This window comes from Nocardiopsis sp. NPDC006198, assembly GCF_040613895.1.
In the GTDB taxonomy this organism is placed as follows: Bacteria; Actinomycetota; Actinomycetes; order Streptosporangiales; family Streptosporangiaceae; genus Nocardiopsis; species Nocardiopsis tropica.
On record NZ_JBEXSY010000052.1, the window covers coordinates 1 to 47,048 of the forward strand.

A 47,048-nucleotide genomic window follows, 5' to 3' on the forward strand; every position below is an offset into this window, starting at 1 on the left:
GAGGGGGGCGGGGAGCGGTTCCTGGCTTCTCTGGCGCAGGCGTTCGCGTACGGCGCGCGGGTGGAGTGGTCGTCGGTGTTCGGTGGGGGGGCGCGTGTGGTGGAGCTGCCGACCTACCCCTTCCAACGACAGCGCCTGTGGATGACCGGTGACCGCTCGCGCGGCGACGTCACCTCCGCCGGACTGGAGCCGGAGCAGCACCCCCTCCTCGGCGCCGCCTTGTCCCTGGCCGACACCGGGAGCACCCTCTTCACGGGCCGGGTCTCCCGTACCACCCACCCCTGGCTGCTCGACCACGCCGCCGGGGACAGCGTCCTCCTGCCCGGCACGGCGTTCCTCGAACTCGCCCTCAACGCGGGCGACCGCCTCGGCAGCCCCCATGTGGAGGAGATCGTCGTCCAGGCGCCCCTCCTCCTGCCCGAGAGCGGCGCCGTCCAGTTCCAGATCCTCGTCGAGGCCGCCGACGGCCGGGGCCGACGCTCCTTCTCGGTCTCCTCGCGCCCGGCCTCCCGAACCTCCGACCTGGGGGATCGCCCCTGGACCCGCAACGCCGCGGGCACCCTCACCCCCGAACCCGACCGCGTCCCCGACGACCTCGGGGCGTGGCCGCCCCCCGGAGCCGAACCGGTCCCCGTCGGCGACCTCTACACCCGCCTCGCCGCCATCGGTTACGACTACGGCCCCGCCTTCCGCGGCCTCACCTGTGCCTGGATCGACGGGGACGAGGTGTACGCCGAGGTCGAGCTGCCCGAGGCCCAGCGGTCCGACGCCGAGCGCTTCGGCCTGCACCCCGCGCTCTCCGATGCCGCCCAGCACGCCCTCGGCTGCGCCCCCTGGATGCCCGCGGACGGCGTGCGCCTGCCCTTCTCCTGGAACGGCGTCACCCTGCACGCCACGGGAGCCACCGCCCTGCGCGTCCACGTCCGGCCCCTCGGCGCCGACGAGGTCGCCATGACCCTGGCCGACGCCCACGGCGCCCCCGTCGCCACCGTGGACTCCCTCACCCTGCGGGCCCCCACGGGAGGACCGGGCGCCGCGCCCGAGCCGGCGGACGACCTGTTCCACGTGGAGTGGGTCGACACCATCGCCTCCCCGTCCGCCGAACCCCAGGTCTGGGCCGTGCTGGGCGAGGACATCCTCGACAGCTCGACGGCGCTCACCGCCGCCGGGCACACCGTCCGCTCCTACGACGACGCCGACGCCCTGACCCGGGCGCTCGACGCGGGAGCCCCGGTCCCGGACCGCGTCCTGCTGCCGAGGCTCTCCACGCCCCTCGCCCCGACGCCGGACGACGTGCGCACCGCTCTCGTGCAGGCGGTCGACCAGGCCCAGCGCCTCCTCGCCGACGAACGCGTCGCCGACGCGCGACAGGTTCTGCTGACCCACCGGGCCGTCGCCACCGGCCCCGGCGAGGATGTCCCCGACCTGGTGCACGCGCCTCTGTGGGGGTTCGTCAGGGCGGCCGGGCAGGAGCACCCCGGCCGGTTCTCCATCGTCGACACCGACGACCCCGGACGCACCTCCGCGCTGCTGACCGCCGTCCTCAGCGGTGACGACGACCAGGTCGCCCTGCGCGGCGGAGCCGTCCTCACCCCCCGTCTGGCGCGCAGCGCCCGGGAGGCACTCCCCACCTCCTTCGGTGACGGCACGGTGCTGGTCACCGGCGCCACCGGCACCCTGGGCGGAGAGATCACGCACCACCTGGTCGACCACCACGGGGTCCGCGACCTGCTCCTGGTCAGCCGCAGCGGCCCCGACGCCGAGAGCGCGGCAGAACTGGAGACCTCCCTGGCAGCCAAGGGCGTCGACGTCGCCCTCGCCGCGTGCGACGCCTCGGACCGGAAGCAGCTGGCCGCACTCCTGGCCGGCCGGCGGATCACCGCCGTGGTCCACGTCGCCGTCGCCCTGAACGACGGCCTGCTCACCTCGACCACCCCCGAGAGCATCGAGGACGTGCTGCGGCCCAAGGTCGACGCCGCCTGGCACCTGCACGAACTCACCTCGGACCTGTCGGCGTTCGTCCTGTTCTCGTCCGTGGCGGGCACCCTGGGCAGCCCCGGCCAGACCGGTTACAGCGCCGCCAACTCCTACGTCGACATGCTCGCCCACCACCGCCGCGCGCACGGGCTGCCCGCGGTGTCGCTGTCGTGGGGCATGTGGGCCCAGCGCAGCAGGACGACCGCCGCCCTCGGCGAGGACGACATCAGCCGCTACGCCCGCCTCGGCCTGGCCGGGCCGGTGGACACCGGACACGGACTCGCCCTGTTCGACGCCGCCCTCGCCACGGGTGTTCCCCACGTGCTGCCGGTGCCCATGGACCTGGCCGGCGCCCGTGCCAGGGCCGTTCGCACCGGCAAGGTCGCGACCATGCTCCGCGGCCTCGTCCGACCGCCCCGGCGGCGGGCCGGGGCAGCGGCGGAGACCGCCGGGGACCTCCGCGGCGCCCTGGCCCGCACCCCCGCCGACCAGCGGACGGACCTGGTGCTCTCCTTCGTGCTGGCCCGGACCGCCGAGGTGCTGGGCCACGCCGGCACGGGCGCGGTCGACGCCGACACCCCCTTCCTGGAGGTGGGCTTCGACTCCCTCACCGCCGTCGAACTGCGCAACCAGCTGTCGGCCGCCACCGGCCTGCGACTGCCCGCCGGGCTGGCCTTCGCCCACCCCACACCGCGCGCCCTGGCCGTCCACCTCCTGGAGGAGGTCGGAGACGGTAGGGGCGCCGCCCCCGCGCGGACCGAACCCCGACGGGCCCTCGACGGGTTGGCGGACCTGTTCGTGGAGGCCTGCGCCCAACGGCGGATCGCCGAGGGGATCGATCTGTTGTGGGCGGCGTCCCAGGTCAGGCCCGTCTTCACCGGCGTCCACGACGCACCCGTGACGCGGGGCCCCGTCCGCCTGTCCAAGGAGGGCAGCGGCACGAAACTGATCTGCCTGCCGTCCATCCTCATGATCTCCGGGGTCCAGGAGTACGCCCGTTTCGCCAACGGCGTGCGCGGGATGCGCGAGGTCGAGGTGATCCCCGAGCCCGGGTTCACCGACGGGGAGCCGCTGCCGGCCAGCATCGGGGCCGTCACCGAGGTCCTCGCCGACGCCGTCCTGGAGTGCGCGGGAGACCAGCCGTACATCCTGGTCGGACGTTCCTCCGGCGGGTGGGTGGCGCACGCCGTCCTCGAACGGCTCGAACACCTCCGGACGCTCGGGAGGGCACGCACGCCGGAGACGCTCGCCCTGATGGACGCGCCCCACCCCACCGACCACACCGCGCTCGCGACCATCGAGACGGGCGTGGTGGCCCGCGGGGAGCTGCTGGGCATCATGGACGGCGTCCGGCTCAGCGCCATGGGTGCCTACCTGCGCCTGTTCCGTGACTGGCTGCCCGGTCCGGTGGAGACGCCCGTCGTCCAGCTGCGTCCCGAGGAGCCCACCATCGACCGGGACGGCGGCGCGGTACCGCCCTTCACGTGGTCGCTCCCGCACGAGGTGCTGCGGGTGCCCGGCGACCACTTCACCATGCTGGAGGGGCACGTGGACGTGGTGGGCCGCGCACTGCACGACTGGCTGGCCGACCGGGGCCTGTAGCGGCCCCGGACGCCACGGTTCCCGGCCGGGGCCGCCACGGTTCGCCGTGACGGCCCCGGCGCACCCGGCCCCGCCCGGACACGGTCCGGGCGGGGCCGCTCCGCGTCCGCGACCCGGGGACGCGCGGGCGGGGGCCGGAGCCACGCGGAACAGAACCGGCCCCGCCGGCGTTGAGCACCACGTGCCCGGGAACCCTCCGCCGACCTCGCGGAGCGCCCCGGCCGCGACCGTCCTCCTCCGGTATCCGGCTCCGCGTCGAAAACCGGTTGCCGACCCTCCTACTCTTGACTACTGATGAGCACGACCACGCCCACACCCACCGCTGACGCACTCCGCTCCCGGCTCCGCGACCTCATGCCCGCGGACCGGCACCGGCTCCGTCGGCGTATCGACGGCCTCGCCAAGATCCGCGACGAGCGCCGCGGCGCCTCCGCCGCCGCCCAGATCGCCAAGGACATCGACGAGGCGGTCCTGCGCGTCGACCTGCGCCGCGAGGCCGTCCCCGAGCTCACCTACCCCGAGTCGCTCCCGGTCAGCGCCCGGCGCGACGACATCGCCGAGGCCATCCGGGACCACCAGGTCGTCATCGTCGCCGGTGAGACCGGCTCCGGCAAGACCACCCAGCTGCCCAAGATCTGCCTGGAGCTGGGCCGCGGCGTCATGGGCACCATCGGGCACACCCAGCCCCGGCGGCTGGCCGCGCGCACGGTCGCCGAGCGCATCGCCGAGGAGATCGGCACGCCGCTGGGCGAGACCGTCGGCTACAAGGTGCGCTTCACCGACTCCTCCAGCGGCAGCACCCTGGTCAAGCTGATGACCGACGGCATCCTGCTCGCCGAGATCCAGCACGACCGGATGCTGCGCCAGTACGACACCCTCATCATCGACGAGGCCCACGAGCGCAGTCTCAACGTCGACTTCCTGCTCGGCTACCTCAAGCAGCTCCTGCCCAAGCGCCCCGACCTCAAGGTCGTCATCACCTCGGCGACCATCGACCCCGAGCGCTTCTCCCGCCACTTCGACGACGCCCCCATCATCGAGGTGTCCGGGCGCACCTACCCCGTCGAGGTCCGCTACCGGCCCATCTCGGAGGACATCCTCGACCCCGAGGAGAAGAACCCCGGGCCCGGCACGGACCGCGACCAGACCCAGGCCATCCTCGACGCCGTCGACGAGCTCTCCCACGAGCCGCCCGGCGACATCCTGGTGTTCCTCAGCGGCGAGCGCGAGATCCGCGACACCGCCGAGGCGCTGGAGAAGAAGAAGCTCCGCGGGACCGAGATCCTCCCGCTCTACGCGCGCCTGTCGGTCTCCGAGCAAAGACGCGTGTGGTCCTCCCACAGCGGGCGCCGCGTCGTCCTGGCCACCAACGTCGCCGAGACCTCCCTGACGGTCCCCGGCATCAAGTACGTCATCGACCCCGGCACCGCCCGCATCTCGCGGTACTCCCACCGCACCAAGGTGCAGAGGCTGCCCATCGAGGCGGTCTCCCAGGCCTCCGCCAACCAGCGCAAGGGCCGCTGCGGACGCGTCTCCGAGGGCATCTGCATCCGGCTGTACTCCGAAGAGGACTTCCTGTCCCGCCCCGAGTACACCGACCCCGAGATCCTGCGCACCAACCTCGCCTCCGTCATCCTCCAGATGGCCTCCCTCGGCCTGGGCGACGTGGCGGCCTTCCCGTTCGTGGACGGCCCCGACCACCGCCAGATCAAGGACGGCGTCAACCTCCTCCTGGAACTCGGCGCCCTGCACCCCGAGGCCGAGGCCGCCTCCGGCAAGGGCGGCGGCAAGCGCCGCCTCACCCAGACCGGCCGGCGCCTCGCCCAGCTGCCCATCGACCCGCGCCTGGGCCGCATGGTGCTGGAGGCCCAGGAGCGCGACTGCCTGGCCGAGGTCATGGTCATCACCTCCGCCCTGTCCATCCAGGACCCGCGCGAGCGCCCCACCGACAAGCAGCAGCAGGCCCAGCAGTCCCACGCCCGGTTCACCGACAAGGAGTCGGACTTCCTGGCGTTCCTCAACCTCTGGAACCACCTGCGCGACCGCCAGCGGGAGCTGTCCGGCAACCAGTTCCGCAAGCTGTGCCGCGAGGAGTTCCTCAACTACCTGCGCGTCCGCGAGTGGCAGGACATCCACTCCCAGCTCAAGCAGGTCCTGCGCACCATGGGCATCGAGGTGCCGCCGCTGCGCGAGGAGGCCGCCGACCCGCGCGGCGTCCACATGTCCCTGCTCGCCGGACTGCTCTCCCACGTGGGCCTCAAGGACCCCGAGAAGCACGAGTACCTGGGCGGGCGCGGAGCGCGCTTCGCCGTCTTCCCCGGCTCGGCCCTGTTCAAGAAGCAGCCGCGCTTCGTCATGGTGGGCGAGCTGGTCGAGACGTCCAAGCTGTGGGGCCGCATGGTCGCGCGGATCGAACCGGAGTGGGCCGAGGAGCTCGCCGGCGACATCGTCAAGCGCAACTACAGCGAACCCCACTGGGAGCGCAAGCGCGGCGCCGTCATGGCGTTCGAGCGCGTCACCCTCTACGGCGTGCCCATCGTCGTGCAGCGCAAGGTGTCCTACGGGAAGATCGACCCGGAGCTGTCCCGGGAGCTGTTCATCCGCCGCGCCCTCGTCGAGGGCGACTGGGAGACCCGGCACCACTTCTTCCACGACAACCGCAAGCTCCTCGACGAGGTCGAGGACCTCGAACACCGCGCCCGCCGCCGCGACATCGTCGTCGACGACGAGACGCTGTTCCGGTTCTACGACCGGCGCGTCCCCGACGACGTCGTGTCGGCCGCGCACTTCGACGCCTGGTGGAAGAAGGCCCGTCGGACCGAGCCGACGCTCCTCGACTTCACCCGCGAGGAGCTCATCAACGACGGCGTCGACGCGGTCAGCGAGGACGACTACCCCGACGTGTGGCGGCAGGGCGCGTTCACGTTCCCGCTGACCTACCAGTTCGAGCCGGGCAGCGCCGCCGACGGCGTCACCGCGCACATCCCGCTCAAGTTCCTCAACCAGGTGGAGAACACCGGCTTCGACTGGCAGATCCCGGGCCTGCGCGACGAACTCGTCACCGCGCTGATCCGCTCGCTGCCCAAGCCGCAGCGCCGCTTCTTCGTACCGGTCCCCGACAACGCCGCCCAGGCGCGCGCCGGCCTCACCCCCTACGAGGGGACGCTGACCGGGGCGCTGGCCGCCGAGCTCACCCGCATGGCCCAGCCCCGGGGCGGGGACCGGATCCCGGAGAGCGCCTTCGAGCTCGACCGCGTGCCCGACCACCTGCGCATCACCTTCCGCGCGGTGGACGACCGCAACCGGACCCTGGCCGAGTCCAAGGACCTGGAGCAGCTCCGCGCCAAGCTCAAACCGCGCCTGCGCGAGGCCATCTCCGCGGAGGCCAAGGGCGTGGAGAAGAAGGGCATCACCTCCTGGGACTTCGGTCCGCTGGAGCAGACCCTGGAGCGCAAGGCGCTCGGCCCCAAGGTCAAGGGCTACCCGGCCCTGGTGGACGAGGGCGACAGCGTCGCGGTGCGCATCTTCGACACCCGGGCCGAGCAGCGCGCCGCCATGCGGGCCGGGACCCGGCGCCTGCTCATGCTGACGATCCCCTCGCCGGCGCTCGCCGTCAGCAAGGGGCTCAACAACCCGGACAAGCTCGCTCTGGCCGACAACCCGCACGGTTCGGTGAAGGCGATGCTCGCCGACGCCGAGTCCGCCGCCGTCGACCACCTGCTCGCCCGCGAGGGAGGGCCGGTCTGGAACGGCGACGACTTCGCCGCGCTCGCGGACCGGGTCCGCGCCGACCTCGGCGACACCCTCGCGGAGACCCTGGACAAGGTCGCGCGGGTCCTGGTGCTGTGGCGCAAGGTCTCCAAGAAGGTCAGGGGCACCACCTCCCTGGCCGTCCTGCCCTCGCTCAACGACGTGCAGGGCCAGCTCGGCTCCCTCGTGGGGGACGGATTCGTCACCGCCGCGGGCGTGGCACGCCTGGACGACCTGCACCGCTACCTGAGGGGCATCGAGTACCGCCTGGACAAGCTGCCGGAGAACCCGCGCCGCGACCAGGTCAACATGTCCAAGACCGAGCAGATGCGCCAGGCCGTCGCGAAGGTCACCGGGTCCCTGCCCCCCGGGCGGGCGGCCGACGCCGACGTGGCCGAGCTGCGCTGGATGCTGGAGGAGTACCGGGTCAGCCTGTTCGCGCAGGAGCTGCGCACCGCCTACCCGGTCTCCGACAAGCGCATCATGAAGGCCCTGGAGGCCGTCAAGGCCGCCGGCAGGCAGTAGCCGCCGGAGCCGGAGGGCCCCGTCCGGTGGTCCGGACGGGGCCGGTCGCCCTCACCCGAGCGTCTTGGCGATATCACTCATCTTGAGGTACAGGCGCATGCTGTCGGGGATCCCCCGGAACCCGTGCTTGCCGTAGAAGGTGTGGGCCTCCTCGTCCAGGGCGTCGACCACGAAGAACCGCACCGCGAAGATCTCGTTTCCCGCCAGCGCCCGCTCGAAGGCATCCACCAGCAGTACGGGGCCGAGTCCTTGGCCCTGGTGCCGGGTGTGTAGCGCCAGGCGCGCCAGCAGCACTGCGGGGACCTTGTGCATACTGCCCCGCGCCAGGGCCTTGGGCAGAGCGTCCCTCTCCAAGGTCATGGAGGTGAAGGAGTAGTAGGCCGCCACTTCTGCGCTCTCCTCCTCGCACCACACGAAGGTGGCGGCGGTGTTGTTGGCGCGCGCGTGGAGCGCGCTTCCGCGGAGCCACGAGTCCAGTTCCTCCTTTCCGCAGGTGAAGGAGTCGAGCCGGTGCTCCCGGCTGAGGGGCTGGCAGACGAACACGGTCGGTTTACCTCTTCACGATGGAGCGGTGCCTGCGCACCGCGGAGGACAGCTCCTCGATCGGCTGCGCCGGTTCCTCCAGGGACTCGATCATGGCGTCGAAGAACGCCGCGGGGACCGTGGTGGTCTGCTCGTGCTCGAGGACCTCCTCGGCGGCTTCACGGGCAGCCCGCGCGACGAACCTGGAAGCGGACTCGTGCCGGATCTGCGCGGCTTCGAGGAACAGGGCCTTGTCCTCGGGGGTGACTCTGATTTCCAGTCGTTCGGTGGCGGTTCCCATGGGCGGACTCCTTCGTGTGGGTGGCGCCTCCCGGCCGGCCGTGTCGGATGGCGCAGCCGGGAGCTGTCTGAGATTGTACGGAACTTGTACGGAAGACGCGAGGATTTCCGGAGGGGTCCCCGTCATGTCTCGGAGCCGACGCAGAGGGGAGCCGGGGCCCTCGGGGGCGCACGGGAACCTGTAGCATGCGGCCGGTGGTGTAGACCACTGGATCGCGAACGCATGCTACGGAAACGAGGCTCCCCCGTGGGCGAATCGGTCGGTGGATCGGTGGACGGACGTCGGCTGCTGCTCGTGGGGACCTACACCCCCGACTCCGACCCGCCGGGGGAGGGCCGGGGGATTCACCGCGTCTGGTTCGACCCCGAGACCGGCGAGATGACCGACGGCGGCGTCGCGGCCCGCACCCCGGGCCCGTCCTTCCTCGCCTTCCGGCCCGAGCCGCCCACGGTGTACGCCGTCAACGAGAGGGCCGAGGGCACCCTCACGGCCTTCCGGGTCGGAGGCGACGCCTCCCTCACCGAACTCGGCGCCGTGCCCACCGGCGGCGGTTCCCCCTGCCACGTGCGGGACCTGGGGCCCGAGCAGGTCGCCGTCGCCAACTACGCCGACGGCGTGGTCTCCTTCGTCCCCACGGCACAGGACGGAACCCCCGCCGGCCCGGTCGGCCGGTTCGCCCACCGGGGCAGCGGGCCCGTCACCGACCGGCAGGAGGGCCCGCACGCGCACAGCACCGCGGTCGTGGAGGACGCCGACGATCCGCGCCTTCGCTACCTGCTCGCCGCGGACCTGGGCGCCGACGAGCTGCGCGTCCACCACTACGCCGTGCCGGGGGTCGGGGAGGGGGTCGCCGCGCCCCGACCGGAGGAGGGCCTGCTCCGCACCGTCCAGCTCCCGCCGGGCACCGGTCCGCGCCACATGGCGGTCAACGGGCGGTACGTCTACGTGGCCGGCGAGCTGGACTCGCGCGTGCACGTCGTACTGTGGGACCCCCGGAAGGGTGCCGGGGAGCACCTCGGCTCGGTCCCCGCCACCGCCGACGAGGCCGCCGGGCGGAACTTCCCCGCGGAGATCGCCCTGCACCGGCTCAAGGCCGGGGGCCGCGAGATCGCCGAGGGCGACGCGCTCCCCCTGACCAGCACCTACGAGGGCCGCGTCTACGTGTCCAACCGCGGGGCCGACGTCATCTCCACGTTCGCGGTCCGCGACGGCGGCGCCCGCCTGGAGCACCTGGCCGACACGCCCGCGGGCGGCGAATGGCCCCGCCACTTCACCGTGGTGCGGGGCCACGGCGGCCAGCCCGACCACCTGGTGGCGGCGGCCCAGAACGGCGGCTCCCTGGCCTCCCTGCTCATCGACCCCGACACCGGGATCCCGGCCGACACCGGCCACCGCCTGGGGGTCCCGGACCCGGTCTGCGTGCTGCCCGTCCCCATCAACCGCATCCGCCGCGCCGCCACCTGACCCCCGCGACGCCCGAGGGGCCCGCGTGGCCGCTCCGGTCCCGCCCGGGACCGGAGCGGCCCGTGGACTCAGCGGCCGTACACCTCGTCCCGGGGACCGGCCTTCACACGACGACCGTGATCCGGCCGTCGTCCACCGTGTAGACCACGCGGTAGTCGCCGACCCGGATACGGAAGCCGTCCCTGGCCTTGAGCTTCTTGCAGCCGTCCGGGCGAGGATCGTCGGCAAGGTCCGCGATCGCCTCGGTGACGCGCTTGCGCACCGAACCGTCGAGCTTGCGCAGCTCCTTGCGTGCTGAGGCCTTGACCTCGATCGAGTAGCGGCTCACGCGTGGTCCTCGAACCGGAAGGGGACGGTCTCCTCGTCGGCGCGGGCGTTGATCACCGCGCTGTCGGCGGCGTCCTCCAGCTCTTCCGGATACGCGGCGGACACCAGGACCAGGCCGCGGTCGGCCAGTGCCTCGGCCGGCTCGGCCGCCATCCCACCCGGTTCGACCGGTTCAGCTGTCATGATTCTCTGTCCTTCGCCTGATCACCCGTGGTGCGGGTGCGCGTCACCTCGAAGGGGCGGCGCCTCGGAAGTTCGCTCCCGCCTCGTCCGGAACACGCCCCCGGCGGCTTTCGGACAAAACTAACCGCGCCGGGCGGCGCCCCGGGGGCAGAACTCCGCGCATGGCCGGCCGCCCCGACGGCCGGAGGCGGGCCCTGCCGGTACCGGCCCCTCGGCGCCGTCGACCGGCCGCTCCGGACCCGCCCCCGGAGCCGGGCGCCCGCCGAATCCCTGCCTTTCCGGGAAAACAATCACCCGCAATCATCCCGGCCGACGGCAAAACGGAAAAGAACGAAACAAAAGCGAAGTATTCAACGGGAGAACACGGACTCTCTTTCGCGTGCGAAGCCGAGCCCTGCGTTAGCGTTACCCTGGGATTCTGAAAAGGGATTCCGCGGGGGCGCGGCGGCCGGTAAACGGCTGCGGACAGCCCTCTTTTATCCGTTGTTTTGCGTATTCGGGGGTTTGAATCGTGGCAGAGGTATCGACGGCGCCCGATGTGTACGACGAGACCGGGGGCGGTGGGGGGACCCGCCAGGGGAGGCTCATCGCCAGCTGGCTGTCGTCGACCGACCACAAGGTCATCGGGTACATGTACCTCATCACCGCCTTCGCCTTCTTCCTCTTCGGCGGCGTCCTGGCGCTCCTCATCCGCGCCGAGCTGTTCTCACCGGGCATGCAGGTCATGTCCAACGAGCAGTACAACCAGCTGTTCACGATGCACGGCACGATCATGCTGCTGCTGTTCGCGACCCCGCTCTTCATCGGGTTCGGGAACATCATCATGCCGCTGCAGATCGGCGCCCCCGACGTCGCCTTCCCCCGGATGAACCTGTTCAGCTACTACCTCTTCCTCTTCGGCGGGCTGGTCGCCGTGGGCGGGTTCCTCACCCCGGCAGGCGCGGCCAGCTTCGGCTGGTTCGCGTACACGCCGCTGTCCGACGCGGTCCGCTCCCCGGGCATGGGCGGCAACCTGTGGATCCTGGGCCTGCTCGTGTCGGGCCTCGGCACCATCCTGGGCGGGGTCAACTTCATCACCACCGCCCTGTGCATGCGCGCCCCCGGCATGACGATGTTCCGCATGCCGATCTTCACGTGGAACGTGGTCCTGACGAGCGTCCTGGTGCTCATCGCGTTCCCGGTCCTGACCGCCGCCCTGATCGCCCTCGGGGCGGACCGCATGGTGGGCGCCCAGGTCTTCAACGCCGAGCACGGCGGCGCCATCCTGTGGCAGCACCTGTTCTGGTTCTTCGGGCACCCCGAGGTGTACATCATCGCCCTGCCGTTCTTCGGCATCGTCACGGAGATCCTGCCGGTCTTCAGCCGCAAGCCGATCTTCGGCTACAAGAGCCTGGTGGCCGCCACCATCGCCATCACCGGCCTGTCCGTCACCGTGTGGGCCCACCACATGTTCCCCACGGGCGCGGTCCTGCTGCCGTTCTTCTCCTTCATGTCCTTCCTCATCGCGGTCCCGACCGGCGTGAAGTTCTTCAACTGGATCGGCACGATGTGGCGGGGGCAGATCACCTTCGAGACGCCGATGCTCTTCACCCTCGGCTTCCTGGCCACGTTCCTCTTCGGCGGCCTGACCGGCGTGCTCCTGGCCTCCCCGCCGATCGACTTCCACGTCACCGACTCCTACTTCGTGGTGGCCCACTTCCACTACGTGGTCTTCGGCACCGTGGTGTTCGCGATGTTCGCGGGCTTCTACTTCTGGTGGCCCAAGTTCACCGGAAAAATGCTCAACGAGAAGCTGGGCAAGTTCCACTTCTGGCTGCTGTTCTTCGGCTTCCACGGCACGTTCCTGGTCCAGCACTGGCTCGGGGCCATGGGCTTCCCGCGCCGCTACGCCGACTACCTGCCCGGAGACGGCTTCACCGAGCTGAACCAGATCTCCTCGGTCTCCGCCTTCGTCCTCGGCGCCTCGACGCTCATCTTCTTCTGGAACATGTACATCACCGCCAGGAAGGCGCCCAAGGTCACCGTGGACGACCCGTGGGGTTACGGCTGCTCGCTGGAGTGGGCGACCACCTGCCCGCCGCCGCGGCACAACTTCACGTCGCTGCCGCGCATCCGCTCGGAGCGTCCCGCGTTCGACCTGAACCACCCGCACGCCGCGGTCCCGGCGGGCACGGACCCCGAGAGGAACTGACCGCCCCGAGGAGTCGGGCCTCCCCGCAGGAGACCCTCCCCGGGCCGTTCCGCCCGCACACGAGCTCAAGGCCCCAGGCGCCCGCACGGCGCCGAGGGCGACCGGTTCCGGATCGAAGGCGCATGGTCGTGAATCCATCCCCTGCTGACAACGCACGGTGGCCGCTCCTCGAGGGGCGCGCCGCCACGGTGTTCGCCACCCTCCTGGCCGTCGCCACACTGATGATGCTGTGGACCTGGACGGGGCACACCGCCTTCGCGGCGGCCGGGTGCTGCACGGCGGCCGTCGTGTTCGCGGCGGGGTTCGTACGGGCCAGGGCCGGCTGGGCCGAGCTGGTCGGCGGCCCCCTGGACGGCGCACGGGTCCGCTCCACCAGGGCCGACCGCCTCCGGGGGGCGTGCCTGGTCCTGGTCGTCCCCGGCGGAGGGCGTGCCCGCTACGGCCGGGACGAGGCCGGACGCCTGGTCTACCGGGGACGCGACGACAGCGGGGAGAGCTGAGGGCGCGGCCCCGGGCAGCGCTCCCGATGCCGTGGCCGCTCCCCGCCGTGAGCGGCCACGGGAGCCCCGACGGGCGCCGCGAGGCCCCGCGGAGTGATCCCCGTCTCAGGACGACCTCCACAAGTCCGACGCCCCCGGAACTGTGCGCCCCGCCCTCCCCCCGCCACACGCGCATCACGGACAATGGGTGGTGATCCACTCCCACCGCCTCCCCGAGGGGAAACGCCCATGCCCGCCAACGGGACGAAGAAGCACGTCCGCCACAGGGGTCTGACCGCCCGCGACCTGGCGCTCATCGCCGTGTTCGCGGCCCTCATCGCCGCCCTCAGCGTCACCGTCGCGATCCCCTTCCCCGGCTCCCCGGTGCCGGTCACCCTCCAGACCCTGGGCATCATGCTCGCCCCCAGCCTCCTGGGCTGGAAGCGCGGCAGCCTGGCCGTGGCCACGTTCGTCGTGCTCGGCCTGGCGGGCCTGCCGCTCTTCGCGGGAGGCAGGGGAGGGCTGGCAGCCCTGGCGCTCCCCTCCTCCGGGTTCATCGTGAGCTGGATCCCCGCCGCCCTCGTCATCGGCCTGCTCACCGACCTGATGCTGCGCAACGGCCGCTACCGCCTCTGGCAGGGGGTCCTGGTCAACGCCCTCGGCGGCATCGTCGTGGTCTACGCGATCGGACTGCCCTGGCTCGCCGTCGCCGTGCAGAGCTGGGAGATCGCGGCCGTCTCCGGGGCCACCTACCTGGTCGGCGACGCCGCCAAGGTCGTCCTCACCGCGCTCATCGCCTCCGCGGTCCTGCGCGCCTACCCGATCCCGCCCGCCGGACGCCCCGTCCGCGACGGGGCGGACCAGGAGCCCGGCAGCGGCGGCGGAGCCGCCTGATGCTCCGCCTCCGGGGGGTCTCCCACTCCTACGACGACCGCGCCGTCCTGCGCGACGTCACCCTCGACCTCGCCGAGCACCGCATCGGCGTGATCGGGGCCAACGGATCGGGCAAGTCCACGCTCGCCCGCACCCTCAACGGCCTCGTCGTCCCCGACGAGGGCCGGGTGACGCTGGGGGAGTGGGACACCCGGCGCCACGCCAAGCACATCCGGCGCCGGGTCGGGTTCGTCTTCTCCGACGCCGCCAACCAGATCATCATGCCCACGGTCGCCGAGGACGTGGAGATCGGCCTGCGCTCCCTCCGACTGGGGAGGGCGGAGACCGCCCGCCGCGTCGACGCCTTCCTGGTCCGCTACGGCCTCGACGGCCACCGCGACCACCCCGGGCACCTGCTCTCCGGAGGCCAGAAGCAACTCCTCGCCCTGGCGTCGGTCCTGGCCACCGAACCCGAGGTGCTGGTGTGCGACGAGCCCACCACCCTGCTCGACCTGCGCAACACCCGCATGGTGCACCGCACCCTCGGCGGCCTCGACCAGCAGGTCGTCCTGTTCACGCACGACCTCGACCTGCTCGACGGGTTCGACCGGGTCCTGGTCATGGACGAGGGGCGGGTGGCCTTCGACGGGGCCCCCGCCGAAGCGGTGGCCCACTACCTCCGGCTCATGGACGGGGCGGACCGGGAGGCCGGCGCGTGAGCGCGATCGGCCTGTACGTCCCCGGCGCCGGCCCCCTCTACCGGGCCCCGGCCTGGGCCAAGCTCCTCGGACTGCTCGCCGCAGGCGTGGCGCTCCTCGCCGCCGCGGACCACCGGATCGCGCTCGGCGCGCTGGCCGCGTCCCTCCTGGCCTACCCCGTGGTCGGGCTGGCCCCCGCCCGCGCCTGGGGGGTCCTGCGCGTCCTGTGGCCGTTCCTGCTGGCCATCGCCCTGTTCCAGGTCCTGTTCGGCGAGTGGGAGACGGCCGTGCGCCTGTGCGCGCAGCTGGCCGCGCTCGTGCTGCTCGCCAACGTCGTCACGCTCACCACGCGCGTGCGCGAGATGCTCGACCTCTTCGAGCGCGTGGCCCGCCCGCTCCGGCACGTCGGGGTCGCCCCCGACCGGGTGGCGCTCGTGCTCGCCCTGACGATCCGTTCCATCCCGATGGTCGCCGACGCCTGGCGGACGTCCCAGGAGGCCTATCGGGCGCGGGGGCTGTCCGGGCGCCCCCACCTGCTCGTGGTCCCGGTGATCGTCCAGCTGCTCCGGATGGCCGACGCGACGGGCGAGGCGCTGGTGGCCCGGGGGATCGACGACGACACGCGCGCCTGACGCGACGCGGGCACACGGCGCCGGGCGGACACCGGATCGCCGCCCACGGGGCGCCGGGTGGATAATGTCCGGACAGCCCCCCTGCTGCTCCTACGAACCGGTGATAGCGTGCCCCGGCGTCCCCCCGCCGACATCATCCGAACATGGTCCGCCGCCACGGCGGCGATCTGCCTCGTCGTGCTCACGGCCCTCGCGGTCCCCGGCGCCACCTCGGCCGCCGGAGGACTGTCCGCGCCGGACCCGGCCCTCGTCCGTGCCCTGCTCTCGGAGAGCGCCCTGCCCCTCGTGCCCTTCGCGCCCCTGACCGGCCCGGCCACCGGCGGGCGCACACTCGGGCCGGCGCAGCGGGACGAGCTCACCGGGCGGATGGAGGAGCTGGCCGGCGAACACCCCGCGGACTTCGCGGTCGCCGTCCAGGACCTGCGCACCGGCGCCACCTTCAGCCACGGCGCCCACGAGCGGTTCCCGACCGCGAGCGTGTCCAAGCTGACGATTCTCACGCTGCTGCTCCTGCGCGCGGAGGAGGAGGGGCGCGGGCTCTCCGCGTCCGAACGGGACCGGGCGGAGGAGATGATCCGCTACAGCGACAACGAGGTCACCGACGGCCTGTACGCACGCATCGGCTTCACCGACGGGTTCACGAGCGGCGTCCGCGCCCTCGGGTTCACCGGCACCGACCCCGATCCGCGCGGCGTGTGGGGCTCCACGACGACCACCGCGGCCGACCAGGTGCGGCTGCTGCGGATCCTGTACGTCGGCGAGGGGCCGCTGTCGCCGGAGAGCCGCGCGTACGCCCGCGGGCTGATGGAGTCCGTCGCCCCGGAACAGGCCTGGGGGGTGTCGGCCTCGGCCGTCCCGGGGGACACGGTCGGCCTCAAGAACGGCTGGACGCCCCGCGAGGGCAACCGGGGGCTGTGGACCGTCAACACGGTCGGCTACGTGAGCGGCCCCGACCACGAGTACCTCATCGCGGTCCTGTCCGACGGGAGCCACGACTACGCCACCGGCGTGGCACTCGTGGAGGAGGTCTGCGGGACGGTCACGGAGGCCATGGAGGAGGCGCGCGGCGACGGAGGTCCGGCGCCCTCCCCCCGGGGCCCCGCACGCTGACCGTCCCGGACGCCCCCGCGCGGGCAGCGCGCCGGGGCGGGACCCCGGCGCGCCGGGCCGACCTCAGACGGGACGCACGGGCGCCCCGACCGGAGGCGTGCCCGGCCGGGGCGCACGGTCCCGGAGGCGGACCGTGGACGGCGCGCCGCTAGTCCAGCGGGCCGCCGGCCACGTAGACGACCTGGCCCGACACGAACCCGGCGTCCTCACCGGTGAGGAACGCGACCGTGTTGGCGATGTCCTCGGGGACGCCCACCCGCCGCACCGGGATCTCCGCCTCCTTGAACGCCTTCATGTCCTCGTACTTGACGCCGATCCGCTCGGCCGTGGCCCTGGTCATCGCGGTCTCGATGAACCCGGGGGCGACGGCGTTGCAGGTCACGCCGAACTTGCCCAGCTCGATCGCCAGGGTCTTGGTGAACCCCTGGAGCCCGGCCTTGGCGGCGGAGTAGTTGGCCTGGCCCCGGTTGCCCAGCGCGGAGGAGCTGGACAGGTTGACGATGCGGCCCCAGCCGTTCGCGGTCATGTGCGCCTGGGCGGCCTTGCTCATCAGGAACGAGCCCCGCAGGTGCACGTTCATCACGGTGTCCCAGTCGTCCGCCGACATCCTGAACAGGAGGTTGTCGCGGAGGACACCCGCGTTGTTCACCAGGATGGCGGGCGGGCCGAGGCGTTCGGCGACGGTCGCGACCGCGGCGTCCACCTGGTCGGCGTCGGAGACGTCGCATCCGACGGCGAGGGCCGTGCCGCCCCCGGCGGTGATGCGGTCCACGACCTCCTGGGCGTCGGACTCCTTCAGGTCCAGGACGGCGACGGCCCGGCCTTCGCGCGCCAGGCGCTCGGCCGTGGCGGCGCCGATCCCGCGGGCGGCTCCGGTCACGATGGCCACACGAGGCGTTGGGGACATGGGGTTACCTCCAGAATTCACGTGGTGGGCGCGACAGAATCCTATCCACATCCCTACCGGTCGGTAAGCGGGTGGGGGTGGGAGTGCGGCCTTTCGGGGAGCGCCGGGGAGAGGGCCGGGGAGGAACGGGGATCCGGTGAAGTTGGTCCCCCTGTTTCCCTGCACTTTGTCGAAGCTTGGCCTACGATTGCCACCAAGACCGAGATGCACGTGCATACGAGACGTGCAGCGGCACGGGCCCGAAGGTGTCTTCGCGGGATCGCGGAGGTTTCCGGGACGTGTCGTCGCTGCTCGCCACGGTGCGTCAGGGAGGAAGTGGAAGGCATGGAGTGTGCGGAGGCGGTGGCGGAGCCTGCCGGCGGATGGTGGCTCAAGGTCCTGACGCACGGTTCCCGGCGCTGGAACACCCCGGTCTGCGGCGACCGGCACGACGCGGTCACGTGGAGCTTCGAGTCGAGGCCCCACGCGGTGGGGGCCGCGCGGGAGATTTCCGAGGCGCTTCTCCGCGAATGGGAGATGCAGTACTTGTCCGGCGATGTCGCGGTGGTCGTTTCCGAATTGGTCACCAATGCGGTCCGGCACGGCGGTCCCCTGCCCTTGACCAGGCAGAGCGAGGGGGGTATTCAGCTCTCACTGATGCGCAGCGGGAGCGAATTCATCTGCGCGGTCCGGGACGGCGGTGATCGGCTGCCGCGGAGAAGGGAAGCAGATCTGACCATGGAGGGCGGGCGCGGACTTGCCCTGGTGAGTGCTTTCGCGCGAGAGTGGGGTGTGATTCCCACGTCTCCCGGCGGAAAGTTCGTTTGGGCACAATTCGCCTGATCCCGGTCAGGTGTCCCGTGACCGGCCGTCCCGCGGCCACCCGAAGTCCGCGGGGGCTCCGGCCCGGTGACCCGCCGTCCGCGACGGGGGTCGACGGCGGCCCCTCCCGGAGGGGCCGGCGCCGTCACCGATGGAGTACCCGGGTGCGGGGGCGCTCCGGTTATATCGTGTACATGTAGTGTCTTGACCTCAAGGCAAAGGTGTCCCGCCACCCCGGATACCCTTGTGCCGGGAATGACAGAGAGGCGACGAACGTGGATATCGCTCGATTGCGCAAGGGGAGCGGCCCCACCGTGCGTCGCATGCTACTCGGGCACGAGCTTCGTAAGCGTCGCGAACAGCGGGGTATCACCCGTGAGGACGCGGGGAACCGGATTCGGGCATCCGCGTCGAAGATCAGCCGGATGGAACTCGGCCGGGTCGGTTTCAAGCTGCGCGATATCGAGGACCTCCTCAAGATGTACGGGGTCTCCGACCGCAAGACGATCAAGGAATTACTCGAAGTCGCCCGCGAATCCAACAAGCCCGGGTGGTGGAAGGAGTACGGCGACTCGCTCCACAAGTGGTTCATCCGCTATGTGGGCTTCGAGGAGGCCGCCGACCACATACGCATCTACGAGTCCCAGTTCGTGCCGGGCCTGCTCCAGACGGAGGAGTACGCACGGGAGATCATCTCGGGCGGCGTCGAGACCGACATGGTCACCGAGCAGCGCATCGAGGCGAGACTGCGCAGACAGAAACGCATCGAGAACGACACGAGCATGCGCATGTGGGTGATCCTCGACGAGGCTGCGGTGCGCCGCCCCATCGGCGTGATCAGCCGCGGTCCGGAGATCATGCGCCGCCAGATCGAGCACCTGATCCACCTCAGCAGCGAGCACGACAACATCACCCTCCAGATCATCCCCTTCTCCGTGGGCGCGCACGCGGCCGAGGCCGGGTCCTTCACCCTGCTGAGGTACTCCGAGTTCGAGCTCGCGGACATGGTGTACCTGGAGCAGCTCCACGACGGCGAGCTCATCGACCGCCGCAACGTGGTGGAGGCGTACACCAAGGCGATGACCCGGCTGAGTGTGGCCGCGGCCACCCCGGACGAGACGCTCGACATCCTCAAGGAGATCCGGGAAGACCTCAAATAGCCGTTCACCGTCGCCCGCGGAGGGGCGGAGCGGTGGTGAGGGGAGACGAACGCAGGCCCGCCGAGGCGGGCCTTTCCGGATGTTGAAGGGCCCTGTCCACTGGACAGGGCCCTTCTGTCCGTATCCTCGGTCGACCCGGGTGAGGGCGTGGCAACCGGGTCGGTGAGTGCGGAGGGTCCCCGGGCGGAACTCCCCCGGGCGCTCCGAAGCCCCCGACGGCATCGTCGGTGGGGACTCGTCCTAGCTGAGCAGGTTGTCGAAGTCACCGTCCTTGGCGCCCAGGATCATGCAGTCGATCTCCTCCTGGGTGTAGACCAGCGCCGGCCCGGACGGAAACCGGGAGTTGCGCACGGCGATCGAGCCGTCGCTCAGGCGGGCCATCTCGACGCAGGCGCCCTGGGAGTTGCTGCGCTTGGCCTTCTGCCAGGCGACATCGGTCAGCTCGGTCGCGGTGATGCCGTTGTGTGCGGTCATGCTGTGCTGCTCCTTCGGATCTGCGAGGGGAACGTCCGTGCTGATGCACCGCCAGATGCACGTGCACAAGCACTGACACTTCATAAGCATAGCGTGACCCTCGCCACTTGTCCGGGGGTTTGGTTCTATGTAAGCGCGGTGTAATCCAACCGTTCGGGACAGGTGTCCGGACCCCGACGAACGGGACGACACGGGTGCGATTCCGGCGCTCGGCACGGTGCCGGACACGCGTGAGCCCCACCCGTCCGGCACGTACCGGACAGGTGGGGCTCACGGGGGCCGACCGGGCAGGGGCCCGGTCGCGGCGGGACGCCGTCAGGCGTTCGAGGTCAGGAGCAGCCCAGCGCGGTGGTCAGCGCGGCCAGGTTGCCCCGCATGATCGACGGGTAGTCGTCGCCGGGGGAGTCCTCGGTGACGCCCTCCAGCGGGTCGAGCACCCGCACCTCGGCACCGGTCTCGGAGGCGATGGTCTCGGCCGTCTCCGGCGGCATCAGCGGTTCGGTGAAGACCGTGGTGATGTCGCGCTCCCGCACGATGTCGGTGATCGCGGCGATCTGCGACGGGGAGGGCTCGGTGTCGGGGTCCACCCCGCTGACGCCGACCTGTTCGAGGCCGTAGGCCTCGGTCAGGTACGTGAACGCGGTGTGGCCGACGACGACGTCGTGGTGCTCGCAGGAGGCCAGGCCCTCCTCGTACTCCTGGCCGATCGCCTCCAGCTCCGCCGTCACGGCCTCGACGTTCTGCTCGTAGGCGTCGGCGCCCTCTGGGTGGACCTCGCCCATCCGCTCGCCGAGGGCCCGGGCGGTCTCCGCCATCAGCTCCACGTCCAGCCAGAAGTGGGGGTCGTGCTCACCGTGGTCGTGCTCCTCCTCCCCCTCCTCCTCATGGGCGTGCTCGTCCTCGTGGCCGTGCTCGTCCTCGTGGGCGTGCTCCTCGTCCCCGTGCTCCTCGTCCTCGCCTCCGGCCGGACGCAGGTGCACGACGTCGCCCACGTCGAGCGCGCTGTCCGAGGCCTCCTGGGAGATCGCGTCGTCCACCGCGGGCTGGAGGCCCCCGACGAAGAACGCGATGTCGGCCTCGCTGACCTCGCCCACCTGGCGGCCGGTGAGCTCCAGGTCGTGGGGTTCGGTGCCGGGCTCGGTCAGCTGGGTGACGGCCACGCCGTCCCCGCCGATCTCGCGGGCGAGCCACTCCAGGGGGTAGACGCCGGTGACCACGGTCAGGTCGGCGTCGGCCGGGGGGACACCCGTGTCCTCGGCCCCGCCTCCTCCGCTTCCGCAGGCGGTGATCATCATGAGTGTCGCGGTGCCGAGGACGGCGGCCCGCACGGTTGTCCCTGTTCGCATGGGTCAATCATCGGGATAATGAAAACGGTTGTCAATTTGTCTGCTTGTGGAGGATGTCTCCCGGGTGTCGGATCCGCCCGGGTTCTACACGATCTCCGAGAACCGCTCGACGTCGTCGGTCCGTCCCGCGACCACGATCACATCGCCCTTGTTGAGCACCGTCTCCTGGGTCGCGTACGTGAACTCCGCGCCCATGCGCTTGACCGAGACCACGGTGATCCCGTACTCCTGGCGCACTCCCGTCTCGCGCAGGGATTTGCCCAGCAGCTCCTTGGGAGCCTTGGTCTTTCCGAGGGAGAACCCCTCCTCCAGCTCCACGTAGTCGAGCATCTGCCCCGACAGCAGGTGCGCCACCCGCTCGCCCATGTCGTGCTCGGGCAGCACCACGTGGTGGGCTCCCACCTGCTCCAGGATGCGGCCGTGCCGACGGCTCGTCGCCTTCGCCCAGATGGTCGACACCCCCAGGTCCACCAGCTGTGACGTGGCCAGGATGCTCTCCTCCAGGTGGGTGCCGATGGCCACCACCGCCCGGTTGAAGTTGGAGGCGCCGATCTGGCGCAGCGCCTCCTCGTCCGTGGCGTCCGCGATCACCGTGTGGGTGAGGGCGTCGGCGTAGGTCTGCACCAGGCGCGGACTGGTGTCCACGCCGAGGACGTCCCAGCCGCGGTTGACCAGTTCGAGGGCGAGGGAACTGCCGAACCGGCCGAGGCCGATGACCAGGACGCTCTTGTCGTCGTTCCTGTTGCGGTGTGGCACGGGTGACTCCTGTCTGTGCGGCTCAGCCGATGATCGGCCTGGCCTCGGCGAGATCGTAGCGCCGGCGGCGGTCGCGGAAGGCCAGGGCGGTGGCGACGGTGATGGGGCCGATGCGCCCCGCGACCATGAGCGCGACGAGCAGGCACTGGGCCCACGGGGGCAGCTCGGGGGTGATGCCGGTGGAGAGCCCCACCACGCCGAAGGCGGAGACGACCTCGAACACCACCGGGAGGAAGTGGAAGGGGGTCGTGTGCATGAGCAGCAGCGAGCTGAACGCGACGACCGTCGCGGACAGGAACACCAGGCTGAGGGACTGGCGGATCACCCCGGGCGGGAGCTTGCGGTCGAACACGTGCACCTCGTTGTGCGCGCGGATCTCCGCCAGCACCACGAGGAAGATCACGGCCAGGGTCGCGACCTTGATTCCGCCGGCCGTTCCGGCGCTGCCGTTGCCGACGAACATGAGCATGATCGTCAGCAGCAGCGTGGAGTCCTGCATCTCCCCGACCGCGACGGAGTTCAGCCCCCCGCTGCGGGGCATCACGCTGTGGAAGAAGCCGTCCGTGAGCTTGTCCGTCCAGTGCATCGCCCCGAGCGTCGCGGGGTTGCCCCACTCCATCGCGGTGATGAGCGGGAAGCTCCCCAGGAAGAGGATGGCCGTGGTCGTGATGGTGATCTTGGCGTGCAGGCTCCACGTGCGGGGCTCGCCGAGGTTGCGGCGCAGTTCGAGCAGGATCGGGAAGCCGAGACCGCCGAGGATCACAGCGAAGGCCACCGGCAGGAGGATGAGCGGATCCCCCGAGAAGCGCGTCATGCTGTCGTCGTAGAGGGAGATGCCGGCGTTGTTGAACGCCGAGATCGAGTGGAACAGGCCGGAGTAGGCGGCCTCCCCCGGGGACATGTCGTAGCCCAGCCACATCCGGGGCGTGATGAGCAGGAACGTCAGGCCCTGGAGCACCAGGAAGACCAGGGCGACGCGGCGGACCACGCCGGAGACGTCCCCGATCCACAGGCTCCGCGTCTCGGCCTGCACGTTGAGCTGGGAACGCAGCCGGAAGCGGTGGATCATGGCCGTTCCGAGCACGGACGCCAGGGTCATGATCCCGATGCCCCCGACCTGCATCAGGGAGAGCAGGACGATCTGGCCGAAGAGGTTGAGGTCGTGGCCGACCGAGATCACGCCGAGCCCGCACACGGCCAGGGCGGACGTGGCCGTGAAGAGCGCGGGGACGAAGTCCAGTCCCTCGCTGCCGGGGGTGGCCAGCGGGCTCATCAGCAGGGCGGTGCCGACCAGGTCCACGGCGAGGAAGACGAGGAGGAAGACGCGGGCCGGTTTGCGCCATGCGAGGAGTTCCCTGGTCGGCCGCCAGGCCAGGCGCGGGCGGAGGAGGGTCTGCGGCGACCGGAGGCGGGGGGCCGTCCTGCGGACCAGCGCGCCGAGGCTGCCTCCGCGCGGGCGGGGGCGTCGGCTCACCGGGTGCGCAGCCCGTGGCCGTGTGTGGTTTCCACCGGATTCTCCTCCTTCGACGAAGCGCGAACGATTCTGTCAAAGGTTGCGGGTTTGGTCACGTCGACGGCCCGGCACGGAGGGAACGGAGGGGCCGCTCAGGGCTGGGAGGCTGCCCGCTCAGTCGTGTCTGGCGCCCTCGTGGTCGGCGTGGCCCGGAGGCTCCAGTTGCAGGGTGGAGTGCTCGACGTCGAAGTGGCCGGTCAGGCAGGAGTGGAGTTCGTCGAGCATTCTCCCGGTGTCCCGGAGGTGTTCCTCGGCGACCACCACGTGCGCCGACATCACGGGCACCCCGGAGGTGATGGTCCAGGCGTGCAGGTCGTGGACGTCCAGGACCGCGGGGTGCCCGAGGAGGTGGTCGCGCACCTCGCTGAGGTCCATGCCCTCGGGGGTGGCCTCCAGCAGGATGTGCACGGCCTCGCGCAGCAGGGACCAGGCCCGGGGCACGATGATGGCGGCGATGCCCAGGGAGACGAGGGTGTCGATCCGGCCCCACCCGGTCAGCCACACGGCGATCCCGCCGACGATGACGCCGACGGAGGCGAGGGCGTCGCTCATGACCTCCAGGTAGGCGCCCTTGACGTTGAGGCTGTCCTTGGCGCCCGAGCGGAGGACGAACAGCGCGGCGATGTTGGCGACCAGGCCGAACGCGGCGACGGCGACCATGCCCGCGCCGGACACCTCGGCGGGCGACCGGAGGCGGTCGACCGCCTCGACCACGATGAACCCGCACAGCAGGAACAGCACGAGCGCGTTGACCGCGGCGGCGAGGATCTCGGCGCGCTGGTAGCCGAAGGTCCGTCGGCTGGTGGCGGGACGGGAGGCGATCCAGACGGCGGCCAGCGCCAGGGCCACGCCGAAGGAGTCGGTGACCGTGTGGCCGGCGTCGGCGAGCAGCGCCAGACTGCCGCTGTACGCGGCGCCCACGACCTGGACGGCGGCGACGGCGACCATCATCGCCAGGACCAGCGCGAGCCTCCCGCTGTTGGCCGCACCGGCGGTGATCGCGTGCCCGTGTCCGTGCCCGTGTCCCGCTCCCACGGCGCCTCCCTCTTGTCCGCGTCGTCCCGTGTCCTCGGGCGCCGTGTGCGACCGCGCCCCATAGTTCAGCCTTCACTGTTTATACAGCCAAAGCTGTCTATACAGCAAACTATGTACAATGGTTTTCATGTTGACCTCCGAGCAGCGCCTGTCCGCCATCCACCGGCTCGGGCGCGCGCTGTCCGATCCGACCCGGTCCCGCCTCCTCCTGGCCCTCCTCGAGGGTCCGAACTATCCGGCCGGACTGGCCGACCAGCTCGGACTCACCCGGCAGAACGTCTCCAACCACCTCGCCTGCCTGCGCGACTGCGGGCTGGTGCACACCCACGCCCGCGGCCGCCAGGTCAGCTACGAGCTGGTGGACGCATCCCTGGCGCACGCGCTGGAGGACCTCCTGCGCGTGGTGTGGGGGACCTCCCAGCCGCACGAGCCCCTGGAGGAGCACCGGGCGGGCTGAGTCCCACCCCTTCAGGATGCCCCGGCGGGCCCCGCTCTCCCGGTTGTCCACAGGCCGTTTTCGCGGAGGCGTCGCGCTCCGGTCGCGACGTCTTTTTTTGGTGGACCGGAAATCGTGGCTGTGATGTCCCTTACAGGGAACCGGGGTCCGAGGCCACGGGAAGGCCCACCTCACCCCGGGGGACTCCGACTTACGGCGGACGTCCCTAACTTTGGTCAGGGATCGACCCTGACAGAAGACTGACGCGCCCCTGAGAGTCCCCTGAACCGGACGGGGTTGGCTGATCTTCCGATATAACGCGACGTATTCTGAATCGTGCGCCAGGTGGATGCTCCCCCTGTGCCGCACATCGCGAACGCACAACCTGCGTCCCCACCAGCACCACACGTTCGAGGACCGGTCGCCAGACCGCAGTGACGGCGTGCCCGCCCGACGGTCGTCGGAAAGCGCTCGACCACCACACCACGGTCTGCTCCCGTGGTCAGCAGCGAACTAGGAGCGAAAACCTCTCATGTCCAGATCGGCCACAAGGGCCCGTGGTACGGGCCGTCCCCCGGCAGGGACCGCCGCCCGCCGCTCGGAAGGGGCCACGGTATGAACCGCCTCGCGGTCATGTCGCTCAAGAACCGGGCGCTGGTCCTGCTCGTCACCCTGGCCGTCCTCTTCTTCGGCGTCCTCGCGGCCACCTCGGCCAAGCGGGAGCTCTTCCCGGAGATGTCCCTCCCGATGGTGATGGTCTCCGGCACCTACCAGGGCGCCTCGCCCCAGGTCGTGGAGAACCAGGTCACCGAGCCCCTGGAGCAGGCCGTCCAGGGCGTGGCGGGCGCCACCACGGTGACCTCCACCTCCAGCACCGGCTCCTCCCAGGTCACCGTCGAGTTCGACTACGGCTCCGACCAGGACGACCTGGTGCGCCAGACGCAGATCGCGGTCGACCAGATCTCCGGCATGCTCCCCGAGGACGTCAGCACCAGCGTCATGTCCTTCAGCACGGACATGATGCCGGTCGTGATGCTCGCCGCGGGCGCCGAGGACGGCGACGACCAGTCCATGGTCGAACCGCTGGAGACGCACCTCGTCCCCGAGATCGAGTCCCTCCCCGGCGTGCGCTCGGCGATGGTCACCGGCGCCATGGGCTCCGACGTCGTCGTCAGCCCGGACGCGGACGAGCTCGCCTCCGCGGGGCTGTCCCCCCAGGACCTCACCCAGGCCCTCCAGTCGAGCGGCCTGCTCCAGCCCGGCGGTGACATCGACTCCGACGGCCGCACCCTGAGCGTGACCACCGGCGAGCAGTTCTCCTCCGTCGAGCAGATCGAGGACGTCTGGGTCCAGCCCTCGGCCGCCGCCGGCGACATGTCCGCCGCGGCGCCCGGAGCGCCCCCCGCGGCCCCGCCGGCCCCGGTCCAGATCTCCGAGGTCGCCGACGTCGAACTCGTCCAGGACGAGGCCACCACGCTGGCCCGTGTCAACGGCGACCCGAGCATCGGCGTCATGGTCATGGCGACGCCCGACGGCAACACCGTCGAGGTGTCCGAGGGGGTCCAGCGGGTCCTCGACGAGCAGGCCGACGTCCTCGGCTCGAACATCGACATCAGCGTGGTCTTCGACCAGGCCCCCTACATCAACGAGTCGATCCTCGCGATGGTCGAGGAGGGCGGCATGGGCCTCGTCGCCGCCGTCGTCATCATCCTCGTCTTCCTCCTGTCGATCCGCTCCACCCTGGTCACCGCGGTGTCCATCCCGGTGTCGGTCCTGATCGGGTTCCTCGGGATGCAGGCGTTCGGGTTCAGCCTCAACATGCTGACCCTCGCCGCCATCACGATCTCCATCGGGCGTGTGGTCGACGACTCCATCGTGGTGCTGGAGAACATCCGCAGGCACCTCGACTACGGCAAGGAGCGGATGGAGGCCGTCCGGACCGGTGTGCGCGAGGTCGCCGCCGCCGTGGTCTCCTCCACCCTCGCCACGATCGCCGTGTTCCTCCCGCTGGCGTTCGTCGGCGGCATGGTCGGCGAGCTGTTCATGCCGTTCGCGGTCACCGCCAGCCTCGCCCTGGCCGCCTCGCTGATCGTCTCCATCACCCTCATCCCGGTGCTCTGCTACTGGTTCATGCGCCCCAAGGACATCGGGGACGCCACCCAGGAGGAGATCGAGCAGGAGGAGAACGAGCGCGAGCGCAAGGGCGTCCTCCAGCGCGCCTACCTGCCCGTCATCCGGTGGATCACCACCAAGCGCAAGGTCGCCACGATCACGACCCTGCTCGCCTCGGTCGTCATCTTCGCCGGCACCGTCTTCATGGCCACCAACCTCGAGACCGACTGGATGGGGCAGTCCGAGGAGAACTCCTACGCGATCGTCCAGGAGCTGCCCCCGGGCACGTCCCTGGAGGAGGCCGACGCCGAGGCCGTCAAGGTCGAGGACGCCCTGGCCGGGTTCGCCTGGGTGGAGTCCTACCAGACCAACGTCGGCGGCGGGGGCATGGCCGGGATGATGGGCGGCGGAGGCAGCAGCCAGGTCGACTACACGGTCACCGCCGACCCCGACACCGACCAGGCCCGCAACCGCGACGTGCTCCGCGACACCCTCGCGGACCTGGACACCGAGTACGAGCCCGTCCTGAGCAGCATGGGCGCCATGGGCGGATCCGGCATCGAGGTGCAGGTCAGCGCGGACGATCAGGAGGTCCTCGCCGAGGCCACCGGCATGGTCGAGGACGAGCTGAGCGCGATCGACGGCACCGCCGACATCACCAACAGCGTCGCCGCGGAGCAGTCCTCGCTGGAGGTCAGCGTCGACGGCGAGGAGGCCGCGGCCGTCGGCCTCACCGAGGCGGCGGTCGGCCAGCAGGTCTCCGCGGCCTTCAACGGCCAGAACGTCGGCACCGTCACCCTCGACGACACCCGCCGTGACCTGGTGGTCCGCTTCGACGAGGCCCCGCAGACGGTGGAAGACCTGGAGGACCTGCCCGTCATGGGCGCGACCGGGGCCGTCCCGCTGTCCGACGTGGCCACGGTCGAGGAGGTGCTCCAGCAGCCGGAGCTCACCCGGATCGACGGCATCACCAGCGCCACCGTGTCGGCGAGCGTCACCGCCTCCGACCTGGGCGCGGTGAGCGCCTCCATCACCGAGGCCCTCGACGGGCTGGACCTGCCGGAGGGCGCCTCGGCGACCCTGGGCGGCGTCAGCCAGGACCAGTCCGAGGGCTTCGCCTCGATGATGCTGGCGATGCTCGCCGCGGTCGTGATCTGCTACCTGATCATGGTCGCGACCTTCAAGAGCCTGCTCCAGCCGCTCATGCTGCTGATCTCGATCCCGTTCGCGATCACCGGCTCGCTGGGCCTGCTCCTGATCACCGGAAACCCGCTGGGCATCGCCGGAATGGTCGGCATGCTGATGCTCATCGGCGTGGTCATCACCAACGCCATCGTCCTGATGGACCTGATCAACCAGAACCAGAACAACGGGATGCCGCTCAGCGAGGCGATCGTGGAGGGTGCCCGCCACCGTCTGCGGCCCATCCTCATGACGGCGCTCGCCACCATCGCGGCACTGACCCCGATGGCCCTGGGGATCACCGGCGGCGGGGCGTTCATCTCCGCGCCGCTGGCGATCGTGGTGATCGGCGGCCTGCTGACCTCGACCGTGCTGACACTGGTCCTGGTCCCGGTCCTCTACCAGCTGGTGGAGTGGTCCAAGCAGCGCCGTGCCGCGCGGAGCGCGGAGCGCGCCGAACGGCGCCGCGCCCGCAAGCGCAAGGCCGCGGGGGGTGCGCCCGAGGGCGGCACGTCCGGGGCCGAGCGGGCCGAGGAGCGGGTCGGCTCGTAGCCGCATGCTCCACAGGGGCACCCCGCGCGACGCGCGGGGCGCCCCTCGCCGTTGGCGGTACCGCCTTGCGGGGGGCGCCGGTCGGTGCCCGGGGCCCGTGGATCCCGGTACCACCCCGGTGTCACGGGGACCGGGGACGACCGGTACCGACGGGGCCCGCCGGAACGTCGGCGGGTCCCGTCGTGCGATGTCTGTCCAGGGGAAACCGGGCGATGCCACCGAAATGCCTACTATGTAGGACTTATCGGTCGTCCCTCTCCGTCACCGGAGCGGCGATTTGTGCAATCCGCGCACTACAGGCAGGCTGCGACACATGGCAGAAACGAACAAGAGCCTCGACGACCTGGTCCGCGACGAGCTGGGCGAGGAGCCGTCGCAGGAGGCGAAGGACTACGCGCGCGAACTCTACGAGCGGTACCGGCTCCCCGCGCCCACCGAGGGCGGTGGTGCGCAGGAGCAGCAGGGGGCCGGCACCGAGGGGTGACGGCGGGCCCGCGCCCGCGGGCGGCCGGGGCGGCGTGACGGAGCGGCCGCCCGCTCGAACCCCTACTCCGCCGCGTCCACGGGGTCGGCGTCGCAGTCCCACACCAGCTCGAACCAGACCCTGCGCCCCATCCCGTCGGCGCGGGGCTCGGTTCCCCACTTGCTGGACAGCGCCTCGACCAGGTCCAGGCCACGGCCGTGCTCGGCCGTGTCGTAGGGGTCCCGGTGCTGGGGTTGCGGCGCCTCCACCCTGTTCCCCAGGTCCCGCACCTCCACGCGCGCCCACCCGGGGGCGAGGTGGACGCTGACCTCGAACTTGCCGGTCGCCCGGCCCGAGGCGCTGTGCGTGATGGCGTTCGTGGCGAGCTCGCTGGTCAACAGCGTCGCCGTGGTGAGTTCGGGTGAGGCGGCCAGCTGCCGGGCGACGAACCGCCTCGCGTAGGCGATCTGGCTCGGCAGCCCCGGGAACCGTCGCCGCGCGGGTCTGCGGGCGGTGCCGGTGCTGTGGGGTATCTCGTCTTCCATGTGATTCGCCGGACTGTGTAAGGGACTGGGCGGAGGGACCGGGGCCGGGAGTGCGTCCGGCGACGGGGGACGGGTCCTGTGGGCGGGGCCGTGCGCGTGGCGCGCGACGAGGGGTCCGAGAGAGCTCTGGGATGCTGCGGTCTCACACATTGGGTTCGCTCCCCGATGACGTGTGTTCGCGGCGGGCAGGGCAACGCAGCGCCGGGTCCTCGAGGCGTCCGTGCCCGTGGGGACGGGTCACGGCGCGGAGCGGACGCACAGGGCGGAGCCCCCTGGAGCAGGGAGGGAAGCGGGACTGTGCCACGACTGCTGCGCAAGGGCGGCGACAGGCGTTGGGTGAGAAGCCGCTTGGCTTCCCCGGGGACGGTGGTGGGGCCTGGGGCGGGCCGTGCTGCATGCTCATGTCTGGTAGCGGATGTGCCCTACGACACTGAAGGGCGTATTCGCGATCAGCATACGCTCTGTGCCTCCCCGGAAACCCAGCCGACCTGGCTTGGCCAGGATAACCCCCGCTGAGCTGCCCGAAGAGGGCGTTCGGTCCGACGGGGCGGGTGAGCGGGCGCGCATATCGGCGGGGATTCGTGACTCGTGGGACTCGAGAGCCCAAGTAACGATTACGTCAAGCTCTCCCCGATTCCGGTGCTTCCCGCGGTCTTGCGTCCGCCGCGTCCGACCCGACAAGGTATGGGGCATGGCCTCCCGCTCCCCGCTTCCCCCCGGCCTCGGTGTCGAGATCGACCGCTCCGTCCGCCTCGCCGACGAGGGGCACCTCCTCCTGGGCGGCTGCCCGCCACGGGCCGTCCGCCTCGCCCCGCCCCAGGTCAGCGCGCTGATCCGCTGGCTGAGCGGCGCGGTCCCCGCCGGAGCCGACGAGGGCCTGCTCGCCCGCGACCTGATCAGGGCCGGGCTCGCCCACCCCCGTCCGCTGCCCCTCCCGCCGGGGCGCACCGCCGAGGTGGCCGTCGTCGGCCAGGCGGGACCCGCCGCGCTGGAGACCACGCTCGGCCTCCTCGCCGCGTCCCACCCGGAACTGCGGCCGGTCGTCGTCGGAGCCACCGGGGCCTGCGCGTGGACCGCGCGCAGGCACGGAGCCCGGGTCGTGCCCGGTCCGCCCGGGGGTGCGCAGGCACGGGCGGTGGCGCTGGGAGCCTGCTCCGCGGAGTTCGTCGCCCTGGTCGAGTCGGGAGCGCGTCCCACCGCCGGATGGCTGGACACCGCCCTGGGGCACTTCGCCGACCCCGGGGTGGCGGCCGTGGTGCCCCGCGCGCTCACCGACCGGCCCCGGACCCCCGGCCCCCTGAGCAGGGCGGTGGCGGCCGTCGCCGCCCACGGGGCCGGGCCCGACCGCGGCGCCGACCCCGGCGCCGTCCTCCCCTGGGGGCACGGGACCCCCGGCCAGGCGCGTCCGGGAGCCTTCGGCGACCAGGGCTCCGACGATCCGCTGCGTCCCGTCCCGGTGCTGGTCGTGCGCCGCTCCGTCGCCGACCTGGACCCCGGGCTGGGGCCGGCCGCCGAACTCGACCTCTTGTGGCGCCTCGCCGGAGGCGGGTGGTCGGTGCGCTACGAGCCGAGGTCCCGTGTGCGGATGCCGCCGACCACGGACATGGGGGACTACCTGCGCGCGTGTTTCACCTCCGGTGCGATCGCAGGGCCCCTGGCGCGCCGCCACGGAGGACGGGCCGCCGGGCCCGAGGTCTCCTGGGCCGGGGCGGCAGCCCTGGCCCTGGCGGCGTCCGGCCGCCCGGGGGCCGCGCTGGCGGCCGGGGCCCTGGGCGGCGCGGCGGTCGCGGCCGCGGTCTGCGGTCGGGCACGCGCCCCGCTGTCGGAGGCGGTGAGGCTGACGGGGCTCGACCTGGTGCGCACCGCCGGGGCGGGTGCGCGCGCGGCGCGGGCCGGATGGTGGCCGGTGGCCGCAGCTGCCGAGGTCGCCGGCACGGTGGCGCGGGGACGCCGCGGGGCGGGCGCGCGGCGGTCCGCCCGGTCGCGCCGGGTCGCCCGGATCGCGGCGGTGTCGGGGGCGGCCCTGGTCCTGCCGCACCTGGCGGCATGGCGGAGGGGGAGGGGCGTGACCCTCGCGGGACCGGTGACCTGGACGGTCCTGGGAGCCGCGGGCGATGCCGCCCGCTCGCTGGGCTCCTGGTGGGGGATGGCGGGGGCGCTCTCCGCGGCTCCCCTGGTGCCGCGGCCGGTGGCGGTGGTGGCCGGGGCCGCGCCGTGGGCGCCCGTCGCCGAGGGGGCCGCGGCGGCCGCCAACCGGGAGAGCGTGCCCGCCCTCGTCAGCCGTCACTGACTTTCGCTACCCAGGGTGAGTGTCCTCGCCTTCGCGCGTCCGCTGTGCCCTGAGCGCGGGAGACGGCGGGCACGGGCGTTCGGTACGCGTTCGCAGGTAGGAGGAGTCAGGGTTTCGTGTGTGTTACTAACTATTGATGTTTGATGGCGCGTTTGTGGTGTTATGTCCAGTTCGAGGGCTTGAATGTTGTTTCGTTCGGGATGCTCTGGAGTTTATTTCCGCAGGTCAACTGGTGTATTGGTAACTGTGGGGAGTCACTGGGAAGCTGTGTGTGTAAAGATTGACAAAACGGATGCATCCGGATGGTCGAATGGGCACCGTTGTCTTTTCTTGATGGAGTGGTTACCGTCGAGTGTCTAGTGCTCCCGCAGACTCTTGACATTCCGGTCACTGATCGTGAACCGGATGCAATTGTGTTTTGGTAGTCACCGGGAGTAACCCCCACCGGTGGTCGCAGGAACGTGAAGGCTCAACGGCGGTACCCGCCGCGCCCCTCCGATCCGTGACCCTCGGTGCTCTCAGTCACGACCGCGCACAAGGGACAAGCGTCGGGCTCGGCTGTGAGGTTCGGAGATAGTTTTGGGCAAGTTCCTGGCCAGGCGGCTGCTGAACTACGTCGTGCTGATCTTTCTCGCGACGAGTTTCGCCTACCTGCTCGCCGCAACCAACCTCTATCCGCGCGGCTATTTCGAGCAGATGCAGCCCCCGCCCACGGCCGAGGTCATCAACGCCCAGCTCGACACCCTCAACCTCAACGACGAGACGCCCCTGGCCGAGCGCTACGCGGTCTGGTTGGGCGGTGTGGTCCAGGGAGACTTCGGGCAGAGCATCCAGGGGCGTGACGTCACCCCCCAGATCTGGATGAAGGCCGGCGTCACGCTGCGCCTGATCACGTTCGCCACCGTCCTCGGCGCCGCCGTCGGCATCGCCGTCGGCGCCTACTCCGCCGTACGCCAGTACAGGCGCTTCGACAAGGCCTCCACGGCAGTCGCCTTCTTCGTGCTCTCCGTGCCCACGGTGGTCATCGCGATCAGCGTCCAGGTGGGCGCGACCGCCATCAACGACCTCGTCGGCTTCCAGCTGCTGATCTTCTCCGGCGAGTACTCGGCGGGCTTCCGGGGGGAGTGGTGGCAACTCCTGCTCAACCGGATACACCACGCGCTGCTGCCCACGATCGTGCTCGCCCTCTCCCTGTTCGCCGCCTTCGCGCGCTACCAGCGCAACATGATGCTCGACGTGCTCAACGCCGACTTCGTGCGCACGGCCATGGCCAAGGGGCTCACCCGCAGGAGAGCGCTGTTCAAGCACGCCCTGCGCACCGCGCTGATCCCCACGATCACCTACTTCACCTTCACCTTCGGGATCATGGTGTCCGGCGCGACCTTCACCGAGAAGATCTACGGCTGGCACGGCATGGGCGCCTGGCTGATCGACTCGATCTCCCAGCACGACGTCCACGTGGTCGCGGCGGTCTCCTTCTTCATGGCGGTGACGGTCATGGCCGCCTCGTTCCTCTCGGACATCCTCTACGCCTGGCTCGACCCGAGGGTGCGGGTGTGATCGTGACCGGCCCCCGCACCACCCACGGCGACGCCCGCGCGTCCCGCCCCTCGACCGCCCCGCACACCACCGCGGCAGCCCGGCTGGAGACCACGCCATGAGTACGACCGAAACGAGCACGGAGCCCGCACCGGCACCGGCCGTGCCCCCGGCGCCCAACCGCCTGAGGGACATCGGGCGCCAGCTCCTGGGGACACGGCGCGTCATCATCGGGCTCGGCATGCTCGTCCTGCTGCTGGCCGTCGCCTTCATCGGTCCCCTCCTGACCGGATGGGACGTGGGGGAGCGCGACTACACCTCCCTCATCGACCCGCCCTCGCCCGAGCACTGGATGGGCACCAACCGCACCGGCCAGGACGTCCTCACCCAGAGCACCGCGGGCCTGCAGAGGTCGCTGCTCATCGGACTCCTCGTCGCCCTGCTCTCGACGGCGGTCGCCGCCCTGGTCGGCTCCTTCGCCGGGTACTTCGGGGGCCTCACCGACCGCGGCCTCATGTGGATCGCCGACCTGGCCCTGGTCCTGCCCAGCTTCGTCGTCCTGGCGATCCTGTCCAAGCACTTCGTCGGCAACGGCGGCTGGCTGGTCCTCGTCATCCTGCTGGCCGCGTTCAGCTGGATGGTCACCTCCAAGATGGTCCGCGGACTGACCATCTCCCTGCGCGAACGCGAGTACATCCACGCCGCCCGGTACATGGGCGTCCCCCCGCACAAGATCATCCTGCGGCACATCCTGCCCAACATGTCGTCCCTGCTCATCGCGGACGCCACGATCGCCGTGAGCACGGCGATCATCGGCGAGACCGCACTGAGCTACTTCGGCCTGGGCGTGCAGGCACCGGACATCAGCCTCGGCGTGGTCATCGCCGACGGCTCCCGGTTCGCGACCACGGCGTGGTGGATGTTCATGTTCCCCACGCTCCTGCTGGTGGTCCTCGTGCTCGCGGTGAACATGATCGGGGACGGGCTGCGCGACGCCCTCGACCCGCAGTCCAAGTCGCGCCGCTCCTAGGGGGACAGCAACACATGAGCACCGAAACGGTCGCCGCCACCGACGTCGCCCGAGACGGGCGGACCGCGGACAGCCCGGTCCTGGAGGTCACCGACCTCACCGTCACCTTCCCGGGGTTCGACGGCAACCCCGACGTGCACGCCGTCCGCGGCGTCAGCTACGCCGTCAGGCGAGGCGAGGTCCTGGGCATCGTCGGCGAGTCCGGCTCCGGCAAGTCCGTCTCCTCGATGGCCGCCATGGGCCTGCTGCCCGAGCACGCGAGGATCACCGGCTCGGTCCTGCTGCACGGGGAGGAGATCCTCGGACTGGACGACCGGGCGATGGCCGCCAAACGCGGCAAGGTCATCTCCATGGTCTTCCAGGACCCGCTCTCCGGCCTCACCCCCGTCTACACCGTCGGCGACCAGCTGGCCGAGGCCGTCCTGGTCCACGACCCGAAGACCCCCAAGGCCAAGGCACACGATCGGGCCGTCGAACTCCTCGACCTCGTCGGCATCCCCAACGCGGCCCAGCGCTACCGGTCCTTCCCGCACGAGTTCTCCGGCGGCATGCGCCAGCGGGTCATGATCGCCATGGCCATGGCCAACAACCCCGACGTCATCATCTGCGACGAGCCCACGACCGCGCTCGACGTCACCATCCAGGCCCAGATCCTCGACCTGCTCCGCACCGCGCAGAACGAGACCGGCGCGGCCATCGTCATGATCACCCACGACCTGGGGGTGGTCGCGGGCTTCGTCGACCGCGTCCTGGTCATGTACGCGGGCCGCCCCGTCGAGATCGGCACCGTCGACGAGATCTACTACAGCAGCCGCATGCCCTACACCATGGGCCTGCTCGGCGCCGTCCCCCGCATGGACCTGGACCGCCAGGGCGCCCTCGTCCCCATCAAGGGCACCCCGCCGTCGCTGTCCCACCTGCCGCCCGGCTGCCCCTTCGCGCCGCGCTGCCCCATCGCCCAGCCCGAGTGCGAGGCCGCCGAGCCCGAGCTGCTCGCCATCGGCTCCCAGCCGAGCGCGGAGGCCATCCGGCTCGCCCACGCCGACGGCGGAACCGTGCCCGGGAGCACCGGGGTCCACGACACCGGCGTGCAGAGGGTGGCGTGCATCCGCTCCGGCGAGATCGCCGACCGGGGCTGGACCGCCCAGGACATCTACCCCGTCCCCGAGATCCCCGACGTCCCGGCCGCCGAGGTCCCCCGCGAGGACCGGCCCGAGATGCTGCGGGTCGAGGGCCTGGTCAAGCACCACGCGCTCAACAAGGGCATGGTGTTCAAGCGGCGCGTCGGCACGGTCTACGCGGTGGACGGCATCGACTTCGACATCCGCGAGGGCGAGACCCTCGCGCTCGTCGGCGAGTCCGGCTGCGGCAAGTCCACCACCCTCATGCAGATCATGGACCTGGAGAAGCCCCAGAGCGGCTCCGTCTCCGTCATGGGCAAGGACGTGACCACGCTCGGCAAGAGCGGGCGGTTCGCGCTGCGGCGCGACATGCAGATCGTCTTCCAGGACCCCATGAGCTCCCTGGACCCCCGCATGCCGGTGTTCGACATCATCGCCGAGCCCCTGCGGGCCCACCGGACCGGCACGGCCGAGGTCACCCGGCGAGTCTACGAGCTCATCCAGCTGGTCGGCCTCGACCCCGAGCACGCCACCCGCTTCCCCTCGGAGTTCTCCGGCGGCCAGCGCCAGCGCATCGGCATCGCCCGCGCCCTGGCGCTGGAGCCCAAGCTGCTGGTCCTCGACGAGCCCGTGTCCGCGCTCGACGTGTCCATCCAGGCCGGCGTCGTCAACCTCCTGGAGGAGCTCCAGGCCAGGCTGGGACTCTCCTACCTGTTCGTGGCGCACGACCTGTCCGTGGTGCGGCACATCGCCGACCGCGTGGCCGTCATGTACCTCGGCCGGATCGTGGAGATCGGCGACACCCGGTCCGTCTACTCCAGGCCCGCGCACCCCTACACCCAGGCGCTGCTGTCCGCCATCCCGATCCCCGACCCGGAGAAGGAGCGGGCCCGTACCCACATCGTCCTCGACGGAGACCTGCCCAGCCCCGCCAACCCGCCCTCGGGTTGCAGGTTCCGGACCAGGTGCCAGAAGTTCATCACCCTCTCCGACTCGGAGAAGGACACGTGCGTGAACGTCGAACCGCAGATCCTCCCCACCAACGGAGGAGACCAGGGCGCCGCCTGCCACTACGCGGAACGGCGCCAGGTCGTCTGACCCCCCCGGCCCTTCGAGGCACGGCCGGCGCCGCCCCGCGCGCCGGCAGAACCACCCCCATAGGAGGAATCCCCATGCGAATCGGGAAGGCGCGCTATCTCGCCCCCGTCGCCGCCCTGGTGATGGTCGCCAGCGCCTGCGGCAGCGATGACGGAAACGACCCGGACGCCGCGCAGGAGGAGGTCGCCGCGCTGCCCGCGTCCGACCTCAACGCCGCTCCGCGCGAGGACCTGCAGGAGGGCGGCACCTTCGTGTGGGCCCTCAGCGAGTACGAAGAACAGCACAACATGGTGCACGTCCAGGGCAACAAGGCCGAGGTGCGCCGTGTCCTTGGCTCCCTCATGCCGACCCCGACCCGGTTCGACGACGAGGGCGGCTTCGCCCCCAACGAGGCCTACGTCCTCGACTACGGGGTCAGCGACGACGGCCTGGAGGTCTCCTACACCCTCAACCCCGACGCGGTCTGGTCCAACGGCGAGCCCATCACCTGGGAGGACTACGAGGCCCAGGTCATCACCCGCAAGGGTGAGCGCGACGGCGAGTTCGAGGTCGGCTCCGACACCGGCTACAAGTGGATCGAGGACGTCGTCCAGGGCGAGGACGAGTACTCGTTCACCCTGGAGTTCTCCCGGCCCTACGCCGACTGGCCCGCCCTCTTCGACATCGTGTACCCCAAGGAGTACATGGAGGACGAGGAGCTCTTCCTGGAGGGCTACGACGGCGAGATCCCCGTCACGGCCGGCCCGTTCGCGGACCCCGAGTTCGACGACGTCACCCAGCGCATCACGGTGACGAAGAACGAGGACTGGTGGGGCGAGCCCGCCATGCTGGACGAGATCGTCTTCACCCACGTGGCGATCGACGGCCAGGCGACCGCGTTCAACAACGGTGAGATCGACGCCTTCTACCTCGGCTACGACGCCGCCGCGTGGGAGCTCCTGAAGGACCGCGAGGGCACCTACTTCACCCGCGCCGTCGACAACGCCCACCGGTTCATCTCGCTGAACGCCGGCAGCGAGATGCTCCAGGACAAGAACGTCCGCCAGGCCATCTCCATGGCCATCAACCGCGACACCATGGCCGAGGTGGCCCTGGGCGCCGTGGACTGGCCCATCACCGGCGAGGTCAACCGCCTGCTCCGCTCCAGCCAGAACGGCTACCAGGACAACAGCGACCCGGTCGGCACCTTCGACCCCGAGGCCGCGGCGGCGCTGCTCGACGAGGCCGGCTGGACCCTGGAGGAGGGCGCGGAGTTCCGCACCAACGAGGCGGGCGACACCCTGACCCTCGGCTGGGTGGCCTCCGAGAACATGCAGCTGGCCAAGGACGAGGGCGACATCGCCCGCGAGATGCTCGCCGAGATCGGCGTCGAGGTGGACGTCCAGAACGTTCCCGGCAACGCCCTGTTCTCGGACTACGTCATCCCGGGCAACTACGAGATGGCCAGCTTCGTCCTGACCGGCTCCAACCCCTACCCCACCGACACCGAGGGCAACTACAGCGGCCCGGTCGACGAGGCGGGGGAGGAGTGGGGCAACAACACCAGCTTCCACTCCACCCAGGAGATCAACGACCTCTACGAGGAGCTGGCCGGGGAGACCGACCCGGACCGCTACGCCGAGATCGCCAACCAGATCGACGCCGCCATCTGGGAGGAGGTCCTCACCATCCCGCTGTTCGAGCGTCCCGGCCAGTACGCCATGGACGAGAACCTGCGCAACTGGGGCGCCTACGGCGTCGCCGGCAACTACGTCTACGAGGACATCGGCTGGCTCGCCGAGTAGCCTCCGCGACGGCACCGCCCACGGCGGTCTGAGCGGTCGCTGCTCCGAGCGCCGAAGGTCATCGGGGCGCCGGCCTCCCACAGGGGGCCGGCGCCCTTCGCCGTGCCAAGCCGCGCACACGGGGCGGGCCGGGCGGCAAGCCCCGCGCGCAGGGGGAACCGGGCCCTGGGTTGGGTCTGCGAACCCCGCTGTGGCAGGGTCGGGGGTGCAACCCCCCGCCCCCCGTTACCCCGCTCGCTGGAAAGCTCTCGATGAGACCTCACCCCATCCCCGCCGCGGCTGCGGCGGTGCTGCTCTGCGCGGCCCTCGTCTCCTGTACGCGTCAGGAGGAGGAACCCCGGGACGCCGTCGAGCCCCCCGTCGGCGCGGCCGTCGAGCCGCAGACGGAGGAGGCCGACGAGTCGAGCCCCCCACCCTCGGAGGAACCCGGGGAGGAGGACCCGTTCGGCACCCCGGTGGGCTGGGCCTCCGAGCCCCTGGAACGCGACGGCGAGGACCACCCCGGCGTCACCGGCGGAGCGGGGGGCGAGACCGTCACCGCGTCCGACGCTGACGAGCTCTCCGACCACCTCTCCGACGAGGAGCCGCTCACCATCGAGGTCAGCGGACGCATCGACCTGGACGGGGCCGTCGAGGTCGGCTCCGACAAGACGCTCGTGGGCGTGGGGGACGGCGCCGAGCTCACCGGCGGGAGGCTGGTCGTCGACGGCTCCAGCAACGTCGTCCTCGCCAACCTGGCGCTGGAGTCGGACGGGACCGCGGTGGCGGTCGGCGGAGGGGCGCACCACGTGTGGGTGGACGGCTCCACCCTCACCGGGGGCGACGGCGGCGCCGCCCTGGTCACCGTCACCGGAGGCGCCGACAACGTCACCCTGTCCTGGAACCACTTCCGGGACGCGGAGTCGGCCATCAGCATCGGCGGCGAGGACGACGAGCCCGGCGCCCTCCGCGTGACCGTGCACCACAACTACTTCGACGGGACCTCCGGCCGGCACCCGAGCGCCCGGTCCGCCGAGCACGTGCACGTGTTCAACAACTACTACCGGGCCAACCCCGAGTACGGCGTGCGGTCCACCCACGACGCCAACGTGCTGGTGGAGGGCAACTACTTCGACGGAACCCCGGTCTCGGTGGCGCCCGAGGACGAGGAGCCGGGCAACGTCGTCACCCGCGACAACCTGCTGGTCGACTCGGCCCAGCCCGACCTGCGCGGCGCCGTCCCCGACCCGCCCTACACCTACGAGCTCGACGACACCGCGACGGTCCCCGACGTGGTGGCGGCGGGAGCGGGCGCCGACACCCCGTAGCCGCGGGCGGCCGGCGCCGGGCCCCGGGGCGGGGCAGGGCCGGGGCCTGATGCGCGTCCGCTCCCGGGGGCTCAGCTGAACGAGTGGTACTCGTAGCTCTCCGCGAAACCGCCGGCGGCCCGGTAGTCGAGTCTGCGCGGATATCCCTGCTCGTCGATCCACAGCTCGAACTCGGCGTTCGGCACGAGGGTGAGGGTGTTGACCCCGCTGTCCTTGTCGTAGCCGCCCACCTTGGCGGAGAAGGTCCCCGTGTAGAGGTAGGCGCTGTGGGTGCTCCGCTGGCCGGGCCACCGCAGGTCCACCTCCTCCAGGCCGACCAGGGCCAGGTCGGAGGAGGTTTCGAGGATCTCGTGCAGCTTGGCCGAGCCGAACCCCCGCGAACACAGGTAGCCGTCCGCCTCGCTCGGCGGATCCAGGAGCTTGAGCCCCCGGTCCGCCGTCATCATGAGCTGCCCGTCGCCCACGTCGTAGCGGTAGACGCTCTGTCCCTCCGTCGTGGTGAAGAAGTGGTCGAACTCCGGCTCGGCCGTGGCGTCGTACATGACGCGCCCGCGGCCGGAGGCCACGTTCGGGTACGCGGGCGCCGCCGGGACCGCCCCGGCGGCCGGCTGTCCGGCGGCACGCCGGGCGTCGTCGGCGGAACCCCCCGAGGCGGGCAGGACCCGGGGCGCCCGCCGCTCCTGGCCGGGCGCCCCGGACCCCTCACCGCCTTCTGGGCCGTCCGGGCGCTCCCGGCCCTCCGAGGCCTGCGAGCCCTCCGGCCCGGCGCTCCCGTCGTCGACGGTGAAGGTGATGTGGAAGGCGGCCGAGTCCTCCACCAGGCCCGCGGCCACCGCCACGTAGGACTCGGCGTCCTCCGGGTCGGCCTCCGAGGAGGGGGCGCCCGTCCGGGGCGGCCGCGACTCGGGACCGTCCGCGACCTCCAGGGGCCGCAGGGGGGAGCCCAGCGTGAGCCGGGCCACCCCCCAACCGCTGGCGATCACGGCGAGGCAGACCACGACCACGAGCACGGACACCAGCCAGTTGGGGCGCTCTCCCCCCTCCGGAGGCGGGTCCTCGGAGTCGGAGGTGCGCGGTATCGACGGCATCGACACGGCCTGGGCCTCGTTTCTGCGAATCGGAACGCGCCCGCCAGGGCACGGAGGGGGACGGCGGCGCATCTTCGTCAGCTGGCGTCGTCGGGTTGCGTCTGCGGGGGGTACGACGCGGTGACGCAGTGTTCTGTTCGATGGTCGCATGCACGTAATCGCTCCCCGCATCGGCGAACCGGAGCACCCAGTCCAGGTGCGGCGCCTCCAGAGCCGGCTCCAGGAAGCCGAAGGTGCGGGTCCGCGACAGCCTTCGCAGGGCCTCCTCCGACGCGTGCTCCCACAGCGCCCGGACCGCTACCCGGGCCGCGCCGGTCGCGGCGAAGGAACGGCTGGAGAAGAGTTCGTGCAGCTCATCGGCTTCCAAACGAAGAACGGTCGCTTCGAGTACCTCCGATTCCAGCAGTCCCAGGAGCGCCAGCGCACAGTCGACGCGAGCCACGGGGTCGGGAACGAGCGTGCCCCGCGAGCAGCGCAGGACGGCTTCGGCCGCGGCCACAGGATCCAGCGTCCAGTCACCGTCCGGTAGGCGTTCGTGGCCGATTGTGGCCTCGTCGTTATGGTCCGGCCCGAACGTTCCGCCGCTCCCGGGGAGCCCGTGGCGGCCGGTCCCGCTCGCACCGGGCTCTCCGCCGGAGCGACCGCCCGGAGGGGCCGCCTCCCCGGGCGGAGCCTCCGGGGCCCGGCCCAGGGCGGCGTGCACGGCGCCGCGGACCTCCGCGGGCAGTTCCCGAACCGGCGCCTGGACCGCGAGCGCCACCACGGCGGCCACCACGACCAGCAGGGCCGTGTACTCGATCACGGCGTTGCCCCGGTCCACGTCGGACCTCCTCTCTCCTGTCGGGGACGGTGGCGGGGGTACTGCGGGCGGCCCCCGGGGACTCGGCGGGAGGGGCGCGGGCGTCGGGCACCGCGCTCGGAGGGGCCACCCGGGTCTCAGGGCTCCGGGAGAGCCGTCAGCAGGGGAGGCCGTGCCGCGTAGGCGCGGATCTTCCGGCGGACGCGGCGCAGACGGTGCGGGGGACACGACCAGCCCCGGCGGACGAGCGTGTGCAGGAGGCGCCGCACCAGGCGGTCGGGGCGCCGCCGGAGGTCGTACACGCCGACGGAGACCACCTCCCAGCCCTCGACCCGCATCGCGGCGTAGCGGGCGCGGTCGCGGGCCAGGGACTCTCGCGAGGAGTGGAACTCCAGGCTGTCGTACTCCAGCGCCACCCCCGGGGAGGGCCGGCCGAGGTCGGCGTGGAGCAGGCCCTCCGCGGTGGCGACCGGACACTGGGGGACGGGAGGCGGCAGCCCCGCCTCCAGGAGCAGTACCCGTGCCCACGACTCGGCGGGGGACCGGCTCAGGGCACTGGAGCCGGCGCAGCCGCGGTTGCGTCCGGGGAGCGCGGGCCATCTCGTCGTCGGTGACCAGCCCCCGTGAGAGGAACCCGTCGATACGGGCCGTGGCCACGAAGACCGAGGGGGCGCGTGCGGCGACGTCGGCGGCGGTCCTCGCCGGGGTGGTGATCCGGACGCCCCCCACCACGGTGGTGTCGGCGGGCGGCAGGACCTCCCTGTGGGCGACGACCGGGGCCCGGCGGTGCTCACCCTCGGCGGTACCGACACGTGCAGCCGGGTGCGGGTGGGCCGGGCACCGCGCGGGTACAGGTCCACGCCCCACACGTAGGCGGCGGTGACGTCGGCGGCGACCGCCGTGGCGGACACCGTGTCGAGGACGGGGGCGAGTGTGCGGAGGAGGAGGGAGCGGTCGGGGAGGGCGACCCCACGGAGTGTCATACCTCCAGGCTGGACCGCGGCCGGAGGGGGGACAAGGGGGAGTTCGCGCCTGTGGACGGCCGCGCCGGACCGCCTCCGGCGGAGGCGGCGGCCCTACTGCATGTTCCCCTCACCCGCGGCCAGGTGGATGTGGTCGACGTGGTCCTGCGTGTTGTTCCCGGTGTCCTGGTGGAAGCGGCGCACGCTCTCCCAGGGCCCCACCGGGTCGAAGGCCGCGTTCCAGATGTGGTGGTCGTAGATGATGCCCTTGACGCGCAGCTCCCTGGCCCGCGGGATGATCCAGTTGATCACCGTCACAGCGGTCTGGTGCATCTGCGGGGTCGGCACCGCGCCCAGGTCCGACACCATCATGTAGTCGACCGCCTGGCCGGTGTGGTGGTCGCTCCCGGGCTCCGTGCGCCGTCCGCCCGCGGAGATGTAGAACCCGCCGAACTCCTCCTGGAGGCGGTTGTGCACCGCGCACATCGCGGGGTGGAGGGAGCCGAGCGAGGAGCAGTTCACCACGGCGCCGCCCCCGAAGTACGAGTCCGGGTCGAACCTGTACCGGCCCTCCTGGTCCACCAGGTGCACGGCGACCAGGCGTTTGGCCGACTCGACGTCGGTGACCGGTCCGCCGCCGCAGTCCATGACGCCGCCGTCCACGCCGCAGTCGTGGGGGACCCGGACGATCGCGATGGCCGAGGCGTTGCCGACCACGGTGTCGGTCTCGTCCTCGCTCCCGTCGCACACCACGTCGTTCCAGTGCCGGGACCCGTCCTCCTCCAGCTCCCTCTGGCAGACGGCGCCGCGCACCTCGACCCGCACGATGTTGCCGTACCTCCCGAGGCTGTTGTCGCTGGCGCGGATGTCGGTCAGGACGGCCCCGTTGGCCCGCGCGTACTCCTCGGCGCGTCCCTCGGCGACCTCCTCGTCGAACCACGGGTACGGGATGCCGCCCTCGACCATCTCCTGGGCGGCCTCGTCCTGCAGGGCGCCCACGGCGGCCAGCGCGGCGGCGTCGGCGGCCGTCTGGACCCGGGAGCGCGTGTCGTTGGCGGCGCCGACCCTGACGAACAGCAGGGTCAGGGCCAGCAGGGCCAGGGTGAGGCCGAAGAGCAGGAGGGTGTTGGCCTGCCCTTCGTCGTCGCGGCCCAGGAGGGGCCGGGGCCTCTTCCGGGCTGAGGAGGAGGGGAGGAGGGTCCGTCGCAGTCCCATGTGTTTTCCGTGGGTGGGGGCCTTCCCCGTGTGGGCGGGGAGCGGGGGCGGGTGTTCGAGGGGCCGGGAGCGCGTCGCGCGGGGCGTGCGTGCGAGCGCATCCGGACAGTTGCCCTGCCGGGCGCAGCTTATCCGGGCTTGTCCATGATCGGTAGTCGCCTGTGGACGGAACCGCGTTTCACGCGACGCCGGAGGGGGTTTTCGTCCTTTTGATGTCGCCCTGGGCGGTGGAGGCGTGACCACACCTGGCCATCGGCGCGGGAGTTCGTCCACACCCGCCTGTTGGCCCGTTTTGCGGCGCTTGGCCTGGTAAGAAAGGAAACGCGGACCGACCGTCCCGCCGTGCCGACGGGTGTGCCCGGGAGGGATGTGGGGGCCGCGCCGGGCTCGCGCGCGGGTTTTTGTCGTGTGTTCGGCCAGAATCGGATTCCACCCGGAAGGATGTACACCGTCCGGAAGCCGCATACGGGGAACTTTCCCAACCCTCACGGCAATCCACCCAAGAAATCCACGTGCCACATACAGGGCAACTAGAAGGCGAGAACATGAGCGCCCGAAAAGCGATGACGCCCGTCGAACAGGACGAATCCCTCCGCGGTCTGGGAGCGGACCTGCTGCGGACGGCCCCCGAGGACTGGGCCAAGTTCCGGCTCGTGTACTCGGGACTCGCCGACGCCGAGTCCGCCCACTTCGAGGTCATGTTCGACGGGGGCCGGAGCACCGGGTGGCTCCCGCCGCTGTCCGCACTGGAGGTCCTGCGGGAGGTTCGCTCCGGCATGTACACGCACGGGAAGGGCACCTGGTACACGGCCTACTTCGAGTACGACCGGACCGGCCGGTACCGGGTCCGGTACGACTACGACAACGAGCCCTGGTTCGACGAGCCCCGGGACGCCGCCGACTACATGCTCGACCTGGAGTACTTCCCCCGCGACGACGAGCACCTCCCCGACTGGCTCATGGAGAGACTCGAGGGGGAACGGGTGCCCGACACGTCGGAGGCCTCGTCGCCCTGGAGCGTGTTCCGGAGCGCGCGCGTCACGCGGGAGACCAGGATCGCTCCCGGCGACATGTCGCCCGAGGAGATGATGGACACCGTCCAGGAGATCGTCGACCGCACGATCGAGTCCGTGTGGGGCGAGTGGAGCGAGATCGTCGTCGACTACAAGGGGCTCGTCGGGGTCTCCTCGGCCAGGGTCAGCGTGCGCACACCGGACGGCGGGACGGAGTGGGACCTCCTCCTGCCGGAGGCCGGCCGCCTGCTCGGCCGCCTGAGGACGGGCATGTACCAGCCGGGCAAGGGGACGTGGTTCACCGCCCGCATCACGATCCAGGAGTCCCGGGAGATCGGGGTCCACTTCGACCACCAGAACCCGCCGGAGTTCGACGTGGAACCCGACCCCCGCAGCTACCACCAGGACATGCGGTACTTCCCCCGCAGCGCCGACCACCTCCCCGACTGGCTCCTGGACCACCTGAGCGCCGCTCAGCGCCTGCTCCGCGCCGACGCGCAGGAGTAGCCGCGGCGTCCGCGGACGGGCCCTGCCGGGACCCGCCCGCGGACACCGTGCTCCGGTGGCGGCCGCGGCCCGCCGGGACGCCGCCGCGCGTCAGCGCAGACGCCGGCTGACCGAGCCCCACAGGTGCACGTCGGCGACGGTGACCTTGAGGTCGCCCGATCCCACCGGCGTCACTGTCACCGAACGCAGGTACGGGCCACGGCTCCAGCGGCGCGCCGTGTGCCCGGGAACCTCCTCGGCCCTCACCCGGCCCATCGCGTCCGCGGGCCCCGCCAGGAGCCGCAGCTGCCACGTGACCCGCAGAGGGGACGCGTCGCCGTACTCCTCGCCCCGGAGCAGCGGCAGGGTCCCCACGAGGCGACAGCCCCCGGGGACGGAGGCCGTCCCCGGCCGACTCCGCGGACCCTCGGCGTGCAGGGGGAAGCGCCGGCCCACGTCGGTGCCGCGCACCACCTCCACCGCGTACTCGGCACCCTCCGGCAACGGGCCGTCCAGGTGCGCCTCGAACCGCAGACGCCTTCCGTGGAGCCCCGTCGGACGCACCCGTACCTCGCCCACCTCCAGGGACGGCGCGGACGGGGACGTCAGCAGCCCCAGGCGGTCGTTGACCGTGTAGTAGGGCCGCACCCGTACCCCGCCCCCGTGCGGGGACTCCACCCGCTGCGCCGGGTACTCGATGATCTTCTTGTAGCCGGCCACCCCGGACAGGTGACGCCCCAGGGTGCACTCGGCGCCGTCGGACAGCACCAGCCGCATCTCCCACTTCTGCGACATCCCCTCCCGACCGCGCACCACCGCCTCCGGGTCGATCACCGCGGTGAAGAGGCCGTCGGCGGCCACCGGGGCCGAGAACTCCCGCGGGGCCTGCGGCGCCTCGCGGAGCCGCACGGCGAGTCTGGCCCCGCCGTCCGGCCCGCCCCGGCCCAGGACCCGCCCCCGCACGGTGATCAGCCCGTCGGCGACCTCCACGCGCTCCACCTCCGCGTGGCGGGCGGAGCGGCGCACGTGCAGCACCAGACGGCCCTTGCCGGAACGGGCGGGGACCACCAGGGCGAGCCGGTCGACGCCGTCGGCGGCCAGCGGGTAGCCGTGCTGGTGGATCTCGACGTCCTCGACGGGGCTCACCCGGCCCCCGTCGACCCGGCACACCTCCCACGTGCGCGCCGCCAGGCGGTCCCGCTCGGCGTCCACCACCACCTCGCCCCCCGGGCCGGGGGTCAGCGCGACCCGCTGTCCCGGGCGCACCAGCACCACTTCGTCGGGAGGATCCGTGAACGAGAGCACGGCCGGGCCGTCGCCCCCCGCACGCACAACCGCGCCGACGACCAGCACCTTGGCGTTCTTCAGGCGCTTCTGCCCGTCCATGCCCACGTCGGGGA

At 71.6% G+C, this 47,048-nt stretch carries 36 protein-coding genes and 1 pseudogene; 22 read left to right on the forward strand and 15 right to left on the reverse strand.

The window, feature by feature from the left end; all coding sequences use genetic code 11:
* Window positions 1-3,579 (forward strand): type I polyketide synthase (locus ABZ234_RS26150; protein WP_355013786.1); only part of this gene is annotated, 3,579 nt, incomplete at its 5' end.
* Window positions 3,580-3,873: 294 nt separating this feature from the next.
* Window positions 3,874-7,854, forward strand: a complete 3,981-nt coding sequence (hrpA, locus tag ABZ234_RS26155) for an ATP-dependent RNA helicase HrpA (protein WP_355013787.1) — start codon at window positions 3,874-3,876, stop codon at window positions 7,852-7,854.
* A gap of 51 nt (window positions 7,855-7,905) precedes the next feature.
* Here the strand turns inward: hrpA and ABZ234_RS26160 are convergent, their stop codons facing one another.
* Together ABZ234_RS26160 and ABZ234_RS26165 are read right to left on the reverse strand one after the other, a co-directional pair.
* The gene (locus ABZ234_RS26160; RefSeq protein ID WP_355013788.1) at window positions 7,906-8,397 is read right to left on the reverse strand and encodes a GNAT family N-acetyltransferase; all 492 of its coding nucleotides are present in this window, start codon (window positions 8,395-8,397) and stop codon (window positions 7,906-7,908) included.
* 7 nt (window positions 8,398-8,404) lie between these two features.
* Window positions 8,405-8,677 (reverse strand): DUF1778 domain-containing protein, encoded by a 273-nt coding sequence (locus ABZ234_RS26165; protein ID WP_355013789.1) that lies wholly within the window; start codon window positions 8,675-8,677, stop codon window positions 8,405-8,407.
* Window positions 8,678-8,947: 270 nt separating this feature from the next.
* Here ABZ234_RS26165 and ABZ234_RS26170 point away from each other — a divergent pair, with 270 nt between their 5' ends.
* Window positions 8,948-10,141 (forward strand): lactonase family protein, encoded by a 1,194-nt coding sequence (locus ABZ234_RS26170; protein WP_355013803.1) that lies wholly within the window; start codon window positions 8,948-8,950, stop codon window positions 10,139-10,141.
* A 103-nt stretch (window positions 10,142-10,244) separates the two neighbouring features.
* Here the strand turns inward: ABZ234_RS26170 and ABZ234_RS26175 are convergent, their stop codons facing one another.
* Window positions 10,245-10,469 carry a type II toxin-antitoxin system RelE/ParE family toxin gene (locus tag ABZ234_RS26175; RefSeq protein WP_355013790.1) on the reverse strand — a complete coding sequence of 75 codons (225 nt, stop codon included), beginning with the start codon at window positions 10,467-10,469 and terminating at the stop codon, window positions 10,245-10,247.
* On the reverse strand, window positions 10,466-10,651 hold the full coding sequence (locus tag ABZ234_RS26180; RefSeq protein WP_355013791.1) for a hypothetical protein: 186 nt from the start codon (window positions 10,649-10,651) through the stop codon (window positions 10,466-10,468). The genes ABZ234_RS26175 and ABZ234_RS26180 overlap by 4 nt, the downstream gene beginning before the upstream one ends.
* 538 nt (window positions 10,652-11,189) lie before the next feature.
* On the opposite strand from ABZ234_RS26180, the gene ctaD reads away from it, so the two are divergent.
* The 6 genes from ctaD to ABZ234_RS26210 all read left to right on the forward strand — a co-directional run bounded on the left by ctaD (window position 11,190) and on the right by ABZ234_RS26210 (window position 16,634).
* Complete coding sequence (ctaD, locus tag ABZ234_RS26185) at window positions 11,190-12,842, forward strand: cytochrome c oxidase subunit I (RefSeq protein WP_355013804.1); 1,653 nt, start codon at window positions 11,190-11,192, stop codon at window positions 12,840-12,842.
* A 122-nt stretch (window positions 12,843-12,964) separates the two neighbouring features.
* A complete protein-coding gene (locus tag ABZ234_RS26190) occupies window positions 12,965-13,342 on the forward strand; it encodes a hypothetical protein (protein ID WP_267946172.1) in 378 nt (125 codons plus the stop codon).
* A gap of 228 nt (window positions 13,343-13,570) precedes the next feature.
* On the forward strand, window positions 13,571-14,215 hold the full coding sequence (locus tag ABZ234_RS26195; protein WP_267946171.1) for a biotin transporter BioY: 645 nt from the start codon (window positions 13,571-13,573) through the stop codon (window positions 14,213-14,215).
* The gene (locus ABZ234_RS26200) at window positions 14,215-14,913 is read left to right on the forward strand and encodes an ABC transporter ATP-binding protein (protein WP_355013792.1); all 699 of its coding nucleotides are present in this window, start codon (window positions 14,215-14,217) and stop codon (window positions 14,911-14,913) included. Before ABZ234_RS26195 ends, ABZ234_RS26200 begins: the two co-directional genes overlap by 1 nt.
* A complete protein-coding gene (locus ABZ234_RS26205; protein ID WP_355013793.1) occupies window positions 14,910-15,524 on the forward strand; it encodes an energy-coupling factor transporter transmembrane component T in 615 nt (204 codons plus the stop codon). Before ABZ234_RS26200 ends, ABZ234_RS26205 begins: the two co-directional genes overlap by 4 nt.
* 108 nt (window positions 15,525-15,632) lie before the next feature.
* Entirely contained in the window at window positions 15,633-16,634 is a 1,002-nt protein-coding gene (locus ABZ234_RS26210; RefSeq protein WP_355013794.1) for a serine hydrolase, read from the forward strand.
* Window positions 16,635-16,782: 148 nt separating this feature from the next.
* Here ABZ234_RS26210 and fabG read toward each other — a convergent pair whose 3' ends face one another.
* Complete coding sequence (gene fabG, locus ABZ234_RS26215) at window positions 16,783-17,541, reverse strand: 3-oxoacyl-ACP reductase FabG (RefSeq protein ID WP_355013795.1); 759 nt, start codon at window positions 17,539-17,541, stop codon at window positions 16,783-16,785.
* Window positions 17,542-17,865: 324 nt separating this feature from the next.
* Here fabG and ABZ234_RS26220 point away from each other — a divergent pair, with 324 nt between their 5' ends.
* Together ABZ234_RS26220 and ABZ234_RS26225 are read left to right on the forward strand one after the other, a co-directional pair.
* Window positions 17,866-18,363 carry an ATP-binding protein gene (locus tag ABZ234_RS26220; RefSeq protein WP_355013805.1) on the forward strand — a complete coding sequence of 166 codons (498 nt, stop codon included), beginning with the start codon at window positions 17,866-17,868 and terminating at the stop codon, window positions 18,361-18,363.
* Between the two features lie 302 nt (window positions 18,364-18,665).
* Window positions 18,666-19,502, forward strand: coding sequence for a helix-turn-helix transcriptional regulator (locus ABZ234_RS26225; RefSeq protein WP_267946166.1), 837 nt, complete (start codon window positions 18,666-18,668; stop codon window positions 19,500-19,502).
* 240 nt (window positions 19,503-19,742) lie between these two features.
* On the opposite strand, the gene ABZ234_RS26230 is transcribed toward ABZ234_RS26225, so the two are convergent.
* The 5 genes from ABZ234_RS26230 to ABZ234_RS26250 form a co-directional block, all read right to left on the reverse strand.
* A complete protein-coding gene (locus ABZ234_RS26230) occupies window positions 19,743-19,976 on the reverse strand; it encodes a DUF397 domain-containing protein (RefSeq protein ID WP_267946165.1) in 234 nt (77 codons plus the stop codon).
* A 329-nt stretch (window positions 19,977-20,305) separates the two neighbouring features.
* Entirely contained in the window at window positions 20,306-21,322 is a 1,017-nt protein-coding gene (locus ABZ234_RS26235; protein WP_352982791.1) for a metal ABC transporter substrate-binding protein, read from the reverse strand.
* Window positions 21,323-21,406: 84 nt separating this feature from the next.
* On the reverse strand, window positions 21,407-22,078 hold the full coding sequence (locus tag ABZ234_RS26240; protein WP_267946163.1) for a TrkA family potassium uptake protein: 672 nt from the start codon (window positions 22,076-22,078) through the stop codon (window positions 21,407-21,409).
* Window positions 22,079-22,100: 22 nt separating this feature from the next.
* Window positions 22,101-23,453 carry a potassium transporter TrkG gene (locus ABZ234_RS26245; protein WP_355013806.1) on the reverse strand — a complete coding sequence of 451 codons (1,353 nt, stop codon included), beginning with the start codon at window positions 23,451-23,453 and terminating at the stop codon, window positions 22,101-22,103.
* A gap of 252 nt (window positions 23,454-23,705) precedes the next feature.
* Window positions 23,706-24,626 (reverse strand): cation diffusion facilitator family transporter, encoded by a 921-nt coding sequence (locus ABZ234_RS26250; RefSeq protein ID WP_344184551.1) that lies wholly within the window; start codon window positions 24,624-24,626, stop codon window positions 23,706-23,708.
* Between the two features lie 127 nt (window positions 24,627-24,753).
* On the opposite strand from ABZ234_RS26250, the gene ABZ234_RS26255 reads away from it, so the two are divergent.
* From ABZ234_RS26255 to ABZ234_RS26265, 3 genes are all read left to right on the forward strand, one after another.
* Window positions 24,754-25,083 carry a metalloregulator ArsR/SmtB family transcription factor gene (locus ABZ234_RS26255; protein WP_344184550.1) on the forward strand — a complete coding sequence of 110 codons (330 nt, stop codon included), beginning with the start codon at window positions 24,754-24,756 and terminating at the stop codon, window positions 25,081-25,083.
* A gap of 594 nt (window positions 25,084-25,677) precedes the next feature.
* Entirely contained in the window at window positions 25,678-28,908 is a 3,231-nt protein-coding gene (locus ABZ234_RS26260; RefSeq protein ID WP_355013796.1) for an efflux RND transporter permease subunit, read from the forward strand.
* Window positions 28,909-29,221: 313 nt separating this feature from the next.
* Window positions 29,222-29,392: a hypothetical protein gene (locus ABZ234_RS26265; RefSeq protein WP_267946159.1), complete on the forward strand. Its 171-nt coding sequence runs from the start codon at window positions 29,222-29,224 to the stop codon at window positions 29,390-29,392.
* A gap of 62 nt (window positions 29,393-29,454) precedes the next feature.
* Here the strand turns inward: ABZ234_RS26265 and ABZ234_RS26270 are convergent, their stop codons facing one another.
* On the reverse strand, window positions 29,455-29,916 hold the full coding sequence (locus ABZ234_RS26270; RefSeq protein WP_344184547.1) for an ATP-binding protein: 462 nt from the start codon (window positions 29,914-29,916) through the stop codon (window positions 29,455-29,457).
* Between the two features lie 691 nt (window positions 29,917-30,607).
* On the opposite strand from ABZ234_RS26270, the gene ABZ234_RS26275 reads away from it, so the two are divergent.
* From ABZ234_RS26275 to ABZ234_RS26300, 6 genes are all read left to right on the forward strand, one after another.
* On the forward strand, window positions 30,608-32,206 hold the full coding sequence (locus tag ABZ234_RS26275; protein WP_355013797.1) for a family 2 glycosyl transferase: 1,599 nt from the start codon (window positions 30,608-30,610) through the stop codon (window positions 32,204-32,206).
* Window positions 32,207-32,785: 579 nt separating this feature from the next.
* Window positions 32,786-33,766: an ABC transporter permease gene (locus ABZ234_RS26280; RefSeq protein WP_267946156.1), complete on the forward strand. Its 981-nt coding sequence runs from the start codon at window positions 32,786-32,788 to the stop codon at window positions 33,764-33,766.
* A 97-nt stretch (window positions 33,767-33,863) separates the two neighbouring features.
* On the forward strand, window positions 33,864-34,775 hold the full coding sequence (locus tag ABZ234_RS26285) for an ABC transporter permease (RefSeq protein ID WP_267946155.1): 912 nt from the start codon (window positions 33,864-33,866) through the stop codon (window positions 34,773-34,775).
* A 14-nt stretch (window positions 34,776-34,789) separates the two neighbouring features.
* Window positions 34,790-36,994: an ABC transporter ATP-binding protein gene (locus tag ABZ234_RS26290; protein WP_355013798.1), complete on the forward strand. Its 2,205-nt coding sequence runs from the start codon at window positions 34,790-34,792 to the stop codon at window positions 36,992-36,994.
* Between the two features lie 74 nt (window positions 36,995-37,068).
* Window positions 37,069-38,778 (forward strand): ABC transporter family substrate-binding protein, encoded by a 1,710-nt coding sequence (locus tag ABZ234_RS26295; RefSeq protein WP_355013799.1) that lies wholly within the window; start codon window positions 37,069-37,071, stop codon window positions 38,776-38,778.
* Between the two features lie 251 nt (window positions 38,779-39,029).
* Complete coding sequence (locus ABZ234_RS26300) at window positions 39,030-40,085, forward strand: right-handed parallel beta-helix repeat-containing protein (RefSeq protein WP_355013800.1); 1,056 nt, start codon at window positions 39,030-39,032, stop codon at window positions 40,083-40,085.
* Window positions 40,086-40,156: 71 nt separating this feature from the next.
* Here ABZ234_RS26300 and ABZ234_RS26305 read toward each other — a convergent pair whose 3' ends face one another.
* Complete coding sequence (locus ABZ234_RS26305; RefSeq protein ID WP_355013801.1) at window positions 40,157-41,173, reverse strand: hypothetical protein; 1,017 nt, start codon at window positions 41,171-41,173, stop codon at window positions 40,157-40,159.
* 274 nt (window positions 41,174-41,447) lie between these two features.
* Here ABZ234_RS26305 and ABZ234_RS26310 point away from each other — a divergent pair, with 274 nt between their 5' ends.
* A complete protein-coding gene (locus ABZ234_RS26310; RefSeq protein WP_353002627.1) occupies window positions 41,448-41,702 on the forward strand; it encodes a hypothetical protein in 255 nt (84 codons plus the stop codon).
* 407 nt (window positions 41,703-42,109) lie between these two features.
* Here the strand turns inward: ABZ234_RS26310 and ABZ234_RS26315 are convergent, their stop codons facing one another.
* Together ABZ234_RS26315 and ABZ234_RS26320 are read right to left on the reverse strand one after the other, a co-directional pair.
* Window positions 42,110-42,955: a hypothetical protein gene (locus tag ABZ234_RS26315; RefSeq protein WP_355013802.1), complete on the reverse strand. Its 846-nt coding sequence runs from the start codon at window positions 42,953-42,955 to the stop codon at window positions 42,110-42,112.
* Between the two features lie 93 nt (window positions 42,956-43,048).
* A complete protein-coding gene (locus ABZ234_RS26320) occupies window positions 43,049-44,149 on the reverse strand; it encodes a pilus assembly protein TadG-related protein (protein ID WP_267946149.1) in 1,101 nt (366 codons plus the stop codon).
* 545 nt (window positions 44,150-44,694) lie between these two features.
* Here ABZ234_RS26320 and ABZ234_RS26325 point away from each other — a divergent pair.
* Window positions 44,695-45,669: a hypothetical protein gene (locus tag ABZ234_RS26325; protein ID WP_267946148.1), complete on the forward strand. Its 975-nt coding sequence runs from the start codon at window positions 44,695-44,697 to the stop codon at window positions 45,667-45,669.
* A 90-nt stretch (window positions 45,670-45,759) separates the two neighbouring features.
* Here ABZ234_RS26325 and ABZ234_RS26330 read toward each other — a convergent pair.
* Window positions 45,760-47,048: pseudogene (locus ABZ234_RS26330) on the reverse strand (glycosyltransferase family 4 protein); the annotation flags it as partial.

What these genes read in the sequence shown, in the direction of transcription:
- hrpA (WP_355013787.1), top strand. Translation starts at nt 3,874, where the DNA reads ATGAGCACGACCACGCCCACACCCACCGCTGACGCACTCCGCTCCCGG.
- ABZ234_RS26165 (WP_355013789.1), bottom strand. Translation starts at nt 8,677, where the DNA reads ATGGGAACCGCCACCGAACGACTGGAAATCAGAGTCACCCCCGAGGAC.
- ABZ234_RS26180 (WP_355013791.1), bottom strand. Translation starts at nt 10,651, where the DNA reads ATGACAGCTGAACCGGTCGAACCGGGTGGGATGGCGGCCGAGCCGGCC.
- ABZ234_RS26190 (WP_267946172.1), top strand. Translation starts at nt 12,965, where the DNA reads ATGGTCGTGAATCCATCCCCTGCTGACAACGCACGGTGGCCGCTCCTC.
- ABZ234_RS26195 (WP_267946171.1), top strand. Translation starts at nt 13,571, where the DNA reads ATGCCCGCCAACGGGACGAAGAAGCACGTCCGCCACAGGGGTCTGACC.
- ABZ234_RS26200 (WP_355013792.1), top strand. Translation starts at nt 14,215, where the DNA reads ATGCTCCGCCTCCGGGGGGTCTCCCACTCCTACGACGACCGCGCCGTC.
- fabG (WP_355013795.1), bottom strand. Translation starts at nt 17,541, where the DNA reads ATGTCCCCAACGCCTCGTGTGGCCATCGTGACCGGAGCCGCCCGCGGG.
- ABZ234_RS26220 (WP_355013805.1), top strand. Translation starts at nt 17,866, where the DNA reads ATGGAGTGTGCGGAGGCGGTGGCGGAGCCTGCCGGCGGATGGTGGCTC.
- ABZ234_RS26225 (WP_267946166.1), top strand. Translation starts at nt 18,666, where the DNA reads ATGCTACTCGGGCACGAGCTTCGTAAGCGTCGCGAACAGCGGGGTATC.
- ABZ234_RS26230 (WP_267946165.1), bottom strand. Translation starts at nt 19,976, where the DNA reads ATGACCGCACACAACGGCATCACCGCGACCGAGCTGACCGATGTCGCC.
- ABZ234_RS26235 (WP_352982791.1), bottom strand. Translation starts at nt 21,322, where the DNA reads ATGCGAACAGGGACAACCGTGCGGGCCGCCGTCCTCGGCACCGCGACA.
- ABZ234_RS26255 (WP_344184550.1), top strand. Translation starts at nt 24,754, where the DNA reads ATGTTGACCTCCGAGCAGCGCCTGTCCGCCATCCACCGGCTCGGGCGC.
- ABZ234_RS26260 (WP_355013796.1), top strand. Translation starts at nt 25,678, where the DNA reads ATGAACCGCCTCGCGGTCATGTCGCTCAAGAACCGGGCGCTGGTCCTG.
- ABZ234_RS26265 (WP_267946159.1), top strand. Translation starts at nt 29,222, where the DNA reads ATGGCAGAAACGAACAAGAGCCTCGACGACCTGGTCCGCGACGAGCTG.
- ABZ234_RS26270 (WP_344184547.1), bottom strand. Translation starts at nt 29,916, where the DNA reads ATGGAAGACGAGATACCCCACAGCACCGGCACCGCCCGCAGACCCGCG.
- ABZ234_RS26275 (WP_355013797.1), top strand. Translation starts at nt 30,608, where the DNA reads ATGGCCTCCCGCTCCCCGCTTCCCCCCGGCCTCGGTGTCGAGATCGAC.
- ABZ234_RS26285 (WP_267946155.1), top strand. Translation starts at nt 33,864, where the DNA reads ATGAGTACGACCGAAACGAGCACGGAGCCCGCACCGGCACCGGCCGTG.
- ABZ234_RS26290 (WP_355013798.1), top strand. Translation starts at nt 34,790, where the DNA reads ATGAGCACCGAAACGGTCGCCGCCACCGACGTCGCCCGAGACGGGCGG.
- ABZ234_RS26295 (WP_355013799.1), top strand. Translation starts at nt 37,069, where the DNA reads ATGCGAATCGGGAAGGCGCGCTATCTCGCCCCCGTCGCCGCCCTGGTG.
- ABZ234_RS26300 (WP_355013800.1), top strand. Translation starts at nt 39,030, where the DNA reads ATGAGACCTCACCCCATCCCCGCCGCGGCTGCGGCGGTGCTGCTCTGC.
- ABZ234_RS26305 (WP_355013801.1), bottom strand. Translation starts at nt 41,173, where the DNA reads ATGCCGTCGATACCGCGCACCTCCGACTCCGAGGACCCGCCTCCGGAG.
- ABZ234_RS26315 (WP_355013802.1), bottom strand. Translation starts at nt 42,955, where the DNA reads ATGACACTCCGTGGGGTCGCCCTCCCCGACCGCTCCCTCCTCCTCCGC.
- ABZ234_RS26320 (WP_267946149.1), bottom strand. Translation starts at nt 44,149, where the DNA reads ATGGGACTGCGACGGACCCTCCTCCCCTCCTCCTCAGCCCGGAAGAGG.
- ABZ234_RS26325 (WP_267946148.1), top strand. Translation starts at nt 44,695, where the DNA reads ATGAGCGCCCGAAAAGCGATGACGCCCGTCGAACAGGACGAATCCCTC.